The sequence below is a fragment of the Nocardia sp. NPDC060255 genome, from assembly GCF_042727395.1.
Taxonomy (GTDB): domain Bacteria; phylum Actinomycetota; class Actinomycetes; order Mycobacteriales; family Mycobacteriaceae; genus Nocardia.
The window spans coordinates 1-57671 of the sequence record NZ_JBHXAU010000040.1 but is presented as its reverse complement, the minus strand read 5'-3'; the positions used below and the strand labels follow the sequence as shown (position 1 = coordinate 57671).

The window sequence follows — 57671 nt, the reverse complement described above, 5'->3', positions numbered from 1 at the left end:
CCGCGGCCCGATGCGGGCGCCGAAGCCGATGATCGAGCGTTCGACGGTGGCACCGGCCTCGATGATGGCGCCGTCGAAGATGACCGCGCCGTCGAGGCGGGCGCCCGCGCCGACCTCGGCCCCGCGGCCGACCACCGTGCCGCCGATGAGCAGCGCGCCGGGCGCGACACCGGCGCCGGGATGGACGAGCGATTCGCCGCGCTGACCCGGCAGGGCGGGCGAGGGCGCGATGCCGCGGACCAGGTCGGCGGAGCCGCGGACGAAGTCCTCGGGGGTGCCCATATCCCGCCAGTACGACGAGTCGACGTGCCCCTGCACGCGCGCGCCCTCGGCCAGCAGCGTCGGGAACACCTCGCGTTCCACCGAGACCGGACGGCCCGACGGGATCTTCTCGATGTACTCGCGGCGGAAGACGTAGCAGCCCGCGTTGATCTGATCGGTCGGCGGATCCTGCGTCTTCTCCAGGAACGCGGTGACCCGGCCGTTCTCGTCGGTCGGCACGCAGCCGAAGGCCCGCGGGTCGCTCACCCGGACCAGGTGCAGCGTGACATCGGCGTTCGTCGACTCGTGCGTATCCAGCACCGCGCCGAGATCGGTACCGCCGAGCACGTCACCGTTGAACACCATCACGGTGTCGGCGCGCAGCTTGGGCAGCACGTTGCGGATGCCGCCGCCGGTGCCGAGCGGCTCGGTCTCGGTGACGTACTCGAGGTCGAGGCCGAGCTCGGCACCGTCACCGAAGTGCTCCTCGAACACCTCCGCCTTGAACGAGGTGCCGAGCACGACGTGCGTGATCCCGGCGTCGGCGATGCGGGCGAGCAGATGCGTGAGGAACGGTAACCCGGCCGTCGGCAGCATCGGCTTGGGTGCCGAAAGGGTGAGCGGGCGCAGTCGTGTGCCCTGCCCACCCACCAGGATCACGGCGTCGGTGCCTGCATTTCCTGCCATTCAAGGTCCCCTGTTCACAGTGGATCGATTGTTGCGCGCGCGCCGATCGGCCCGCGGCCTACGCCAGTTCACGCCGGGCCGCACCGAAGACGTGCGGGCCCGTCGCCCATTGTCGCTCAGCCGCGCGCTCAGTGACCCGCTTCTTGCGCCTGTTGACGCAGCGCAGATCGAACCGCAATCCGGGAGCGCACCGCAAGTCCGGCCCGCAACGCGAGCCGCAACGGCAGCTGCCACCAGTGCGGATGCCGGTCGGCCTGGAATCGGTACGCGCTCGCGTGGTGCGCGGGCAGCATCACCTCGGGGTGCCGTCCCGCGGCGTGCCCCTTGGCGTGGGTGACCTCGGCGGACGGCACGAACACGTTGTGCCAGCCCGCCTTGCCCATCCGGTCGCCGAAGTCGACGTCCTCCATGTACATGAAGTAGCGCGAGTCGAAACCGTCGATCGAGTCGAAGGCCGCGCGCCGCACCAGCAGGCAGGATCCGGACAGCCAGCCGACGACGCGCTCGGAGATCTGCTCGTTCTCCTGGCGGTAGCGGCGGGTCCACGGGTTCGTCTTCCACACCGTGCCGAGGATCGCGTGGCCCGCGCCGTCCAGCAGACCCGGCACCTGGCGGGCGGAGGGGTAGACGCTGCCGTCCGGTTCCAGCACCAGCGGGCCGAGCGCGCCCGCCCGCGGCCAGCGCTTCGCCGCCTCGAGCAGCTTGTCGATGGAGTCGGTGCCCCAGCGGATGTCCGGATTGGCGATCACCACGAACTCGATGTCCGGATCGATCTCGGCGACGGCCCGGTTGATCGCGCCGCCGTAGCCGATATTGCCGCCGGTGCGCAGCAGCCGCACGTGCGAATTGGCCTCGGCGATCAGCTCGGGCACGCCGTCGGTCGACCCGTTGTCGGCGAGAATCACCTGCGGTTTCTCCGAGGTGGCGTCAGCCAGCGTGGTGATGAAGTGCTCGAGGTGCTCGCCCGGTGAATAGGTCACCGTAACGACGGCCAGGCCCGCGGAAGCCGAATCGGAATCGCTCACGGCCGCACAGCCTAGTCGGACAACTTCGCCAGCGCGTCCCCTAGTGCCGCCTGCCACTGGCGCAGCGGAGTCAACCCCGCTTCATCCCAGGCACGGTGCGACAGCACCGAATATGCCGGGCGCCGTGCAGGTCTCGGAAAAGCGGACGAGTCACACGGCCGGACCCGCTCCGGATCGGCGCCCACCCCCTCGAATACCGCCCGCGCAAGATCGAACCAGGTGGCCTGCCCGGCATTGGTAGCGTGCAGCAGTCGTGGGGCGTCCGGCCGATCCGCGAGTTCCAGCAACGCGGCCGCGAGATCCGCCGCGTAGGTGGGTGCGCCGAGCTGATCATCGACCACGTTCACGGTGTCGCGTTCCCGTTCCAGCCGCAGCATGGTGGCGACGAAATCGCTTCCGCGCCCGGCATATACCCACGCGGTACGCACCACGTGGGACTGTGGGGCGAGCTGCAGCACAGCCTGCTCACCAGCGAGTTTGGACTCCCCGTAGACATTGACCGGCCCGGTCGGATCGGTGGTCTCGTACGGACGGTCGTGCACACCCGAGAACACATAGTCGGTGGACAGTTGAATAAGCCTGGCCTCGACCCGCGCACAAGCCGCGGCCAACACCGCAGGCCCGGTCTCGTTGCCTGCGAAAGCCGCCGCTACCTCGGACTCGGCCCGGTCGACCGCGGTGAAGGCGGCGCAATTGATCACCACATCACCCGGTTCGAGCACGGCGGCGACCGCGGCCGCGTCGGTGATATCGAGGTCGCGGCGTCCGAAGGCCCGGGCAGCGGGCGCGAGCCGGATCAGTTGCTGCCCGAGCTGTCCGCCCGCTCCCGTCACGACGAGGCGCGCGGGCCGGGCGGCGGACGATGTCGAAGCTGTCACGGGGTCGAGTCTGGCACGCCGCCACACCTGCGGATTGCGGGCGTCAGGGCCGCGATTCGTTAGCCTTCAGTCAGTTGCCCGCGGCGGGTGCCCACCGCGAACACGGGTTTGCCGTATGGGTGCCGGGGGATACAGAAAGGTGGGGTGGTCACTCAGACCGTGCTGTCGAAAGAGGCCCCGAGCTTGTCGAAAGGATGTCGAGTTGTCGAGAGGACACAAAGTAGCTGCGGCGCAGGAGGTCCCGGGTGACCCGGCCGCGCCGCGCTGAATCGTTCTTACCGGCGGGTGGCCCGCTGCGTGGCTTCGCCGCGGTGCTCGCCGTGCTGGTGCTCGTCATCACCGGCTTCGCCTGGCACAGCGTCGACAGCCTGATCTCCAATATCGAGCGGATCGGCAACCTCGGCCTCGGCGGCGGGCGCGACGGCGCCGTGGACATCCTGTTGGTCGGTGTCGACAGCCGCACCGACGCGCACGGCAACCCGCTGTCGGATCGGGAACGCGCGCTGCTGCACGCGGGCGACGAGGTCGGCACCAACACCGACACCATCGTGCTGATCCGGATACCGAACGACGGCCGGTCCGCGACCGCCATCTCCATCCCCCGCGACTCCTACGTGGACATTCCCGATCTCGGCAAGGGCAAGATCAACTCGGCGTACGGCGCGACCAAGGAAACCCAGCGACTGAAGCTGATGAACCAGGGCGTCTCGGAGGCCGACGCGGACAAACAGTCCACCCAGGCCGGCCGCCAGGCGCTGATCAAATCCGTCGGCAACCTCACCGGCATCAGCGTCGACCACTACGCCGAGGTGAGCCTGCTCGGCTTCGTGCTGCTCACCGACGCGGTCGGCGGGGTCGAGGTGTGCCTGAACAACCCGGTCGACGAATGGATGTCCGGCGCCGACTTCCCGGCGGGCCGCCAGCGGCTCGACGGCCCGTCGGCGCTGAGCTTCGTGCGGCAGCGGCACAATCTGCCGCGCGGTGACCTCGATCGCATCGTGCGTCAGCAGGTGTTCATGGCGCAGTTGGTCGGGCAGGTGCTCAACGCGAAGACGCTCGGCAATCCCGCAAAGATGAAGCAGCTCAGCGACGCGGTCGGGCGCACGGTGGTGCTCGACGACAACTGGGACGTGCTCGCGTTTCTGCAACAGCTGCAAGACCTTTCGGGCGGGCAGGTGAAATTCGAGACCATTCCGGTCACCGATCTGAACTACATGACCGATCGCGGCGAATCGGTGGTGCGGGTCGATCCCAAGGCGGTGAAGTCGTATGTCGGCTCGCTGGTCGACGGGAAGTCCGCCGAATCCGATGAGCCCGCAGTGGATCCGGGCAAGGTGACCGTCAGCGTGTACAACGCCAGCGGAATCGGCGGCCTGGCCGGTCAGGTAGCGCAGGCGTTGAGCGGTAAGGGTTTCCACGAGGGCTTGGTCGGCAACTACGCCGGCCCCAGCGTCACCGGCAGCCGGGTGCTCGCCGCGAACACCTCCGACGCCAAGGCCAAGGCGGTGGCCAAGGCGCTCGGCGGGCTGCCGGTGCTCGCGGATACGACGCTGTCGCCGGATTCGGTGAGCGTGGTGCTGGCGAGCGACTATTCTGGTCCGGGCTCGGCGGCCGGGGGGATGTTCGACTTCTCCGGAACGTCGAGCGCCACGGCGACGCCAGTCCCGCCCGCCCCACCGATCGACGCAGGCCAGAACGGACCGAAATGCGTGAACTAGACCATGCGTGAATTCGACCAGGCGCTCACCCTCACCGAGCAGGTGCTCGATCCGATTCTCGCGCGCGAACCAGCGAATCCGCGCGTCACCTACTACGACGACGCCACCGGCGCCCGGATCGAGCTGTCCGGGCTGACCCTGGCGAACTGGGCGGCCAAGACGGCCAACCTGATCCGCGACGAGTTCGGCCTCAGCCCCGGCGCCCGGATCGCGGTGCTGCTGCCCGCGCACTGGCAGACCGCCGCCGTGCTGCTCGGCTGCTGGTGGGCGGGCACCGAGGTGGTGCTGCGCCCCGACCAGGACGCCGAACTGGCCCTGGTCACCCCCGACCGGATCGACGACGCCGACGGCATCGCCGAGGTCGCCGCGCTGTCCCTGGACGCGATGGGCACACCGGTGCGTGACCTGCCGATCGGCGTCACCGACTTCGCCACCTCCGTGCGGGTGCACGGCGATCAATTCCTGCCCGGCGGTGCCGGCGCCGCACTGGATGGCATGCCGGTGGCGGAGGTGTTCGCCGAGGCGAAGAAATCGGCCATGCGCCAAGGGTTTTCCGAGGGCGACCGAGTCCTGTCGAGCACCCCGTGGGACACCCCCGCCGAACTGATCGACGGCTTCGTCGCCATACTCGCCGCAGGCGCCTCCCTGGTCCAGGTGGTCAACCCCGATCCGGCCCAGCGCGAGCGGCGCATCGAATCCGAGCGGGTCACCGCCCAGCGCACCTGATCTCTCCTACCACGGTATAGGCGGAAGTCCGACTGGAGGACGTTCCACATTCTGGCCGGGGTCCGTACGGTGGAGGTATCTCACAAACGACGGAGTTGGTGAATGATGAAGCCGCAGTATTGGTTCCGCTGGTTATCCGTCCAGGGTGCGCCCCGGCTCGTGCTGCGCCTGCAGGCCCGGCGTGGTGAGCCGTTCGCCGAACTGATGGGCGGGCCCACCGGGTTCGCCGATCCGTATCCCCTCATCGAGCGGCTGCGCGGCGAGGGCAGGCTGATCCGTACGCCCATCGCCTGGGCGAGCTTCGACCACGAGCTGTGCCGATCCATCCTGCGCGACAACCGATTCGGCGTGCGCAGCACCGAAAGTTTCAATACCCCTGCCCCGATCCAGAAGCTGGCCAAGTACTTCCCGCTGCCGCCGAACCCGGTGGAGCCGCCGTCGATGCTGGTGATCGACCCGCCGGAGCACACGAGGATGCGCAAGCCGGTCGCCTCCGCGTTCACCCCGCGCGCCATCGGCAGGCTGCGCGACCGCGTCGAGACGGTCACCGCGGAACTGCTCGACGCGCTGCCGTCCGGCGGATCCGCCGATCTGGTCACCGCGTTCGCCGCGCAGGTCCCGATCGCGATCATCTCGGAAATGCTCGGCTTCCCCGACTCGGACAAGGAGCGGTTCCTGCACTGGGGCGACCAGCTGACACCACTGCTCGACGTCGGCATCTCCTGGCGGGCGCACCGGCGCGCGCTGCGGGCCATGGAGGTGATGAACGAGTACTTCGACACGCACATCGCCCGGCTGCGCCGCACCCCGGGCGACGACATCCTCAGCACCCTGGTCAGCGCGGGCGAGCTGGACATGTTCGCGCTCAAGGCCTCCGCGAGCCTGCTGATGGGCGCGGGCTTCGAGACCACGGTCAACCTGATCGGCAACGGTGTGGTCCAGCTGCTCGAGCACCCGGAACAGCTGGCGCGGCTGCGCGCCGAACCCGAGCTGTGGCCCAATGCCATCGAAGAGGTGCTCCGCTTCGACTCGCCGGTCCAGACGACGGCGCGCACGGCGTTGTGCGACGTGGAAATCGACGGCATCCAGCTGCGCGCGGGCGATACCGTCGTGCTGTCGCTGGCCGGCGCGAACCGCGATCCCGCGGTGTTCGCCGAGCCGAACCGCTTCGACGTCGGCCGCGCCAATGCCAAGGAGCACTTGTCGTTCAGCACCGGCGTGCACGTCTGCCTCGGCGCCAGCCTGGCCAGGATGGAAGGCGTCTACGCGCTGCAGGCGCTGTTCGACCGATTCCCTGATTTGCAATTGGACGGGCCACCGCGGCGGCGGAAGTTGTTCACGCTGCACGGATATGAGCAGATGCCGGTCCGTCTCGGCCGCCGGGCGCGCACGCCCGAACCCACCGCCGTCTGACCGCACCGCAGCTCGCCCGCCGAACTCGTTGCGGGCCAAGGGAACCGATCAGCTGAAGCCGACCGCTTGCTCACCCCACGCGGTGTGCAGGTCCGCGTCCGGATCGTCGACCACGCGGTCGACGGTGTCGATCACCAGGGTGGTGCGGGTCGACGGGCGGTACGGCGGCCAGTGTTTCGAGCCGTCCAGCGCGGCGGGGACGCCGTGCGTGGCAAAGGCCAACCAGCGCCGCATCATTCGGCCGGACACCTCCATGGCCACCTTGCGCCCGCCGAGCCAGAACGTCGGATCATGGTTGAACGAGCCGAAATTGCCGAACACGTACGGCAATTCGGTGGCGTGGCCCGCGCCGACCCGAGCCGCCCGCAGCATCGGCGTCGCATGATCGAAGCGGTACATCCAGGTCGGTGAGTGCTGCGCGTGCGCGTCGGCCACCCAGTGCGCGGGCATCCGGAACGCGGCGTCGCCGGACATGGCCAGCGCGCCGCGCGTCTTGTCCAGATCCGGGTAGGCGGAGGTGATTTCGGCGATCCGCTCGTGCGACAGCTCCGGGTGGCTGGCCGCCACATCGCTGAGCATCGCGTTCACCGCGTCCGGGGTCACCGGCATGATCGGCGAGCGGAACACCCGGAACAGCGACGCCTCGTCCTTGTTGGTGCCGATCATCAACGGCACCCGGTGCGAGCGCCCGTGCTGGAATCGATCGATCGGATAGGTCGGCAGCAGATCGCCGTCCACCACCGGCGCCGCCGCCAACCGGCCCGGCTCCTTCAACGGGATCTCGTCCAGCAGGATGCCTGCGACCTCGACGATCTTCTCGATCGGCCAGTCGAGTAGCTCGATGGCCCGGTGCGCGGGCAGTTCCAGCAGTTCGAGGAAGCGCCGCGCCACCCCGGCCGCGCGCTCCTGACCGAAGACGGTGGTCGCGGGCGGGCTCTCCGCGATGGCCTTGTGGAACAGCCCGGACGCGCGCGGCGAGGTCAGCAGCGCGGTGACACAACCGGCGCCGGAGGATTCGCCGAACAAAGTGACATTGCCCGGGTCGCCGCCGAACGCGGCGATATTGTCGCGCACCCATTCCAGCGCGGCGATCTGGTCGTGCAGCCCCAGATTCGGGGTGAACGGACCCGGCAGCGAGGACAGATCGAGGAAACCCAGCGCGCCGAGCCGATAGTTCACGGTGACCACCACGACGTCGCCGGTCTCGGCCAGTTTGCGTCCGTCGTAGATGCCCTGCGCCGCGGTGCCGAGGCAGTAGGCGCCGCCGTGCAGCCAGACCAGCACCGGACGCGGTTCGCCCGTCTCGAAGGTGTGCACCAGGTCGCCGACGTCGCGCCGCGGCGACCAGACATTCAGCCAGAGGCAGTCTTCGCCCATCCGCAGGTCGGAGTCGACGGGAACCATGTTGCCCATGGTCTGCGGTGCGATATCACCGAAGGTGGCGCAATCCCTGGTCCCGTCCCATTCGGGTGCGGGCAGCGGCGGCATGAACCGATTGACCCCGCTCGCTGCCGCCGCATAAGGAATGCTGCGCCACACCGCCACCGGCCCGTCCCAGCGGCCGCGCACCTCGCCCGAGGTCGTGCTGGCGACAGGCTCGAAGCCGCTCACTTCCGTTTCGAACTGAGTGGTCATGCCTACACCTCCTGCCAGGGCCCCACCGGTGTGCTGCTGGTTTGCTCCAGCGGGCCCCGCACCTCGTGATCTCTTCTTCGAGAGTACGTCCATGCTGACGACCTGGGAACGCGACGCACCATTATGAGATCCCGGCGGTACGCTTGACCGATGCCGAGTTACAACTATCGGTGCCGCAGCTGCGGGGACACTTTCGAGATGAACCGCCCGATGGCGGAGTCGTCGGATCCGGCGTCCTGCCCGAGCGGCCATGCCGACACAGTCAAGCTGCTGACCACGTTTGCCACGGTCAGCCGGGGTAACGCGGCGCCTGCGCCGAGCCCGCCCGCGCGTCCCGCCGGTGGCGGCTGCTGTGGCGGAGGCTGCTGCAGCTGAGCCGGGCCGCGACGCGGCCGAATGCCACCGGGACCTGGTTCAGTCGCGGCGATCGGCGTGGCCGAGATCACGGTCCGGCGCGACCCGGTCCCGCACCCGTTGCTTCAACACCGTGATATCGGGAAAACCGCCGTCGGCCTTGCGTTCCCAGATCTGCTCGGCGTCGACGGTGATCCGGAAAACGCCGCCCGTCCCCGGAATCAGTGCCACCTCACCGAGTTCGGTGGCGAAGGTGGTCAACAGCTCCTGCGCCATCCAGCTCGCGCGCAGCAGCCAGCGGCACTGGGTGCAGTACTCGATCGCGACACGGGACATAGTGGGTCACGTTACTCAGGCTTCGATCTCACCGTCGAGGTAGACCCAGGCGCCCTCGGCGCGCCGGAACCTGCTGACCTCGTGCAGTGATCCGCGCGTGCCGTCCGCCCGGTAGTGCGCGACGAACTCGACCAACCCGGTCTCGTCGAACAGCCCGCCGTCGGCGGTGCGCAGGATTTCCAGGAACAACCACCGCTGGTCCGGATCGAGCGTCAACTCCGCAGGCCTGGTCCGCGGATGCCACGTTCGCCGTAGATAGTCGGTGTTCCCGACCGCGAAAGCCGTGTAGCGCGAACGCATCAACGCTTCGGCGGTCGCCGCCGCCCGCTTCCCGCTCAGCACCGGCCCGCAGCAGTCGTCGAAGGCCTCGCCCCGGCCACACGGACACATCCGCGTCCCACTCATGCCTCGATTGTTGCGCGCCGCCCGCAACAAAGATCAGGCCGGGGGGTCAGCGCGCCTCGACGGCGGCCAAGGCCTTGGCGATCGCGACGGTCTGTTCGCGCCAGCGGCGCAGATCGGTGACGCTCGGCGCGAGCTCGTAGTCGTGGTGGTGCGCGGCCCTGGACAACGCGGCCCATAACGCGGCGACCTGCGCCGCCACCTCGGGTCCGGCGAAGGTGCGCAGCGCGATCAGTTGCGCCCGCATCGGGCAGCGCATCAAGGCGGGCGCCAGCCGCGCCCACAGCTCATCCACGCACTGCTCCAACGCGATTCGCAGAATCCACGCGGTGGCGCGGGACCACAGCCCGCCCGCATCGGTCACCGATCCGGCCAGTAGCCGATCCACCGTATCGAGCCGCTCGGCCACCGACGGCCGCGGCCGCCGCGGGCCTTTCGCCGGTCTGCGCTGGTTACCGCGCCCGCCGTCCGGACCGCGGCGCGGCCCGCGCTGCGTCATCGCCATCGCGTCGTCATTTCCCGAGCCACGCGACGAATCGTTCGGTCTCGGTGATCAATTCGCGCATGCTGCGCCCGATCGGCACGTGCGCGCCCGCCGTCGCGTCGCGCAGCGCCTCGACCACCCATTTCCCTTCGCGCGCGACGAGATGCTTGTTGAGATCGTCGACCTTGCCGCCGACGCCCATCACCGCGAGCGCGACCTTGGCCCTGGTGGATTGCGCGGCATCGATGTGGCGCTCCACCTCCCGATGGTTCATGCCGTCGGCGAGCAGGGTGCGCCTGGCCCGGCCGAGGCTCGCGGCCTCCACCGCGGAACGGCAGCAGGTGGCGACGAGCTCGTCGGCGATGGCCTGCGGCAGCTGCGGGGTGCGCACCAGCGCGCGGGCGTCGTCGAGGTAGCGGCGGACCGGGTCGCTGGACACCCGCACCTCGACCACCGAGCGGTCGCGGCGCTGCACCTCTAAAACGGTGGCGTCCAACTGCATTCGGCGCACCGCCTCGGCGAGGCGCTCGTCGTGGGTGAACACGACCACCTGCCTGGTCCACGCGACCGCGGCCAGCACCCTGGCCAGCCCGTCCACCTTCGCCGGGTCCATCGCCTGCACCGGATCGTCGATCATGACGAAGCGGAACGGGCTCTCCTCGACCGTGGCCCGCGGCAGGAACAGCGACAGCCCGAGCGCGTGCAGCTCGCCCTGGCTCATCACGCCTAGCGCGGCGCCGTCCACATCGTCGACGGTGACGTCGAGCAGCACCCGGCGGGCCGTTCCGGCGTTGCCCTGCAAGGTGATCGAGCCGAGTTCCACGTTGCTCTGCTGGCGCAGCGTCTGCCAGACCCAGCGCGCCGTGGTCTCCAGCGGCGTCATCCGTTCGCCGCGCAGGCCCGCGGTGGCGGACTTGAGCCAGTCCTCGGCCTTCTTGACGGTGCGCAGTTCGGCCGCGTGCGCGGCGACCTCGCGCGCGCCTTCCAGCCAGCTCGCGATGCGCGGCACCAGCGGGGTCCACACCTCGTCGAGCCGGTCGAGTTCCTTGCGGGTGCCCTGCTGCACCAGATCCAGCTCGTCGACCAGTCGCGCGTGCGCGCCGCGCAGCCGGTCCGGCAGGTCGGTGCTGTAGTCGGCGGCGGTGAGCGCGGCCCAGTCGGCCCAGGCGCGGCGGACGGCGGAGGTGTCCACCGAGGGCGGGTTGCGCGGGTCGAAATCCAGTTCCGGCGGAATGAGATCCGGCAGCGACCGCGCCGCGCGCAGCGCAGCGCCGAGTTCGGTGCGTGCGGTGGTGAGCGCGTCGACCCTGGCGGCCAGGGTGGTGATCGAGGCGTCGGCCGCGCGGGCCCACGTGTCGTCCAGGTCGCCGCGACCGCACACGGGGCACGGGCAGGTACCGCTCGCCAGGTGGTGATCGCGAGCCCGGCGCAGCAACTCCAGCACGCGCAGGTCGGCCTCGGCGTCGGCGGTGGTGCCGCGGGTCAGCGCCGTACCGCAGTCCGCGAGCCTGGTGGCCACCTGGGCCACCTCCGCGGCAGTCGGCAGGGTGAGCCGCACGATCGCGCGCAGACCCGCCGGGCCGTCCGGATCGTCGAAGGTGCCGGTCACCTCACGCCCGACCGCGGCCAGGTCGGGCTGGGCGGGGCGGAGCAGGCCGTTCACCCGCACGGCACGATCGTCGGCCACCGTCTCCAGCGCCTCCAGCAGCTCGAGCCGTTCCTGCCGTGAATCCCGCACGGCGCGTTCCAGTTCCAGGCGGCGCATCCGAATTCGCTCCTGCGCCAAGGTCAGTTCGTCGAGGCCGAGCAGCTGGTGCAGCGCGTCGAACAGGTCGCTCGGTTTGCCGTCGACCAGCGCGCCGAGCTCGCTGTAGGACAGGAACGGGCGGTAGAGCTCGAGCCGGCCCGCCCAGCGATCCATGTCGAATTCGGTTGGCGCGGTGGGCGGGTGCTGTTCGGTCCAGATCGCGTCGGGCAGGTCCGCGTCGGCGGCCCATTCCTTGGCGATGGTCAGCTGCGGCTTGTTGCCGGTGGTGAGCAGCTCCACCTCGATGCGGGCGGTGCCGCCGTCGTGCAGGTTGCGCCAGCCCTCCCGCCAGGCCGCGGATCGACCGTCCCAGCGGCGATTTCCGCCGGTGAACACCAGCTCGGCGGCCTCGGCGAAACTGGATTTGCCGCTGCCGTTACGCCCGACGACCAGGGTGAGGCCGGGGCCGGGCGGCAGTTGCAGCTCGGCCTGCGGACCGATGCCGCGGAAGCCGCGGACCCGGATGGCGCGCAGGAAGATCCCGCCGTCGTCGAATTCGGTTGCCCGATCATCGTTCTCGGTGCCGCCGAGGGCGCGCAGGACGGTGCGTGCGACCGACGGTGTCACCGCGGGATCCGCAGCGAGCCTGCGGGTTACCACCTCGGTCAACCGCGGCACCGGATCGGCGTCGGGACGCAATTTGGTTGGACCCCCTCCACCACCGAGCCGCTACACGTCCTCCGACCCGGTGCGCGGCGCCACTGTCGAAGCTGTGCGAAACGCTACCCGATCGCGTCGAATTCGCCCACCGGAGGAAATCCTCCGGCCCCGATGCGAATCTGCCCGCGCGGGGATGGATATGGCCATCGAAACGGCTGGGGCCGCGCCTCGATGTCCACCCCTCGCCAGCCCCGGCGGGCAGCTCGTCGGTGTATCACCCGATATGGATGGTTCGGTCGAGCCGAACAGGACAGAATGCCAGAGAATACCCATGTACGCAAGAGGTTTTCGGCATCGAAACCCGGGACGCCACAGCAATTTCCGTGCCGGACACCCCGGCCGGGTCCGCACTTGTCGGTGGCCCGGTGTAGAAATCCGGTCAACCGACGAACGGGGGAAGACATGACGCGCTGGAGCGAGGACCAGGTCACGGCGCTCGCGCCGGACGCGAGCTCGCTGTCGGCCGCGCGGAAACTCGCGAGCCGCTGGCGCGGTACCGGGCAGCACGACACCGCGCTGTGGGGACTGTGTCAGGGCAGCGGCGCCAAGCCGTATCAGACGATCGTCGACCTGTCCGGGCCCGCGTACAAGTGCTCCTGTCCGAGCCGCAAGTTCCCGTGCAAGCACGCGCTGTCGCTGTTGCTGGAGTGGGCGGCGGGCCGGGTCGAGGCGGCGCCCGGGATCGCCGACTTCGCGGGGAGCTGGATCGACGGCCGGATCGCCAAGGCCGCCAAGCCCACGGCGGAGGCCGCCACCCGCACCGCGAATCCGGCGACCGCGGAGCAGCGGCGGGTGCGGGTCACCGCGGGATTGGCCGAACTCGATGTCTGGCTCGGCGATCAGGTGCGCACGGGTCTCGCGCAGACCGACCGATCGTTCCGGGCGTTCGAGACGATCGCCGCACGGATGGTCGACGCGCAGGCCCCCGGCGTCGCCTCGACCCTGCGCCAGCTGCCGACCGCCGTGGTGACCAGGGCCGACTGGCCGGAGGTCGTGCTGCGCGAATACGCACGGCTGCACCTGCTCATCACCGCGCACCGCAGGCTGGACCAGCTGACGCCCGAGCTGCGCGCCAGCATCCGAAGCCATGTCGGTTATCCGAATCCCGCCGAGGCGGTGCGCACCGAGCCCGCGGTGCGGGATCGGTGGATGGTCCTCGGTGTGCGGATCACCGAGGACGAGCGCCTCTACACCCGGCGAACGTGGTTGTACGGGCGCGAGTCTCGGCGCTGGGCGCTGGTGGTCGACCACTCGTTCGGGACGCCGGGCTTCCCCGCCGACGTGCCGACGCTCGGCCTGCTGGCCGACGCGGACCTGCACTACTACCCCGGCGCCGCGCCGCTGCGTGCGCTGTGGGGTGAACGGCACGGTGCCGCAGAACCTTTCACGACGCTGCCGGCCGATCCGGACCGGCCGGGCACGGTGGCCGCCGCGCTCGCCGACCATGCCGCGGCGCTCGGCGACGATCCGTGGCTGCGCGGGTGGCCGGTGCTGCTCGTCGACGTGGTGCCGGTGCACACCGAAAGCGGTTGGTACATCGCCGAATCCGACGGCACCGCGCTGCCGGTGGCGCCCACCGAACAGCCGTGGCGGCTACTCGGCGTGTCCGGCGGTCATCCGGTGACGATCACCGCCGACTGGACCATCGAGGGCTTGGTGCCGGTCTCGGTGTTCACCGCCGGTGAGGTGATCGATCTGGCCCGACTCGATCCGGTCGGCCGCAGCGCGCCGAATACCCTTACGACGCCGACCTCGAACGCGGCCGACCTGACCTCCGTCGCGCTGCTCGGCACCGCGCGCCGGGCCCCCGACCTCACCCGGCTCGCCGCGCCGGTGGCCGACGCCGCCGGCCGACTACCCGCCGACCCGGCGCTGCGCCTGCTCGAATCCGCCGCGCTCCAAGACGTTTTCGCGCGCGGCGGGGTGCGCGCGGCCACCGCGAAGCTGCCCGAACCCGCCGAGGACGACACTCGACGACTGCTGCCGCACAGCGCGGCCGGTCGCCTCGCGCGGATGCTGCAGGAGCGGTCCCCGTTTCTGCCCGAATGGTTCACCGCGGCAACGCCATACGACTATCGCGCGCCCGACGCGCTGTGCGGGCAGCTGCTCGACCAGGCGAAGAGCAACGCCGAGCTGCGCGAGCCGCTGCTGAGCCTGGCAGGCACCCGAGGGCGCTGGCTGGCGAGCCGGCATCCGGAATGGCGAAACCTGGTGCGCCGGCAGCCCGCAACGGCACCCACCGAGGAGGTGTGGCAGTTCGGGCAGCCGCCCGAGCGCCGGGGTTGGCTGGCCGAACTGCGCCGCCGGGATGCCGACGCGGCCCGGGAAACGCTCGCCACGGCTTGGCCTAAGGAATCCGGTCCGTTGAAGGCCGAGCTGCTCGCCCTACTCGCCGACGGGATTTCGCGGGCCGACGAGCCGCTGCTGGAAGCCGGGCTGGACGATCGGCGCTCCGATGTCCGGCGGACCGCCGCCGGTCTGCTGACACTGCTGCCCGATTCGGCGTTCGCGCACCGCATGACGCGGCGAGCCAGCGAGTGGGTCCGCATCGAGCATCGGCTGCGGCACACCGAACTCGTTGTCGCCCTGCCCGATACGCTGGATCCGCCCGCGCATCGCGACGGCATCACCGATCGCAGCGTCGAATTCACCTATCGATGGGGCGGCGCACCCGACGTCACCGCTGGCAGGCTGCGCCAGCTGGTCGCGGCGACACCGCTCGGTCACTGGGCGAGCGTGCTCGGCGCGCCGGACAAGGCGGTCAAGGCGGGCATCGACGATCGCTTCCGGCAGCCGATCTTCGACGGCTGGGTGGATGCCGCACTGGCGCAGCAGGATTCGACGTGGGCGCGGGCACTGTTCGACGCCGGCGTGCCGACCGACGTCGCCATGCTGCGCAGGCGCGAGCTGTTCGCGCTGCTGCCGATGGCCGACCGCACCCGCCACCTGCTCGACCTGGACGGCTCCTGGCTCTCCGAGATCGAGGCGCTGCTGCCCGCGATGGGACATCCGTGGCCGGAACCGCTGGCGCAGCACCTGATCCTGCTGCTGTTCGAGCGGGCCCGGGCGGCGGCCCGCCGCCCGGAAGCGCACGGCAATACCCCCAACGCGCACCGGTCGCTGCTGTCCGCGGCGTCGGTACACCTACCCGTGACCGCCGCGAGCGCCGCCGCCGTGGTGGCTCGCCGCTGCGGCGATCCCACCTGGGAGCGAGCCTTCGATCAGCTCGCACACGACCTCAACCACCGCTCGATGATGCTCGAGGAGTTGCAGTGACCACTACCGACGTGACGCCCGACCTGCTGCGTCCGCACGCCGAACAGGCCTACGCCGACGAACTGCGCGCCTTGGTGGCCGCCGACGAACGCCCGCGCCCGCCGTCTTGGCGGCTGTCCCCGTGGGCGGTGGTCACCTACCTGCTCGGCGGCACGCTCGACGACGGCACCGTGATCAGCCCGAAGTACGTCGGTCCGCGCAGGCTGATGGAGGTGGCCGTCGCGACGCTCGCCACCGACCGGGCGCTGCTGCTGCTCGGCGTGCCGGGCACCGCCAAAACCTGGGTGTCGGAACATCTTTCGGCCGCCATCTGCGGGGAATCGACGCTGCTGGTGCAGGGCACGTCGGGGACGGCGGAGGAGGCGATCCGGTACGGCTGGAACTACGCGCGGCTGCTCGCCGAGGGCCCGAGCGAGGGCGCGCTGGTGCCGTCGCCGGTGATGACCGCGATGCGCGCCGGGTCGATCGCCAGGATCGAGGAACTCACCCGCATCCCGTCCGATGTGCAGGACGCGCTGATCACCGTGCTGTCCGAGAAGACGCTGCCGGTGCCCGAACTCGGCACCGAGGTGCAGGCGGCCAAGGGCTTCAACGTCATCGCCACCGCCAACGACCGCGACCGCGGCGTGAACGAGCTGTCCTCCGCGCTGCGCCGCCGCTTCAACACCGTGGTGCTGCCGCTGCCTGCCAGCGAGGACGAGGAGGTCGCCATCGTCAGCCGCCGCGTCGAACAGCTCGGCGCCTCGCTGGAACTGCCGAAGGTGCCCGCCGCGGCCGAGGAGGTGCGCCGGGTGGTGCGCGTCTTCCGCGAATTGCGTTCCGGCATCACCGCCGACGGCCGCACCAAGCTCAAATCGCCCTCCGGCACCCTGTCCACCGCCGAGGCCATCTCGGTGATCACCAACGGGATCGCCCTGTCCGTCCACTTCGGCGACGGCGTGCTGCGGGCCGCCGATATCGCGGGCGCCGTGCTCGGTTCGGTGATCAAGGACCCGGTCGCCGATGCCGTCGTGTGGACCGAGTACCTGGAAGCCGTTGTGCGCGAACGCCCGGAGTGGTCGGACTTCTACCGGGCGTGCCGCGAGGTCTCCGGGTGAACGGCGGAGTCGGCAGGCAGACGAGCAGGGGGTGACACCATGACGCAGGCGCAGCACGGCGCGGCCGACCGCGACTCGGAGCCTGGCGGCCCGCAGACCCGCGTGTTCGGCATCCGCCATCACGGTCCGGGGTCGGCGCGGTCACTTCGGTTGGCACTGGAGGCCTTTCGGCCCGACACCATCCTGATCGAGGGACCCGCGGACGCCGATCCGCTGGTCGGGTATGTCGCGGCCGAGGGCATGAGGCCGCCGGTCGCGCTGCTGGCCTATGTGCCCGACGCGCCGGCGAAGGCCGCGTTCTGGCCGTACGCGGTGTTCTCGCCGGAGTGGCAGGCGCTGCGGTACGCCGCCGAATACGGTGTGCCCGTTCGGTTCTGCGACCTGCCCGCCACCATGGTGCTCGCCGCCGAGGAGGAGCCCGGCGATCGGTTCGACCCGTTGACCGAGCTCGCCGCCGCGGGCGGGTACGACGATGCCGAGCGGTGGTGGGATGCGGTCGTCGAATCCGCCCCCGACGCAACAGCTTTCGATGCGATCACCGAGGCGATGGGTGCGCTGCGCGAATCCGCCGAGCAGGAGGCGATCGAGCTCGAGCCGATCGACGCCATGCTGGACGACCAGGGCGCGGTGGTCGAATACGAGGCCGGCGAAGATGATTCGCCCGATCGGGAGGCGACGATCGACCTGCGGCCGGACGACGACGCGCGGGTAGCAGGCACCAATTCGGTCGCCGAGGCAACCTCCGACGTCCTCCCGCTGGAACCGATCCGGCTCGAGCCCGTCCGCATCGACGCGCACACGCTGCGGCGCGAGGCGTACATGCGGCAGACCATGCGCAAGGCGCTGAAGGATGGGGCGGTCCGCCTGGCGGTGGTGTGCGGGGCCTGGCACGCGCCCGCGCTCGCGGGCAAGCTCGGGCCCGCCGCCGCGGATACCCGGCTGCTGAAAGGACTTCCGAAGACGAAGGCCACGCTGACCTGGGTGCCGTGGACGCACTCGCGGCTGTCCACCATCTCCGGATACGGCGCGGGGATCACCTCCCCCGGCTGGTACCACCACCTGTTCACCGAGACCGAGCGGCCGATCGTGCGCTGGCTCACCAAGGTGGCCGGGGTGCTGCGCGCGCACGATCTGCCGGTGTCGAGCGCGCACATCATCGAGGCCGTCCGCCTCGCCGATGCTCTCGCGGCCATGCGCGATCGCCCGCTGGCCGGGTTGTCCGAGGTCACCGAGGCCACTCGCGCGGTGATGTGCGCGGGTGACGAGACCATGCTGCGGCTGGTCGTCAACGAACTCGTCGTCGGCGAGGCGCTGGGCACCGTGCCCGAGGGCACGCCGACCGTCCCGCTCGATGCCGACCTGCGCGCCCGGATCCGCACGCTGCGGATGAAACAGGAGCCGCTGTCCCGGGTCCTCGACCTCGACCTGCGCAAGGAACGTGAGGTCGAGCGCTCCCGCCTGCTGCACCGGCTGCGCGTGCTCGACATTCCCTGGGGCACGCTCACCACCAGCGAGGTGCGCAGCACGGGCACCTTCCGGGAGACCTGGACGCTGGAATGGCGACCGGAGTACGCCATCTCGATCATCGAGGCCTCCCGCTGGGGCACCACCATCGGCACCGCCGCCGAGGCGAAGATCCTGGACACGGCGAGCCGCGAGGACAGCACCGTCGGCGATCTCGCCGCCGCACTGGAGGTCGCGCTGCTCGCCGATCTCGGCGGCGCCACCGACGGGTTGATCGCCCGGCTGGAATCGGCCGCCGCGCTGGACCACGACATCACCCACCTGCTCGCCGCGCTGCCCGGCCTGATCAGGACGCTGCGCTACGGCGACGTCCGCGGCACCGACACCAAGGCGCTCGCACACGTCGCCGACGGCCTGCTGGTGCGCGTGTGCGCGGGCCTGCCCGGCGCCGTCACCGGCCTGGACACCGGCGCGGCCACCGAGTTGCGCGGCATGCTCGACGCGGCGCACACCGCCATCCACACCCGCGACGACGGCTGGGCCACCGGCGAATGGCTCGGTGCGCTCGGCAAGCTCGCCGATCGCGACGACGTGCACGGCGCGCTCGTCGGCCGCGCCGTCCGGCTGCTCTGCGACGCGGGGATCATCGACGAGACCGATTCCGCCCGTCGGCTTTCCGCCGCGCTGTCGGTCGGCAATACCGCCGCCGCGAAGGCCGCCTGGGTCGACGGTTTCCTCGGCGGCCGCGGGCTGCTGCTGGTGCACGACCGAGAGTTGTTGCGCCTCATCGACGATTGGCTGCGCGCACTGCGCGAAGACCAGTTCGTCGAGACACTCCCCCTGCTGCGCCGAACATTCGGCGCCTTCGAGTCGGGCGAGCGCCGCGCCATCGGCCGGGCGGTGCGTGACGGCGGCGCCTCCGCCCTCCGAACCAGCGCGGACGACGGAGGTTTCGACGTCGCGCGCGGCACCATCGCCCTGCGCGCCGCCGCGGAAATCTTGGGGGTGTCGGTATGACGATGCCGCGACCCACAGTTCGACCGACACTCAGGGGATGCGATGAACGCTGTCGATGAAACACAGGCGCGGCGTTGGCGTTTGGTGCTCGGCTCCGCCGCCGAGGAGGGGCTCGGCGGACTCGGCGAGGCCGACGACGTCGCGATGGACCGGGCGCTCTCGGCGTTGTACAACGACGACGAGAAGACCTCCGGCAAGCGTGCGGGCGGGCTGCAAGGATCCGCGCCTCGGGTGGCGCGCTGGCTCGGCGACATCCGCAATTACTTTCCCTCGACCGTCGTCGAAGTGATGCAGCGCGACGCGGTGCAGCGGCTGAACCTCACTCAACTGCTGCTGGAGCCGGAACTGCTCGAGGCGGTCGAGCCCGACGTGCACCTGGTCGGCACCCTGCTGAGCCTGAATCGGGTGATGCCCGAAACCACCAAGGCCACCGCGCGGATGGTGGTGCAGAAGGTGGTGCGCGAGATCGAACAGCGCATCGCCGCGCACACCGTGGCCGCCGTCTCCGGCGCGTTGAACCGGGCCGCGCGCGTCTCCCGCCCGCGGCTGCGCGACATCGACTGGGACCGCACCATCCGCAAGAATCTGGCCAACTACCTGCCCGAGCATCGCACCGTGGTGCCCGAGCGGCTGGTCGGCTACGGCCGCAAAGCCCAAGCGGTGCAGCGCGACGTCGTGCTCGCCATCGATCAATCCGGCTCGATGGCCGCCAGCGTGGTCTACGCCTCTGTCTTCGGCGCCGTCCTCGCCTCCATGCGCTCGCTGAAGACCTCGCTCGTCGTCTTCGACACCGAAATCGTCGATCTCACCGACAAACTCGACGACCCCGTCGACGTCCTGTTCGGCACCCAGCTCGGCGGCGGCACCGACATCAACCGGGCCATCGCCTACTCGCAGACCCTGATCACCCGCCCCACCGACTCCCTGTTCGTGCTCATCTCCGACCTCTACGAGGGTGGCGTCCGCGACGAGATGCTGCGCCGGGTCAACGCCATGAAGGAATCCGGCGTCCAGGTGGTCGTCCTGCTCGCCCTCTCCGACGAGGGCGCACCTGCCTTCGACCACGACAACGCCGCCGCCCTGGCCGCCCTCGGCGTCCCGGCCTTCGCCTGCACTCCCGACAAGTTCCCCGCCCTGCTCGCCGTAGCCTTGGACCGTGGCGACCTGCAAACCTGGGCCAACGCCAACACGAGCCATAGCTGAGGTGTGCCGCGCCGGCGCAACGATCAGCCGGACAGGCTGGAGATGGCGGAGACCAGGTTGATCAACTGCAGAGCGATACCGAGCAAGGTGGAGAGCGTGGTGAGGAATTCCATCGGGCTCCTATCTGAACGGGCTAACCGGACAGCTCAGGAGATCGTACGACAGAGGTCACGGGTGTGAGCCGGGTTCGATGGTCGGCCGAGCGACAAGTTTTCAGCTGGTCACAAGCGGTTTTGCCGTGACGGGCCCCATGATGCCCCACGCGGTCGCCGAGGTCGGGACGAGCTTCGGGTGGAGCAACGCCGCCACGGCCAGCAACCCGATCGCAACGATGATGTCGAGCCAGTAGTGGTTGCCGGTGCCGACGACCACCAGGGTGGTCAGCACCGGATGGGCCAGAGCCAGCCAGCGCCACGGTGTCCGGGTCGCCGCGACGACCGCGAAGGCGAGCAGCAGCGCCCAGCCGACGTGCAGCGAAGGCATGGCGGCGAATTGATTGGACAGCCCGCCGGATTCGGCCGAGCCGTAGACGGATTGGCCGTGCACGGCCGCCAGATCGACGAAGCCGTACTCCGGCAGCATGCGCGGCGGCGCGAGCGGCATCAGCACGTGCACGAGGAGCGCGGCGGCGGTCAACGCCACCATCAGGTTCCGCGTCCATCGATAGTGCTCGGGCCGAAACACCCACAGCCACAGCAGGACCGCCACCGCGACGGTGAAATGCGCGGTGGCGTAATAGAAATTGGCGGGCAGCGCGAAGGAGTTGTGCTGCACGAAGACCGACTGCAACGTCGTCTCCTCGGGTAACCAGAGCCGATCCTCCAGGCCGAGCATGCGACGGGCGTTGCCGAACGCGCGCACCGTGTCGTCGGCGGTGACCATCCGGCCGACGCGATACCCGAGATAGAGCACGGTGATCAGCACCAACTGCCCAGCCGCCTCGCCGCCGCGGCCGTGCACCGCCGCCCGCATCCGCTCGACGATCCCACCCGGCGCGAGCTCGAGCCCGGCACCCGGCCCGCCAAGACCAACAGCCACCATTGCCCGCGGCCTCCTTCTCCGTTGCACCAGGCCGATCCCGGCAATTAAGTGGAGCTATATCCTCCGTTTAACTTAACACCACCTGCCGGACAACTTCACCAGGGGTGACCAGACAGACCCCACGACCGCGGTCGGGCTCCGGACCTGGTGCGGGCCAGTCGATTACACCGATGCCACGAAAACACCAACGGCGGGCCCCGACGAATCGGGGCCCGCCGGACAGCGGTTGACTACAGGTCGGCGATCGCCGCCAAGGGTGGCGTTCGGGCCGCGCGGACCGCGGGCCAGAGCGCGGCCAGCACACCGACCACGGCAGAGCTCACCAAGACCAGCACCAGCTGCGACCAGGGGATGGCGATCTGATCGAGGCCGAGATCACGCAGTGTTCGCAGGAACCCGACGCCGAGCCCCAGCCCGAGCAGCATGCCGATAATCGCGCCGAAGACGGCGATGAGCATGGACTCCAGATAGATGGTTCGGCGCACCTGGGAGCGTTGCATCCCGACCGCGCGCAACATGCCGATCTCGCGCCGCCGCTCCACCACCGACAGCGCCAAGGTGTTGACGATGCCGAGAATGGCGATCACCACCGCCAACGCGAGCAGACCGTAGAGGATGGCCAGCAGGGTGTTGATCTGCTTACCTTGCGCGCCTTTGAATTCCTCCCGGTCCTCCACCTGGACCACCGGGAACGGCTCGACCGCTTTCTCCAGATCGCTGCGCATCTCGGTCAGATTCGCACCGGGCTTGGCGGTGACCAGCACGACGACGTTGCTCTGGAAGTTGACCGGCACCACCTCCTTGTACACAACCGGCGACACCACCAGCGCGCCGAGCAGCGGCGTCTTGCGGTAGATGCCGGTGACGGTGAGCGGCACCTTCTTGCCGTCGAAGCTGGTCGGCGAGACCTCCTGGCCGACCCGCCAGCCGCGCTTGTCCGCCTCGTCCTCGGACACCAAGATGTCCCGATCGCCGAGAGTCGCACTGCCGCGCAATATTTCGTAATTCAGGGCCTGATCGAGCCGCCCGTCCGGCGAGGTACCACCGATCTGGTCGTCGCCCAGTTTGAAGCCGACGCCGCGGATCCCGACCACGTCGGCCACGCCGGGCACCGACTTGCGAACCGCATCGGCGGCACCGAACGGCACCCCGACGAATTGCTGTCCGGCCAGCACATATTCGGACTTCACGCCCTTGTCGACCAGGACCCCGACACTCGCCTTCGCCGAAGCGCCGAGCATGCCGATCGCGGTCACCAGCATCAGCCCGAGGGTGAGCGCGAAAGCCGTTGCGGCGGTACGACGCGGGTTTCGGGCGGCATTGTTGCGGGCCATCCGCCCGATCGGGCCGAACGGGCGGATCAGGACGCCGAGTCCACCGACCACCGGCCGCGAAAGTGCGGGCGCGGCAAGCAGTACCGCGAGAATCAGCGCGAGCGCACCGATGCCGACGGTCAAAGCCGCGTTACCGCCGGTGGATTGGGCACCGACGTAGACGAGCACCACACCGGCCACCGCGAGCACCACACCGACCAGCGTCCGGACTCGCAAAGAGTCACCGGCCGAGGCGAATTCCTCGCGCATCGCCTCGACGGGTGGAATCTTGGCCGCCCGCCGGGCGGGTGCGTAGGCACTGAGTACCGTGACGGCCAGGCCGACCAGCAATCCGACCACGATGGTGCGCGGCAGCACCGCCAACGTCCCGGTGGGCAGCCCGAGATCGAACGCGTTGAGCACCGCGGACAACCCGAAGGCCAAACCGACGCCTGCGGCCAATCCCAGTGCGCTGCCGACCAATCCGATGACGAACGCCTCCGCGACCACGGACCGCCCGACCTGCTGTCTGCTCGCCCCGACCGCGCGGAGCAAGGCCAGTTCACGTAGTCGCTGCGCGACGATCATCGAGAAGGTGTTGTAGATGATGAACGTGCCGACGATCAGCGCGATCGCGCCGAACGCGAGCAGGAAGTAGTTGATGAAGTTGAGCGCGTTGGAGACTTCCTTCTTCAGGTCCGCGCGCACCTGATCGCCGTTCTGCACCTTGTAGTTCGGCAGGTCCTTGATGAGGTTGTCGCGCAGTTGATCACCGGGTATGCCGGTGGCCGCGATATCGACATATGCCACGTGCAATCCGTCGGTGAACAGCTTGCGGGCCTGCGCGTCGTCGAACAGCACGCCGATGAATCCGCCGGTGTCAGAAGGCACCTGGTAGATGCCGGTCAGTGTCACGTCGATGGGATTGCCCTGCGACGGGATCATCACCTTGGTGTGATCGCCGATCTTCAACCCGGCGCGGTCGGCGCCGCCGATATTCAGCGCGATCTCACCGGCTTTCGCGGGCGGCACGCCCTGGACGAACTTGTTCGGCTCGGCGACCGCCTGATCCGGCGGCAGATACGACTGGCCGAAGGTGGGCGCACCACCGGTCTGGATCGCCTTCTTCCCATCCGGCGTCAGTAACACCAAGGTGCCGTTCACGCTCGGCGCGATCGCCCGCACCCCGGGATACTTCTGCAGTTCGTCGACGATGTTGTTCGGAACCCCTTGCGCCTGGCGCTCTTTGGGACTCACGCGCACGTCGACCCCCTTCGCCTGGCCGGCGAAGATGCCGTCGAAGGTGCGCTGCAGCGTGTCGGTGAACACGAACGAGCCAGCGATGAACGCGGTACCGAGCACCACCGATAGCAAGGTGAGTGCAAGCCGAACCTTATGTGCGGCTAGGTTGCGTAGCGCAACCTTCCGCATCGGAGAACCGCTCATCAGGCTTGCTCCAGCGCCTTCATCCGGTCGAGCACGGTATCCGAAGTCGGATCACGCATTTCGTTGACGATCCGGCCGTCGGCCAGGAACACCACCCGGTCGGCGAACCCGGCGGCATGCGGCTCGTGTGTGACGATCACCACGGTCTGCCCGAACTCGTCCACCGCGGCGCGCAGGATCGACAGCACCTCCTCGGAGGCCTTCGAGTCCAGGTTGCCGGTCGGCTCGTCGCCGAAGATGATCTCCGGCTTGCCCGCCAGCGCCCGCGCGCAGGCCACCCGCTGCTGCTGCCCGCCGGACAACTCGCTGGGCCGATGGGTGAGCCGATCGTTGAGGCCGAGCCGCTTCAGCACGGTATCCAGCCACTCCTGGTCCGGTTTGCGGCCGGCGATGTCCAGCGGCAAGGTGATGTTCTCCAGCGCCGTCAGCGTCGGCACCAGGTTGAACGCCTGGAAGACGAAGCCGATCCGGTCCCGCCGCAGCCGCGTCATCTGCTTGTCCGAGAGCCCGGCCAGGTCGGTGTCGCCGATCCGGACGGTGCCGGTGCTCGCGCTGTCCAGTCCGGCCAGGCAGTGCATCAGCGTCGACTTGCCGGAGCCGGAGGGCCCCATGATCGCCGTGAATTCCCCCTTCGCGAACTCGGCCGACACCCCGTCCAACGCCCGGACCTGCGTATCTCCCGACCCGTAGACCTTCGTCAGGTCGATAGCGCGGGCCGCGACATCGGCCGGAACCGCCACATCGGCGGTGTCGGCACCCAAAGCTTGCGAAGTCATGCACACCAGTCTTACCGCGTTCTGGCCAGCGCGCCATCAGGGAATTCCCCGACTCGCCAGGTATCGATGCGCGGCGGCGGGTTCCGTGGTAACGACCGCGGCGAGTTACGTGGTAGCGGGCTCGGTGTGCAGTTGATCGACCATGGTGGCCAGCGACTTGGCCAATCGCGTGCTGCCCAGGGCGAGCGCGTCGAGACCGCTCGCGCCGACGGCCCGGTTCATCGCCTGGTAGGCCTGCAACCCGCGGCGGGTCGGGAACACCAGCACCCGGCGCCGATCGGTGTCGTCGACTTTGCGGTGCACCAGGTTGTCGGCGATCATCCCGTCGATCAATCGGGTCAGGTTGGCCCCGGTGAGCAGCGTCGCCTCGGCGAGGCGCGACATCGGGTGGCCGACACCGTCCACCACCGCGGCCAGGGCGTGCCAGCGCACGACGGAATTCTCGCCGAGGCTGGTCGCGATCGCCCGGTCGAGTTCCTGCGACGCCCTGCGCACAAGCCTGGCCAACTCCTCCAGGGCGACGGTGCTATGGTCCACGGCAGTACTATATCCAACCCCGTCCGGTTAATATTCAAACGGAAATATCCGGTGGTGATTCCGTTGTCGTGCTACGGCTTTCGTCGCTCTACGGTCGACATCGCACTAGTGGTGCCGCGCAGCGGGTCCGCTGGCATGTTCGGCCCCTCCTGTGAGGCCTGCGCCGCGCTGGCGGTCGCGGATATCAACGCCGCGGGCGGAATTCTCGATCGGCCGGTCCGGCTACACCCGGTGGACGCGGGCGCGCCGCTACCCGCCCTCGCCGCGACGATCGACCGGATGGTCAGCACGGGCGTGGTCGACGGCGTCGTTGGCTGGCATCTGTCCAACGCGCGCAAGGTGATCACGCCGCATACGGCGGGCCGGGTGCCCTACGTGTACACCACGTTCTACGAGGGCGGCGAGGACTCCGACGGCGTCTACATGGTCGGCGAGACGCCCGAGCAACAGCTGTTCCCCGCGCTGCGCTGGCTGCGCGCCGAGCACGGCATCCGCCGCTGGTGCGTGGTCGGCAACGACTACGTGTGGCCGCGGGAAACCGCCAGGGCCACTATGGAATTCACGGCGACCACGGATATCGAGATCGTCGGGCAGACCTACGTTCCGCTGGGCGGTCGCGACTTCCGGCGTGCACTCGAGCTGATCCACCGCTCACCAGCGCAGGGCGTGCTGCTGTTCATGGTCGGCGCGGACTGCGCGGCATTCAACCTGGCCTTCGCCGAGAGCGGCCTCGACGGCGAGCGGCTGCGGCTGAGCATGATGATCGGCGAGGACGTGCTGTACGCGGGCGGCGCCGACAGCACGCGCGGATTGTTCACCGCCAGTGGCTATTTCGAGAGCGTCGTCTCGCCGGCCGGGATGGATTTCGGCGCCCGCTATCTGCGCGAGTTCGGCCCGGCCGCGCCCGCGCTCAACAACATCGGCGAATCCTGTTACGAGGGACTGCTGTTGTTCGCCTCGCTCGCCGAGTCCGCCCGCAGCCTCGACCTGCGCGCCATCGAACGCATCGCGCCACGGGTCAGCTACGGCGGCCCGCGCGGCGAGGTGCGGGTGCGTGGCGCGCACACCACCCAGCCGGTCTATCTGGCCGATGCCGACGCGCTCGAATTCAGCGTGCTCGCCGAACTCGACTCCTGAATCCGTAACACGAACTTCACCTTGCGGTTTCGCTGCGGCGACCTGCCGGGCTTTGTATCGTCGTCATACGAAACATATTCATATGAAAATAATGAGGTCACCGTGCCCCTCTACTGGTTCCACTGCCGCGCCTGCGGCGGCTTCGATCTCAGCTTCGCGATGGCCGACGTGCCCGCCGTCGCGCCGTGCCCGGACTGCGCGTCGAGCAGCAAGCGACAGTTCGGCGTCGCCGCGCTGATCCGGCCGGGATCGGCCGCCACCCGGCTCATCGACGCGACCGAACGTACGGCGAGCGAGCCGTCGGTGGTGGCGGCGCCGCCGCGCAGATCCGTGCCGGTGACCCGAAATCCGTTGCACCGCAAGCTTCCACGCCCCTGAGACCGAAGGACATACGATGCCCGAGTTACTGTTCCCCCTCGATTCCGGCAAGCGGTTCACCGAGCAGCAGCTGGTCGGCCACAATCGCTGGCATCCCGACATTCCCGCCGCGGTGACCGTCAAGCCGGGCGACGAGTTCCGGGTGCACGTGCGCGAGTGGTTCGACGGCGCCATCCACAATGACGACTCCGCCGAGGACGTGCTGAACGCCCCGCTCAGCACCGTGCACTGCCTGTCCGGCCCGTTCGCGATCGAGGGCGCGCAACCCGGCGACCTGCTCATTGTCGACATTCTGGACATCGGCCCCATCCCGCAGGAGGATTCGGGCCCACTGGCCGGCCAGGGCTGGGGCTACACCGGCATCTTCGCCACCGACAACGGCGGCGGCTTCCTCACCGAACACTTCCCCGACGCCTACAAGGCGATCTGGGACTTCAGCGGGCAGACCACCACCTCGCGCCACATTCCCGGGGTGCAGTTCACCGGGATGACCCACCCCGGCCTGATGGGGACCGCACCATCGGCCGCGCTGCTGTCGAAGTGGAACGCCCGCGAGCAGGCGCTGATCGCGACCGACCCGCACCGGGTGCCGCCGCTCGCGCTGCCGCCCGAACCGCGCGACGCCGTGCTCGGCACGCTGTCCGGGGCCGAGTTCGACCGGGTCGCCGCCGATGCCGCGCGCACCGCGCCGCCGCGGGAGAACGGCGGCAATCAGGACATCAAGAACTTCACCCGCGGTAGCCGGGTGTTCTATCCGGTGTTCGTCGACGGCGCGCACCTGTCGGTCGGGGACCTGCATTTCTCCCAGGGCGACGGCGAGATCACCTTCTGCGGCGCGATCGAGATGGGCGGATTCATCGACCTGCGGGTCGATCTCATCAAGAACGGCATGGAGCTCTACGGCGTCAGCGAGAACGCCATCTTCGTGCCCGGCAACTCCGGCCCCAATTACTCCGAATACCTGGCCTTTTCGGGTACGTCGGTCACGCTCGACGGCGAACAGCGCTACCTCGACTCGCAGCTGTCCTTCGAACGCGCCTGCCTGCACGCCATCGACTACCTCACCAAGTTCGGCTACACACCCGAGCAGGCTTACCTCCTACTCGGTGCGGCCCCCATCGAAGGCCGCTTCTCCGGCGTAGTCGACATCCCCAATTCCTGTGCCACCGTCTACATTCCGACCGCCATCTTCGACTTCCCCATCACCCCGACAGCAACGGGACCGACCAGGATCGACCCAGGCCCGGGCGCACCCCGCGCCACCCGCTGACCCGGCTTCGCGGACGCACCGCTCTCGGATTGCTGAAACATTGCGCATGACGCGCGATGCGACTCAGCAATCCGAGCAACGGAGATATCTGACCTGGCAATTAGTGGTCAACCGTCAAGTTATTCAATATGCCCCAGGCCCGATCCTGCGGTGGTTCAATCGACACGCGTGTGCTCTGAAGTAGCTGTTGCTAGCGAAAGGAGTGTCATGGGCCCGACTGTTGCCGAACGGATCCGCCTGCGGGTCGATAGATTTCATTCGGAAAGGGTCGCCGGGCAATGGGGTGGGCGGCACATTCTGCACGGCCGCGCCCCCGGATACGGCGACATCGTGCTCAGTAGCAATGACTACTTGGCGCTGGCCGCCGATCCGCGGATCACCCATGCGATCAGGACGGCGCTGCGGGCGGCTTATTCTCCTCGATTCGCCTCCGGTGCGTACCTGCCCGGCAATCATCCGCAGGTAGCGCTGGAACGCGCCTTCGCCGATCATCTACGCGCGCCCGCCGGGATTCTCTGTCAATCCGGGTGGGACGCGAAGGTCGGGTTGATGCAATCGATCGCCGACCCCGCGACACCGGTCTACATCGATCAATTCGCGCACATGTCGTTCTGGCATGGCGCGAAAGTGGCAGGGGCGCCGATACATTCGTTCCGGCACAACTTTCCCGGTCATCTCCGCGAGCAGATTCGAGCGCACGGGCCGGGGATCATCGCGGTGGACGCGATCTACGGCACCAATGGCAGCCGCTGTCCGCTGACCCAGATCTGCGATGCCGCCGACGAAACCGACAGCGTGCTCGTGGTCGACGAATCACACGCGCTCGGCACCGACGGACCGGCCGGGGCCGGCATGGTGGCGGCGCTCGGGCTCACCGAACGGGTGCCGTACCGAATTGCCAGTCTGGCCAAGGCCTTCGGCGGCCGGGCCGGATTCGTCGGTGCGAACAGCATCGATTTCGTCGACTACTTCAAGCTGGAATCCCACCCCGCGGTCTTCTCCGCGACGCTGCTGCCGTACGAAATCGCCGGTCTCGCCGCGACACTCGACGTGATCCGGCTCGACAACGGGCGGCGGCAGCGACTACGCGAGCTGTCGACCATGGTGCGCCGGGCGCTCACCACGCTCGAATTCGATCTGGAGGGTTCGGCGAGTCACATCGTCGCGCTGCAGGGCGGACCCGACGCGCGCGCGATGGCCATGCGGGACTTCCTGGAAGCGCGCGGCGTCTTCGGCGCCCTGCTGTGTTCACCCACGACCGCCCGCAACCACAGCCTCGTCCGCTTCGGCCTGCACGCCGGGCTCACCGACCAGCAGGTCGAGCGAATCATCGGCGCGTGCACCGAGATCCGCACCCACTTCGGCGCGACACCGCCCATCGAGCCCCAGCCCAGAACCGCCAAACACGCTCAACCGACCCATGCCACGTTGTCGAGTGGCACCTGAGGCGGCCGTCTCCGCCATGCGACTGAGCGCGGAGACCGATGGCGGTCCCCGCGCCCACATCGCTAGTCGGTGGTCAGGACGGTGCCCGCGCCGACGGTGCGACCGCCCTCGCGGATGGCGAAGCCGAGACCCGGCTCCACCGGAGTCGGGCGGCCCAGCTCGACGGTCAAGTCGACCGTGTCGCCGGGCATCGCCAGCCGCGTGTCACCGGGCAGCGTCACATCGCCGACCACATCGCCGGTGCGGATGTAGAACTGCGGGCGGTAGCCGCTGCTGATCGGCGTGCGGCGGCCGCCCTCCGCGGTGCCGAGCAGGTAGACGCGGGCGGTGAACCCGCTGTGCACGGCGACGCTGCCCGGCTCGGCGACGACCTGACCGCGGCGCACCTGACCGCGCTGGATGCCGCGCAGCAGCAGGGCGACGTTGTCCCCCGCCTCCGCGAAATCCATGGTGCGGCCGAAGGTTTCGACTCCGGTGACGACCGAGGACAGCTCGTCGTCGAGACCGAGCAGCGCCACCCGATCGCCCAGCCGGACCCGGCCGCGCTCCACCGCGCCGGTGACAACGGTGCCTCGACCGGTGATGGTGAGGACGTTCTCCACCGGCAGCAGGAACGGCGCGTCGGTGTAGCGGACGGGAATCGGCACGTGGGTGTCGATGGCGTCCAACAGCTCGACCAGCGCGGCGGTCCACCGCTCGTCGCCTTCCAGCGCCCGCAGGCCCGACACCCGGACGACCGGGACGTCGGTGCCCGGATAGCCCTGGGCGGTGAGCAGTTCGCGCACCTCCAACTCGATCAGGTCGAGCAGTTCCGGGTCACCCGCGTCGGCCTTGTTGAGGGCGACGACGATGTGCTCGACGCCGACCTGACGGGCCAGCAGCACATGCTCGGCGGTCTGCGGCATGACGCCGTCCTGCGCGGAGACCACCAGGATCGCGCCGTCCAGCTGGGACGCGCCGGTGATCATGTTCTTCACGAAGTCGGCGTGGCCAGGCATGTCGACGTGCGCGTAATGCCTTGTCGCCGTCTCGTATTCGACATGCGCGATATTGATGGTGATGCCGCGCTGCGCCTCTTCCGGGGCACGGTCGATGCGGTCGAACGGCACGAAGTCACCGCCGCCACGCTCGGCGAGCACCTTGGTGATCGCCGCGGTGAGGGTGGTCTTGCCGTGGTCGACGTGGCCCATGGTGCCGATGTTGAGGTGCGGCTTGGTGCGGACATAGGTCTTCTTGGACATGGTTCTTCCTGGCTGTCGGGCACGTGATGCGTCCGACGATGTCGAAGCGGGACCTCAGCGACGGGGCGACCTTCCCCGTCCGAGGTCCCGGGACATCCCGGGGAAGGTCAGCTTCGGGCTCCGTCGAGCTGCGCGGCGACTGCTGCCGATGCGGCCAGGACAGCGGCCATCGCGCCCGCGACTGCGGACGATGCGGCGATGGCGTAGCTGAACATGTCAGAAATAGTAAGAACCGAGGCTTGCTGTGCGCGACCGATTTTCCGGCTCGAACGAGCGGGAGGCGGCTGCGGCGCCAGTTGGAGTGGGGGCTCGGTGCTGTCCCACTCAGGTGTTCAAAGGGTGGTGCTCTGCCCCGCCGAGGCGAGGCAGAGCTCCGGTCGTGAAATTAGGCGGGCACGCCCGGGCAGCCCTTGACCGGGCTGGCGCACATCGCGCTGCTGCCCGAGCTGAGGATCTTGGCCAGGCCTGCGGTCAACGCGGCCGAGCCGGTCAGCGGGGCATCGGCGATCTGGGTCTCGGCGACGACCTGGGTGTCGACAACCTCGGCCGACGCGAGGCCGGAGCCACCGAGGACGATGGCGGTCGCGCCGACGAGCAGGACACCGAACGTACGGAACTTCTTCAAAGACTTTCCCTTCAGAGAACAGCGGTTGGCACTCCCTCGGTGCCGACCCCGATAGAGATATCACGGGGCTGGAGCATCACCGAGCAATTCCTGGACATGCGTCCACCAGTTGGGTAACTGAGGATTCACGCTGCGCCTGGGCGTCACGCTGCGGAAAGCTCGCCAGTCCTTGTCGCACAACCGGTTCAACCCCGGTCTGTTCAGCGGCTGTTTGACACCAAGTCATCCCATGTCAGGTCAGAGCGAATTTTTGGCTACTTTGAGATTTAGCTCACAGACGGCATAATTGGGACACACCCCAGCCTGGTCAGCGACACTTGCCACAACTGGGCCGCGGAAGTCCGAGCACTGAGAACTCGTTCCCGCAACCTTCGAGATGGAAGCTTCGCCACGCAAGTTACACTGCGTGGTTCGCCGACCGGAGGCTCACGTCGGATGGTTCTCTGAATGTTCACCAGCAGACCGATGGCTAACCCATTCGAAAGCATCGGCTTTCGAACGCGCACCCTCGGCGGTGCGGGAACGATTCGGCTCGCCGAGTTCGGCGAGTAGTTCCTCGGATTCCTCGACCAACGCCGCGAGGGTGGCCGGGGTGAACCAGTCGGGACGTGTCGCGAACAGAATGTCTTCGGTCGAGGTGTTACCGCTGGCGCCGGGCGCGAAGGGGCAACCGCCGAGACCACCGAGCGAACCGTCGACCATCGTGGCGCCTGCCTGAATGGCGGCCAGGGTGTTGGCGACACCCATCCCCCAGGTGTCGTGACCGTGGAAGACGATGCGGCGCTGCGGTGTTCGAGTACGGACGGCGGTGATCAGCTCGGCGACCTGGGTGGGGTGGGCTTGGCCTAGGGTGTCGGCGATGACGATGTCGCCGGCGCCCGCAGTGCGCGGGTCGTTGGCGATGGCGATGACCCGTTCCGGATCGACCGGCCCGTCGAACGGGCAGGTGAAGCTGGTGGCCAGGCACAACTGGATCGAGCCGCCCACCGCCTCGGCCAGGCGGACCGCGTCGGGCATGGCGGCGACGCTGTCCTCGGTGGTGCGGCCGATATTGGCCTTGTTGTGAGCGTCGGAGACCGAGAAGCAGTACTGGAAGTTGCGCACTCCCGCCGCGGCCGCCCTCTCGACGTGCCGCGGCGTGGCCACCCACACCCAGCAGCGTTGCAGCTCTTCGGGATTCAGCGCGGCGATGAGCTCCATGGTGTTCGCCATCGGCGGCACCAGATCGGGTCGCGCCATCGAGCCGATCTCCAGTTCGGGCACGCCGAGCCCGAGCAACCTGCGAACAATGGCCACCTTCCGCTCGACCGGCAGCGCTTTTCCGGTGAGCTGCAAGCCATCTCGCAGGGTGACGTCGCGCAGGACCGCCGCGGTCACCGCTCGTCTCGCTCCTGTCGCGGCGCGCACATCACGCCGCCCCACGGCTTTTCGTGCACACCGGCCGGGTTCGGATGCACCGTCGGCCGGGTGAACCCCGGCGACCGGATATCGCGCGGGCCGCGCCCTGGCGGGCGCCTGCGGTCTAATTTCATTTCGCCTCCAAGGCGTCGATCTCGCTGTCGCTCATGCCGAGTAGCCCGGACAACACTTCGTGCGTGTGCTCACCTAGGTCGGGGCCGATAGTGCGGATGGGCAGGGACTGCTCGCCGATCACCGGGACGATGCCGGGAAAGCCGACGGTCTTCGGTTCCGCCGCACCGACATCCACCGAGAACGGCTGAATCATATTGCGCGCCTTGTACTGTTCGTCGTCGACGATGTCAGCCGCAGTGTAGATGGGGCCGCACGGAATACCTGCGGCTTCGAGGATCTTCAGTGCTTCGGCGCGGGTGTGCCGGCTGGTCCATTCGGTGATCGCCGCGTCGAGGCGGTCGTGCTGGCGCCAGCGGCCCGCGTTGTCGTGCAGTTCCGGGTCGGCGGCGAGGTCGGGGCGGCCGATCACCTGCATGTAGCGCTGGAAGATGGCGTCGCCATTACCGCCGATGATGATGCTGACGCCGTCGCTGCACGGGTAGGCATTGCTCGGGGCGATGCCCTCGACCAGCCCGCCGACGCGGCCGCGGTTGATGCCGTAGGCGAGGTAGTCGGGGACGAGCGATTCCATCACCGACAGGATCGTCTCGTTCAGGGCGACGTCGATGATGCGCTCGCGCAACGGAATCGGCGTCTCGTCCGGTTTGCGTTCACGCTGGAACAACGCCATCACGGTGCCGAAGGCGGCGTAGACGCCTGCGATCGAGTCACCGATGGATACGCCGGTGCGCACCGGCGGGCGGTCCGGTTCACCCATCAGTTCGCGCAGGCCACCCACTGCCTCGGCCACGGCGGCGAAGCCGGGCCGCGCGGCGTGCGGGCCGGTCTGCCCGTAGCCGGAGATCCTGGTGATCACCAGATCGGGGTTCGCCGCGTTCAACACCTCCGGGCCGAGCCCCCACTTCTCCAGCATGCCGGGGCGGAAATTCTCCAGCAGCACATCGCACTGGCGGACCAGGTCGAGCACGATCGCCCGGCCCGCTTCGCTGCGCAGATCCAGCGTGATCGACTTCTTGTTCCGGTTGACGGTGCGATACAGCATCGAGGTGTCGCCGCCGTAGAGCCGCCAGTTGCGCAACTCGTCCCCGGCCTTCGGCCGCTCCACCTTGATGACCTCGGCGCCGAAGTCGCCGAGAATGCGCCCGGCGGTCGGCGCGGCAATGTAATTGCCCAGCTCCAGGACGCGAACACCGTCCAACGGCCGAATACTCATCGCACTAGTGTCTCAGGGGCCGCAGCGGCGGCGCACGACGACACCTCGCTCCGGCCGAACAAGATCGTGCGCCACGGTAGTAGGGCACGATCGATGACCGTGGATTCGGTGGGCCGGTGCGCCGCGACGTCCCGCAACAGGCAACCGCTCACCACTCCAACTCGGCGGCGCTCAGCTCCGTCGTACGCGAAGCACACCGTGCCCTCGGTCCGCTCGGCGACACTCACTCCACCCCGTCGGCGCTCCGCTCCCTCGTACGCGAAGCACACCGCGCCCTCGGCCCGCTCGGCGACACTCACTCCACCCCGTCGGCGCCCAGCTCCCTCGTACGCGAAGCACACCGTGCCCTCGGCCCGCTCGGCGACACTCACTCCACCGCGTCGGCGCTCCGCTCCCTCGTACGCGAAGCACACCGCGCCCTCGGCCCGCTCGGCGACACTCACTCCACCCCGTCGGCGCTCCGCTCCGTCGTACGCGAAGCACACCGCGTCCTCGGCCCGCTCGGCGACGCTCACTCAGGACGCAAGCAACTGCGTATCTTCGACGATCGAGTAGTGCTCGGCATTGCCCGTGATGCTGGTGCTCGCAGTGCCGTCGATGCCGACCGGGATATCGCCGGCCAGGGTGATCCGGGTCAGCTTGCGTGGCTGGTCGTCGTAGTCGTCGATAGCGTAGTGCTGGGTCGCACGGTTGTCCCAGATCGCGACGTCACCGGGCGCCCAGTTCCAGCGCGCGGTGTTCTCCAGCCGGGTCACCCGATCCTGGAACAGGCGGTACAGGGTCTGCGATTCGGTGCTGGAGAGGCCGACGAAATGCTTGACGAAGTGGCCGAGCAGCAGCGCCCGCTCACCGGTCTCCGGGTGCACCCGCACCACCGGATGCTCGGTCTCGAAGTAGCTCGACTCGAACTCGGCGCGGTAAGCCTGCGTGTTCGGTCGCAGCGGCTCCACATTGCGGGCCGCGTAGTCGTACACGTTGGTGTGCACCGCCCGCAGGTTCTCCGCAAGCAGCTTCAGCGACGCGGGCAGCGACTCGTAAGCGGCAACGGTCGAGGCCCAGGTGGTCGAGCCACCGTAGGCCGGCAGGTGCACCGCACGCAGGATCGACGCCTTCGGAATCCGGTCCACGAACGTGACATCGGTGTGCCAGCTGTTCGCCCGACCATGCTCGGAATCGATCGCCAAGCTCTTGACCCCATGCGAGGTAACCGTCGGATGCGGCGTAGTCGGACTACCCAGCAACCGCGCGAACTCGTACTGCCCATCCTCGTCCAAATGGTCCTGCCCACGAAAGAAGATCACCTTGTGCTCCAACAGCGCACGCCGCACCGCATCGACACTCCCCGCATCCAGATCACCACCGAGCCGAACATTGTCGACCTGAGCCCCGATCCGAGCGCCGAGCTTGGTCACCGAAACAGTGCTGGATGCGTGCGCGATCGTCATGAGATCACCTTCGCTGTAGAACCGACGAATACACCCCGAGCACACCACCCAAACCCCCACCCCAACCAGGTTTTCCGTCGCCCTGATCCCAACCACCCCTCACCCCCAGCCCCGCACCCCCACTCGGGATCCGCACCGACCCTAGGCCCCTATTCCAAGTGCAGATCCCGAGAGCCAGTGCAGATCCCGGCCGATCCGGCCCGACCCCCGCCACAGCTGGCGCTCATCGAGGCCGCTCCCGCCCCACGCACCGAACCCACAAAGCGTGCATACCCTGCACAGGGTATCTAGCCGTTGTGAAGGGCATGCATCCTCTGTGAACCCCTTCCCCACCAACGGGTTTCAGCCCACCGGAGCTCTTGGGTTGCAGCCCCGCCCCGCCCACGCCGACGGCGCATACCTTTCACAGAGTGTCGAGCCTTTGCGAAAGGCAAGCACGCCCTGCGCCCCCTTCCCCGCCAACAGGTTTCACCACGACGGAGCCTTCAGGTGGCAACCCTGGCCCGATCGAACGCGAGAATCTATCCGTGCCCCCACTGTGTCAGCCCCACACCGCCGTACCGGATGTGCAGCTGACACAACGGGGCACGGCTTTGTAGCTTCACCACCTCGGGAGCTGAGATTCGCGGCATATCGAACGCACAGGCCACAACCACAGCCCGGTCATCACACCAGGCCACCGCGAACGCCCCGGAGTAGCCAACCCCAGGGCCAACCACGAACCGCGCGCCAAATCTGCACCCTCACTCGGGATCGGCACCGACTCTAGGGCCCTATTCCGAGTGCAGATCCCAAGAGCCAGTGCAGATCCCGAGCAATTCAATCCGAACCGGCCATGGCGGCGCTGATCGACGCCTCTCCGGCCCGTAGACACCGAACCCACAGAGCGTGCCTACCCTTCACAGCGTGTAGAGCCCTTGTGAAGAGTAGGCACGCTCTGTGAAACCCACTCCACACCAACGGGTTCACCACACGGGAGCTCCCGGGCCGCAACTACGGCCAGATCACCACGGGAGAACCCATCCGTACACCCTCACCGTCAGCCCGCACCGCTGTACCGGATGTGCAGCTGACACAACGGGGCACGGCTTGTAGCTCCACCACCTCGGGAGCTGAGATTCGCTGCATATCAAACGCACAGGCCACAACCACAGCCCGGTCATCACACCAGGCCACCGCGAACGCCCCGGAGTACCCAACCCCAGCGCTAACCACGACCCGCGCGCCAAATCTGCACCCTCACTCGGGATCCGCACCGACTCTAGAGCCCTATTCCGAGTGCAGATCCCAAGAGCCAGTGCAGATCCCGAGCAATCCGGTATGAACCCCGCCACAGCTGGCGCTGATCGACGCCACTCCAGTCACATGTGCCGAACCCACAGAGCGTGCATACCCTGCACAACAGTTAGACACCCTGTGAGGGGTATGCACGCTCTGTGCACCCCTTCCCCGCCACCGGGTTTCATCGCATCGAGGCCAGTAGGGGCGCAGCTACGCCCCGATCGAGACGCGAAAATCCATGCGTACACCCGCTGTGTCAGCCCGACACCGCCTGTACTGGGGGTGGGGCTGACACAGTGGGGGCGCGGCAGTGGTTTCACCACCTCGGGAGCCGAGATTTGCTGGGTATCAAGCTCTCTCAACGGAACCACAGCCAGATGACCACCTCGGGAACGCGACATCGCGCGCCTGACCGATAACTAAAGCCGGGTACCCCACCTGACGTGCTCAGCATTACTCGGTCATTTCCCTTGGATGGGTATACCTATCCGGGCAAGTGCACCTAAGGACTTCCCAAGGTGACCTGTTCATGAAAGCTGAAGACCTACCCAGGTTTTCCCTGAAGTAGTGTGGGCGCGTCGTGTGCCGTACCCGACTTTAGGGGCGTGTCGGGTGCGCGATGTCGCGTTGCTGAGGTGGTCATCTGGCTGTGGTGGCGTTGAGAGAGTTTTCACGATCGGACAGAGTCGAATGGTTGTTGGTGAAGATCGTTGAGCGACCATATGACTCGACTCGATGCTCACCCTGGCGGTGGGGGTGTTCCTCGCACACATGGTTGGTCCATCGCATATCTGTTGAACGCCTGGGTGGGGTTGTGGCGGATGGAAGTGGTGTGCGAACTATCAAGCCGCCGTATACAACTCCCCGGAAATGGATGCACAGCAGTTGCCACTGCATCAACTCACTGCAGGTGGGTGCGCAGCACCCGCCCGCTCTACCCAAACGGTGTGGCAGGAGAGGGTCCTGTGCGAACCTTCAAGCCCCATACCTAACTCATTTGGCGGTGGGTGCGCAGCACCCACCGCCGCAACAACTCACCACAGGTGGGTGCGCAGCACCCGCCCGCTCGATCCAAAGGGTGCGCAGCACCCGCCCCACCTCACAACCGCAACCCACCACCACAACACAACCTTCCCCCGGACCCAACCCTCCCCCCGGACCCCTCCCCCGGAAACCCACCGACCAACTCAGCCGACGTGCTCCCGGAGATACGCCAGATCATCAGCGACACCCTCGGCAGGCGTTTCCAAGATGACCGGTGCCCCTGCGGTTTTGCAGACCTCGGCAAGCAGCTCCGGATCAATGGTGCCGTCGGAGAAGTTGGCGTGACGATCAGCCCCAGAATTGAACTCATCCCGCGAGGAGTTCAAGTGCACCAAATCGATTCGGCCGGTGATCGCTTTGATGCGGTCGACGACACCGATCAGTTCCTCGCCGCCGGCCCAGGCGTGGCAGGTGTCCAGGCAGAAGCCTGCGCCGAAATCGCCGATGGCGTCCCACAATCGGGAGATGGAGTCGAAATGGCGGGCCATCGCGTGATTGCCGCCCGCGGTGTTCTCGATCAGGATCGGTACGGCGAAGCCGCCCTTGTCTTGCTGGCGTTCGAACAGCTTGCGCCAGTTGTCGATTCCGGTTTCCAGTTCGGCGTCGGAGCGGACGTGTCCGCCGTGTACGACCAAGCCGAACGCGCCGAGGTCGGCGGCGGCCTTGGCCTGCTGGGCGACCGCGTTGCGGGAGGGCATCCGTAGCCGATTGTTCAGGCTGGCCACATTGATCTGATAGGACGAGTGCACCACCACGTCGATCGGGCTTGCCACGATCTCCTCGGTCCGCGGGTGCGGGGTCGGCTTGTCCCAGCTCTGCGGATCGACGACGAACATCTGGATGACGTCGGCACCGAGTTTTTCACCGAAGCCGATCGGGTCGCCGTCGAGCCGGACGTGTGCTCCAATGCGCATAGGGGCCAGCTTAACGACCACCACCGACAGCAATCCAAGGATGCCGAACGGGGGTTGTTGCATCGTGTGGGCCCTGCGAGATACATCGGTAGTATCCGCGCGCTCGACCCGACAACGGGGGTGAACACCGTGTTGCAGACCGGCCAGGTCTTCGCTGGCTATGTCATCAAACGTGTCCTGGGCTACGGCGGCATGGGTACCGTTTACCTGGCCAAACATCCACGACTGCCGCGGCTGACCGCGCTCAAACTGCTCAAACGCGAGCTGTACAGCGAGGTCGAGATCCGGCGCCGCTTCGAGCGGGAAGCCGACCTGGTCGCCCAACTCGACCATCCCAATATCGTCACGGTGTACGACCGCGGCACCGAGGACCAGCAGCTGTGGATCTCCATGCAGTACGTGCCCGGCGCGGACGCCTCCTGCGCGGACGTGAACGTGCTCGAGCCCGGACGGGCCGTGCAGATCATCAGCGATACCGCGATCGCCCTCGACTTCGCGCACGCCAACGAGGTGCTGCATCGTGACGTGAAACCGGCCAACATCCTGCTGGCCAAGGCGCCGATCGGACAGCCGGAGCGGGTGCTGCTCACCGACTTCGGTATCGCGGGCGTGCGCGGCAGCGACAGCACGCTCAGCTCGAAGGGCTCGATCACCGCGACGCTGGCTTTCGGCGCGCCGGAACAGTTGATGGGGCAGCCGCTGGACGACCGAGCCGATCAATACTCGCTCGCGTGCACGTTGTTCTGGTTGCTGACCGGCGCTGCGCCCTTCCCCGGCGTGAATCCGGCCGCCGTCGTCAACAGCCATCTGTTCGCGCCGGTGCCGATGCTCAGCCGTCAGCGCCCCGGCCTGCCGCCCACGCTGGACTGCGTGCTTGCCCGCGCGATGGCCAAGTCCCCCGCCGACCGGTTCGCCGACTGCGCGGAGTTCGCCGCCGCGGCCCGCCACGCGCTCGCCGTCGGCAGACCGCGATATCAAGCCGGGGCCCCGCACGGGTTCCCGCACAACGCACGGCCCACGCCGGTTCCTCCCACTCGCACGTTCCCACCGGACCGTCCGCCCCACTCGACGACGCCACCTGAGCGACCGCCTCACTCAACATTCCCACCAGACCATCCGCACCGCTCAACGCCGCCAGCGGACCAGCCGCCCTACTCGGCGGGGTCATCGGACCATCCACACATCCCGACCCTGCCGCCAGCCCGTCCGCCCTATTCGACGGTGCCGCCGGGCCATTCGCCCCTCTCGACTCCGCCACCAGACCGCCCGCCGCACTCGACATTCCCACCAGACCATCCGCACCGCTCAACGCCGCCAGCGGACCAGCCGCCTCACTCGACGAGGTCATCGGACCATCCGCACGCCCCGACCGTGCCGCCAGACCATCCGTCCCAGCCGACCGTGCCGCCAGGCCACTCGCCCCGCTCAACGCCGCCGCCAGATCGCCCGCCGCACTCGACGCCGCCACCAGACCAGACCGCGGCGCCCGGCAGCCGAGTACCCGCCGCCGCGCAGAACGGACCGGACTCGCGCGAAACAACACCGCCCTCAACAACATCCGCATCGCCGCCGTCGGGGTCGGTGCCGCAGCCGAGATCGGTTCCGCCACCGACCTTTCTGCCGCCGCGCCGGACGGTTCGGCGCGGCACCATCGAGCTGCCGGACCTGCCCATGCGGCCCGGCTCGGCAGCTCGACGGCAGCAGCCGCCGCCGGACGCGCGGCCTCCGCCGATAGCTGTTCGCTATCGAATGTCGCTGGTATTACCCCGCTTTCGCTGGGCAGCCTTCGGTTCAGTGACTACTGCTATGGTTTCGATGTTTTCCGTGGTCCGGCCCGTGCCTGATCGCGTGTTCTTATGCTGTGCGCCTGTTCGTCGGTGGGTCCCGACGGGCGGCGGGAAGTGGAGCAGACATGCTGGCCAGCGGTGACGTTTTCGCCGGTTATGTCATCGAGCGGCAACTGGGTCGCGGTGGCATGGGTTCGGTCTACCTGGCGAAACATCCTCGGCTGCCGCGGATGACCGCGTTGAAGCTGCTGAACCGGGAGATGTTCTTCGACAAGGAGGTGCGGGCGCGGTTCGAACGGGAGGCGGATCTGGTCGCCCAGCTCGATCACCCGAACATCGTCACGGTCTACGACCGTGGGCTCGACGACGAACAGCTGTGGATCTCCATGCAGTTCATCGACGGTATCGACGCCGCGTCGGTGCAACCGCAGGCGCTGCCACCCGAGCGCGCCGTACAGATCGTCAAGGAAACCGCGGACGCCCTCGACTACGCGCACGGCATCGGCGTGCTGCATCGCGATGTGAAGCCCGCGAATATCCTGCTCGCCCGCTCCGGCAGCGGCCGCGGCGAGCGCGTGTACCTCACCGACTTCGGCATCGCCCGCTTCCGGGACGACACCGGTCATCTCACTCAGACCGGAACCTTCACCGCCACACTGGCTTACGCGTCGCCCGAACAGCTCACCGGCTCGCCGCTGGATCACCGGTCGGATCAGTATTCTCTGGCGTGCTCGCTGTTCTGGTTGTTCACCGGGACCGGCCCGTTCTCCGCGACCAACCCCGCGGCGGTGATCCAAGGCCACCTGCAGGGTGCGCCGCCCGCACTGAGCAGTCACCGCCAGGGCCTGCCGTACGCGCTGGACAGCGTGCTGGCCAAAGCAATGGCGAAACGACCGGACGACAGGTACCCCAGCTGCGCCGACTTCGCCGCGGCCGCCCGGCATGCGCTCACCAATCCCAGCGCGCCGTCGATGCCGGTGATCGGCGGCCCGCGGCCGTTCACCCCGCCGCCGGCTCCGGTGAGCGGACCGCGCCCGACCACCGGACCCCGGCCGACCGCCGGACCGTCCACCCCGACCTCCGGCGCCCCCTACCAGGGGTCGTACGGCCAGGGCCGGCCGCAGAGCGGGCCGAATTACCTTGCGGGACAGTCTTTCCCGACGCCACCACCGGCCACACTGGTAGCCCAGCAGCACGGGGCCGGGCAGGCGGCACAGCCGACCAGCCCGTACACGGGGCCGCAATCCGGATACAGCTCCGGGCCGCAGTCCGGCTACAACTACACCCCGCCGCCAGCCATGTCCCCGGTCAGTGTCGGCGGACGACCCCCGAAGAAGTCCCACGTCGGCCTCATCATCGGCATCTGCCTTGCCGCCGTGGTGCTCATCCTCGTGACGCTCGCCATCATCGGCGCGGTCAGCGATTCGAGCTCGAGCTCGTCCTCGAACACCACGACCACCACCTCGGCCGGGACCAAGCCCGGCACCGCGGTGCCCGCGACCGCGGACTCGATCAGTACCGAATTCCCACGCATGGTGCCCGCGACCAAGACCGAGCAGGTCGGCTACAACGGCGCCAAATGCTGGAATACCGACACGAGCTACACGCCGCCACCGAGCGATGGCGACCCGCAGTTCGGCGCCTGGGCCTGGCAGTGGCGGTGCTACGGCGGCGGTGACAACTCGGATCCGCTCTACCGCATCTATGTCTACAAGTCCGCCGCCGACGCGCAGTCGGTGCTGAAGACGCTGCCGTCCAACAGCAAGTCGATGGACTCGAACGGCGGAAAGTCCTACACCAACTACAAATTCGATGCCAGCGGGCCGAAGATCGTCACCGCCTTCACCGGCGATCCGAACCGCGCCCAGTACCTGATGTTCACCGACGGCTCCGGCTCCATCGACCAGACCCTGCGCTGGTGGCGCTCGGCCCCGCTGAACTGACCACGCTGCGTACCGGGCCCACCCGTCGCCCGACCACCACCCCTGATCGGATCGCTCCGCGATGCTAGAAGTATTCGCCGGGTACACCATCGAACGCCTGCTAGGTCGCGGCGGCATGGGATCGGTGTACCTGGCGCGACATCCACGCCTGCCCCGGTTGACGGCGCTGAAGCTGTTGAACCCGGAAGTGTTCCACGACAAGGAGATCCGTACCCGCTTCGAGCGGGAGGCCGACCTGGTCGCCCGGCTGGACCACCCGAACATCGTGACGGTGTTCGATCGCGGCGTCGAGGACGAGCGACTGTGGATCTCGATGCAGTACATCGACGGCACCGATGCCGCCGCCGTGGACGCTTGGTCGCTGCCGCCGCAGCGGGCGGTGCAGATTATCGGCGAGACGGCAAAGGCACTCGACTTCGCGCACAGCCGAGGCGTCCTGCATCGAGATGTGAAGCCCGCCAACATCTTGCTCGAAGGCACCGGAGGTGCCGGTGAGCGCGTGTTCCTCACTGACTTCGGCATCGCCCGATTCCGCGATGAAACCGGAAGGCTCACCCAGACCGGAACGTTCACCGCGACACTGGCGTACGCGTCTCCGGAGCAGCTGTCGGGTGCGCTGCTCGATCATCGCGCTCCGATCAATACTCGTTGGCCTGCACGCTGTTTCGGCTGCTGACCGGGACGGTGCCATTCGAGGCGACCAACCCGGTCGCGGTGATCCAAGGACACCTGCAGGTCCCGCCGCCGCCGGTCAGCCGGTTGCGGCCCGGCCTGCCGGTGGCGCTGGACGCGGTGCTGGCCAAGGCGCTGGCGAAGCGAGCCGACGAACGATTCGACTCGTGTGCCGAATTCGCCGGTGCCGCATGGCATGCGCTCACCGCGCCGCAGCAGTTCGCGCCCTTCCCGACGGCGGACCAACCGTCCACGGTGCCGCGTCAGCCGCCAACGGTGGCGCAGCAGTACGGGCAGCGCACCGAAAACCCCACTCCCGAGGTATCTCTCGCTGACGTCCGCGGGCCGAGCCGAGGCTCGCGGCCCAACGTCATGGTCGGCGGTTTGATCGGCGTGTTGCTGGTGCTCGGACTCATCGCCTCGATCATCGTATTTTCGCGCAGCGGAACAGGTTCCGCCGGACCGGCCACCACTGTTACGGCCCCGACCAGCACGGCAGCGACCACATCGCGCATCAGCAGCACACCGAGCACCAAGCCGTCGACCTCGCCGCGACCGACACCCGACCGAACTCAGGTGAGCGCGAACGCCGCGGCACTGAGCAACGAGTTCTCCGCCATGCTGCCGGAAGCCACTCCCCGGCAGACGGTTCAGGCCGGAACGGGCTATAACAAGGCGGGTTGCTTCGCCTACACCCCTGGTTCGGCGGCCGCGACCAACGAGGACGATCCCGCGCTCGGCGACTGGCTGGTGCTGTGGCGTTGCTTCGGCGGCCAGGACAACAAGGCCGCCTTCTCGTTCTATCTCTACAACTCTCCCGCCGACGCCCGATCCGCGCTCGACGGCCTCCCCGCCAGCGACCGGAGCACCGCAGACAACCACGGGCACGTCTACACCAACTACACCCTGCACGACAGCCAGGAGCGCCGCCCACGCATGGTCACGGAGTTCACCGCCGACCCGCAGCGCGCCAGCATGCTCATGTACAGCGCGGGCTTCATCGCCACCCAGTCCGAGCTCATGACCTGGTGGATCGCCGCCCCATTGAACTGAGTTGTCGCGGGCGGCGGAACACGAAGTCGGCTAACTGAATTCGTGGTGCACGAATTCGTGCGTCGGATGGAAGCCGATGGCCTGGTAGATCTTGCCCGCGGTGCGGTTGGCCGTGTCGGCGAAGAGGCAGACGTCCAAGCTCTCGGCACGCAGCACCTGCGCGATGTGGGCGGTGACGGCGCTGGCGTAGCCGTGGCCGCGCTGTTGGGGCGGGGTGTAGACGAGTCCGATGCGGGACCAGCCTTGTACCGGGGTCTGGTGGGCGGCAAAACTTACCGGTCGTCCGTCGCGCTCCCAGAACCAGAACATGCCTGCGGCGACCCGTTTGCCGATGGCCGCCTTGTCGAGTGCGACCGCGGGGATCCCGGCATCGTCGTGCATGGCCGCAGCCCATTCGAGGCACAGCGGCAGCTCGGATTCGGTTGCCCGGCGCGGTGTTCCGGGGACATCGGGGATGCGCAGTGCACCGAGGCGGTACAGCCGACTGCTGAAGGACGGCCGGAAGCTGACGCCGAATCGGTCGCTCCAGCGTTGCGCGAAAGCCGTCGCGTCGGCGACGACTCCTTCGACGCCGGTGCTTTCCGGAACTACCTCCGCCAGCGCGTCGGCCACCGCGCCCGCGCTGCCCTCGGGCAGCTCACCGAGATACACGTCCCAGCGTTGCGCTCGCATGGCGACGCCGATCACGGTGGCATCGTCGGCATAGACCGATAGGTACTGCGCGGCTCGGTCGGGGGTCTGGATGCCCGCGACCTGGTTCGCGATGCTCGTGGTGATCACGGTGTGCCGCAGCGGATCACGGAGCAGGAACGACTCGGTGCGCGAGCGGAACTCGGCCGCATCCGTGGTGATCTCGATCCTCATGATCTTCACGGTAGGCGGCGAACTCGTTGCGCGCCCGAATTTTTCGGTGACCAGCCACGATCACTCGGCGACCGACCGACCAGTTGCGGCCCGGTCGCGGTGTCAGTTGGGTTCGGCGTCAATCCGTTTCGTTGCCGCCGCTGCCACCTGTGCGGAGTTTGAGCAGGATCAACCCTGCGGTGCACGCGAGAATCAGTCCGGCGACGGTGATTTCGACGTGTAAGCCGGCGATGCCGAGGACAGCCCCGACGATGCCACCGACGAAGAAAAGCCAGGCGAATATCCGCGAAATGATCGTGGACAGCGAGCGCGCTGACTTGTTCGACACGAGATGCTGCGTGGTAGTCGACACCGCATCCTTGGCGGCTGCGGACGACTCCCGCTGCGACGCTGTCGAGTAAGCTCCCATCATCTACTCCTCGATGACGCCGATCAGAGAACCAATGCCGCGTTCATCACACAACGCTTCTCTCATCTGGGTACAGGCGTCTCACGCGTAACTTTGCTCACACGCTACGACCATGGCCCGCCGTATGACAGCGACACGTGCCCACGACACGCCGAAGAGATCAATTCGATATCTGAATTAAGAGTGTTTAAAACGATACACTTCGACGCACCGTTGGCGACCGTTTCGTCTGGCCGCGTGGACCGCGCTCGAGTAAGGTGATGCCGACTCGAACCGCAGCAGGAGTGATCACCGATGGAGAGCACCAGGACCAAGATCGCAGGTCCGGCGATCGCCGCAGGGGCGATCTCCGTCGGGCTCGTCCTCATCGGCGCCTGCGGAATCGGCAAGCAGGACACCTACGTCGCGCCCCCGCCGTTGCAGTCGGACCCGAACGTCGCGCCCGTCGCGCACGAGGGACCCAGCGGGACGATGCCGAAGGTGGCGATTCCGCCGTCGCCGACCTGGCAGATCGCGCCCTACCAGGCACCGCACGCGACGCCGTTCACCGGCTTCAGCACCACGACACCGGGCGAAACGCCGCCACCGGAAGAGGCACCGGGCGCGTTGCCGAACGGACACCCGCCGCACGAGCGTCCCTCCGAGGACGCCCGGCCCACGACCGAGTCGCCGACCACCACCGAAGCTCCCACGACGCGGCCGACCACCACCCGGCCGACAACGCGGCCGCGACCGACCACAACGACTCCGGACGAGCCGACAACGCATCCGTACGGCGGCCAGTCGACCAACGACGAGTGACCCACGGTGGTGCGCGGATCGCGCACCACCGCAAGGGTTTACAGCTCGGGCAGCCCGTACTCGCCGACCTTCGCGCTGAGCACCCGCAGGTGGTCGAGCCCGCCGCCGAACGTGCGCTCGATCGCGGTGAGCCTGGCCACGTAGTGGCTGACCGGGTACTCCGCGGTGACGCCGATGCCGCCGTGCATCTGGATGGCTTCCTGGCCGATGTGCCGCGCCGAGCGGCCGACCTGGAGCCGCGCCCGCGACGCGACCTGGGGATCGATCGCGTCGTCGGCGACCGCAGCGGTGGCGTACAGGCTCATGCTGCGCGCCAGTTCCAGCGAGACGTACATGTCGGCGGCCCGGTGCGTGAGCGCCTGGAACTTCGACAGCGTGACCCCGAACTGCTTGCGCTGCTTCAGGTAATCGGTGGTCAACCGCAGCGCCTCCTCCATCGCACCGACGGATTCCGCGCACAGGCTCGCCTGCGCCTGCACCAGCGCGGTCTGAATCGCTTCGGCCGCATCGACGCCGCCGCTGAGCAATTCTGCGGTGGCCTGCTCGAATTCGAGCTGCGCGCCGCGCTGTCCGTCCACCGTGCGGTAGGACTTCCGGGTCACCCCGGCGGCGTCGGCCGCGACCAGGAACAGCCCGGTGCCGCCGCCGGGCAGCTGCGCGCTGACCACCAGTTCGTCGGCGCAGTCGCCGTGCACGACCGGGTTCTTGATGCCGGTCAGCGCGTACGAATCACCCTGCGGCACAGCCGTAGTGGCGAGTTCGGTGGACGGCCAGCGCACACCGGGCTCACCGTGCGCGAAGGCGAGCAGCTTGCTGCCCGCCGCCACCTCGGGCAGTACCCGCTGCCGCTGTTCGGCGCTGCCCGCGAGGGCGATCAGCGCGCCCGGCAGCAGCACCGCGTCCAGGATCGGCTCCGGCGCCAGCCTGCGCCCGACCTCCCGCAGCACGACCATCGTCTCCACCGGTCCGGCGCCGACGCCGCCGTCCTCCTCGGTGAAAGTCAGTCCGAGCACACCGAGTTCGGCGAGCTGTTGCCACACCTCGCGACTCCAGCCGAGTTCGGTGTCGGTGACCTTCAGCCTGGTCTCGGGGTCGTAGTTGCGCGCGAGCAGGTCACGTACCGTGTCCCGCAGCATTTCCTGTTCATCGGTGAGATCGAAATCCATGGCGGCGCCTCACAATCCGAGGATCGTGGAGGCGATGATGGTGCGCTGCACCTCGCTGGAGCCTCCGTAGATGGTTGTCTTGCGGTAGTTCAGGTAGCTGGGGCCGCTGCGCTGCGCCCAACCGGGCGAGGCGATCTCGCCGGCACCGACCGGCAGCATGTCCGGGCCCGCGATGTCGACCAGCAGCTCGGTGGCGGCCTGCTGCAGCTCCGAGCCGCGCAGCTTCAGCACCGAGGACGCCGGATTCGGCTTGCCGTCCGAGGAATTCGAGACCACGCGCAGCTGGGTGAGTTCCAGCGCGAGCAGCTCATTCTCCAGTTCGGCGACCCGCGCCGCGAACAGCGGATCGGACAGCAGCGTGCCGTCGCCCGACTTCGTCTGCGCCGCATACTCTTTCGCGATGCCGAGCTTCACCTTGGTGCGGCCGACGCCGGTGATGCCGGTGCGCTCGTTGCCGAGCAGGAACTTGGCGTAGGTCCAGCCCATGTTCTCCTCGCCGACCAGCTGATCGGCCGGGACGCGGACGTTCTCGAAGAACACCTCGTTCACCTCGTAGCCGCCGTCGATCAGCTTGATCGGGCGGATGGTGACGCCGGGCGATTTCACGTCGAACAGCAGGAACGAGATGCCCGCCTGCTTCTTCGCCGCGCTCGGGTCGGTGCGCACCAGGCAGAAGATCCAGTCCGCGTACTGGGCCAGCGTGGTCCAGATCTTCTGGCCGTTGACGATGTAGGAGTCGCCGTCGCGCACCGCGGTGGTGCGCAGCGAGGCCAGGTCCGAGCCCGCGTCGGGCTCGGAAAAGCCTTGGCACCACCAGATGTCGAGCGCGGCGGTGGGCGGCAGGAAGCGCTGCTTGAGCTCCTGCGAGCCGAAGTGCGCGATCACCGGGCCGACCATCTGCGCGTTGAACGTCAGCGGATCGGGCACCGAGGCGAGCTGCATCTCGTCCTGCCAGATGTGGCGCTGCATCGGGGTCCAGTCCTTGCCACCCCACTCGACCGGCCAGTTCGGCACCGCGAGTCCGTTGTCGTTCAGCGCCTTGTGCGAGCGGACGATGTCGTCGCGGGACAGCTCCTGGCCGTACTTGAAGCGCTCACGGATCTCGGCGGGGATCTCGGTCCGGTAGATGTTTCGCAGTTCGTCGCGGAACGCGACTTCGTCTGGGGACAGGCTTATTTTCATACGCAGCTCCGTCTGTGTCTCGTAACGTCCGAGTCCAACCTACCCTCGAGTAATCCTCCACTGTCGAGTGGATCACACCGGAAGGACACGCTCGCGGGCGTCAACACTGGGTGAACAGCGGCGCTACCCGGGCGGTATTCCGGGCGAACTGGTACGTTGCTGCACGTGGGTTGGGGACCCCGAGACTTTGCGTATCGAGGAGTTCGAGTGAACGGCAGGACCATCGCACGCGCCGCATCGGCCGTGACAGCTCTCGGCATCGGCGCGGCGCTGACCATCGGTGGTACGGCTACCGCCGATCCGGAACCGTCGCCGCTGGACACCGGGCTGGCCCACCTCACCGAGACCGCAGGTCCCGACCCGACCGTGCAGGCGGGTGTCGGCGCGCTGACCGAGTACACCAAGCTCGCCGATGTGGCCGGACTGCGCCACGTCACCAGCGCCTTCACCCCGTTCGCCTACGCCGCACCCACTTTCGGCTGCGGCAGCATCGGACCGGTCACCACCATCATCGCCGCCGCGACCACCGACGGGGTCGGCCCCAGCCAGGACCTCAATGTCGCGCCGGGCACCCTGCGATTCAGCGCGACGCCCGGGCACCCCGGCACGCCGCTGGCCTCGGGCCTCGTGGTGGCCTGGGTGAACATCAACAACGGCGCCAGCGGGATCGACCCGCTCGACGACCTCACCGAATACGGCCTGCCGTCGCTGTCCAAGACGGTGAACAGCGGGCCCGGCACGGTGATCGCCTCGATGTGGGGCATCATCGACTACCCGTTCGCGCACTGCTTGATGACGCCGACCGTCGGCACCTTCATGGTGCCGGATCAGCCGGTGATCCAGCCGAAGCCGTCGAACACCAACGCCCCGGGACTGATCACACCGGGCCCCAACGGGACCGAGACCGGCCCGGCGGCCGCGCCGCCCGCCGAGCAGAAGCCCGCGCCGGCGCCCGCCGCGCCGGCACCCGCTCCCGCGCCTGCTCCCCCGGCACCCGAGGCTGCTCCGGCGCCCGCCCCAGCACCGCCCGCGGCGCCGACGCCGACCGCCCCCAGCGCGCCTGCCGGTGCGGCGGTGCACGGCGAGTTCAGTAAGCCCGCCAACTGATACGACGGCACCGCCACGGATGGCGGTGCCGCACAGTCCGATTCAGCTGACCTTCGCGAAGAAGGCGCGGATATCGGCGACGTGCATTCGTGGCAGTTCCATCGGGACGAAGTGATTGCCGGTGTTGCCCTCCGGCCAGTGCGCGATGTCGTTGTCGCGCTGGGCAAGTCGCAGCATCAGCGCCGAACCGCCGCCGTAAACGCCCGTCGGCACCAGCTTTTGACCCTTTGGCCAGGCAAAACCGTTGTCGCCGAGACCGTTGTACATCGGCCAGGATGAGCTGGCTGCCGTATTGGTGAACCAGTACAGGCTGATGTTCGTCAGCAGGTGGTCGCGGTCGATGACGTCCTCGGCCTGGTCTGCGAGTGGCGCGAATTCGTTGAACTTGTGCATCAGCCAACCGAGCAGCCCGACCGGTGAGTCGGTCCAGGCGTGCGCGAAGGTCTGCGGCGCGGCGTGCAACAGGACGTGGTGGTTCAGGCCGGTCATCCACTTCTGCATCAGCTCCCATTCGGCGCGCTCGTCCGTGGTCATGGTCGGCACGTCGGCCGCGGTCGGCATGCCGATGCCGCCGTCGAGGTGCACGCCGATCACCCGATCCGGCGCCGCGATCGCCAGCTCGGGCGCGACGTACGCGCCGAGATCGCCGCCCTGGGCACCGAATCGCTGATAACCGAGCCGAGTCATCAGCTCGAGCCACATCGCGGCCACCCGGCCCGGCGTCATCCCCACTTCGTGCGGTCCCTCCGAAAACGCGAAGCCGGGCACCGACGGCACCACGACGTGGAAGGCCTGCGCAGGATCGAAACCGTGCTTGCGCGGATTGCTCAGCAGGTCAATGGTTTTGCTGAATTCGACGAAGGTGTTCGGCCAGCCGTGGGTCAGGATCAGCGGCACCGCGTCCGGCTCAGGTGAGCGCACATGCACGAAATGCACGTCGAGGCCGTCGATTTCGGTGCTGAACTGCGGAAACTCGTTCAGCGCCGCTTCCTGTGCGCGCCAGTCGAATTCGGTCCGCCAGTAATCGGCGAGCTCCCGCAGGTAGGCGACCGGTACGCCGCGGTCCCGACCCGAACCGGGCAGCTGCGCCGACCAGCGGGTGCGGCGCAACCGGTCGTTCAGGTCGTCCAGGTCGGCCTGCGCGATGTCGATGCGGAACGGGCGAATTGCGGTGCGGTTGTCGGCCATTGTTGCTGCTCCTCGGGTCGGTCTGGCGATCTGGGCACCACATTAAGAGTGATCTAGGACTATCAATGTCCTAGTTTTCTGAGATCCTCGACTTCATGAACGACACACCCGCCCGGCTGCTGCGCCTGCTGTCACTGCTGCAGATCCCGCGCGAATGGCCGGGCAGCGAACTGGCCGAACGGCTCGGCGTCACCGACCGCACGGTGCGCCGCGATATCGACAGGCTGCGCGAGCTCGGCTATCCGGTGGACGCGACGATGGGCGCGGCGGGCGGCTATCGGCTGGTGGCGGGGTCCGCGCTGCCGCCGCTGCTGGTCGAGGACGACGAGGCGGTCGCCATCGCGGTGGGTCTGCGGGCCGCGGCGGGTTATGCGGTCGCGGGCATCGAGGAGGCGTCGGTGCGCGCGCTCACCAAGCTGGAGCAGGTGCTGCCGGCGAAGCTGCGCCGCCGGGTGCGCGTGCTCGGCACCGCGCTGGCGCTGCCCGCCGACACCGGTCCGCTGGTGGACCCCGAGGTGCTTACGGCGCTGGCCGCTGCCGTAACCAACAGGGAGCGTGTGCGTTTCACGTATCGCGACGGTGGTGACACGGAATCGCGGCGGCATGCCGAGCCGGTCGGACTCGTTCCGTCCCGACATCGCTGGTACCTCGTCGGCTTCGACGTCGATCGAAACGACTGGCGCATCTACCGGGTCGATCGCGTCGAGCGACCGCAGGCGACCGCCGCCCGGTTCACCGCGCACGAACTACCGGCCGCCGATCCCGCCGCCTATGTGGCCGGACACCGAACCAACTGGGGCACGCCGACTTTCCGTCTCTCGGTCACCCTTCATGCACCCGCCAGACGGATCACCGGTCGACTGGGCGATGCACCCGGCGACGTCATCACGATCGATGAAAACACCTGTCGCCTGGACACCCTCCGCGACGACTCCCCGGAATGGTTGGCGCACCGATTGATTGCCCTCGGCGTCGATTTCGAGGTGCACGAGCCGCCGGAGCTGATCCGGCAGCTGCGCACGGTGTGCACGCGCATCGACCGCGCTGTCGGCGGCCCGCTTCGAGCTGACGCTCAGCGCGGCAACTGAATTCGCAGGACCGCACCGCTCTCGGTACCCGCGATCAGTTGATCGGGCTGCCCCGGCGTGGCGACGACCGAGGTCAACGGCTCACCGCTCAGCACCGCACAGGCAGCGCCGGTGACCGGATCGACGCGGACGAGCTGGCCGAAAATTGTGGTCACATAAAGGATTCCGGACGAGTCGACGAGGAGATCATCGGTGAAGTCCGGAATACCGGGCACCGGCGAAGCGATGTCCGCGACAACGGAGGTGGCGCCGGGAGCATCGATCGGGACGCGCAGAACCCGGCCGAGCGGGCCGCCATTGGACGTCACATAGAGCACACGGTCGCGCACGACGACACCGTTCGCACTTCCCTTGGGGGCCTGGTCGGTCCACGCGGTGTCGACGGTGCCGTCCGGGCGCACCCGGATCACGCCGGACAACGACGCACCGAGGTAGAGGTAACCGTCCGCGTCGAACGCGGCGCCGTTGGGCATGGTTCGCACGCCGGAGACGAAGACCTCGGGCTTCGGGTCGGCCGCCGTCGGGTCGAAACGGACCACGCCGCCGGGACTGACCAGGCTGGTCGGCGTGTCCCCGTAGACGACATAGAGCAAGCCATCCGGACCACTGCGCACGGCACCGGGGAAGTCGACCGGAACGGTCGCGGTCAGCGCGCCGGAACGGTCATAGCGCTGCACCACATTGCGGTACACCCGCGAGACCCACAGGTTGCCCGCGACGTCGTAGCCGACGTTCTCCGACCAGTCGAGCATCGGCACTCCGGCGGGTACCGCGGTCGCGGCGAGCGCGGGTGCGCACGCGACGACCGGCTGCGCGGCGATCGGGTCCGCGGCGGCGACCGGCGCGGTGCACGCCAAGGCGATCAGGGCGGCGGGCCACAGCAAGGAGCCTGGGCGACGGAGTCTTCTCAACGGGCACCTCGGTCTCTGCAAGCAGGTAGGGCAATCGGCTGGGAGTCTAGCCACCTGAACAGAAGGAGTGCGTTCTCACACCGGGCCTGGCCGGGGCGAAGACGCGCGGCGGCCGACTGGACGCATCGTGAAGTCCCATGAGCGACAAAATCTTTGGCAAGATCAGGGGATGCCATTTTTCGACGGCGAGCGCGGCCGGATGCATTATCGGCGGTGGCCGATCGAAAACAGCGTTGCGACAGTGCTGCTGCTGCCCGGAATAGGTCAGCACAGCGGCCACTACCACCGGTTCGCCAGGACGCTGAAGACCGCAGGCATCGAAACGTGGGCGCTCGACACCTCGGGGCAGGGACTCAGCGAGGGCGATCACGGCAATCCCGGCACGCTGATGGAGTTGGTGGCGGACGCGGTGCGGCTGTTCGACCTCGTGCGCGCCACGGTGCCGGCATCGCCGTTGGTCCTGATGGGTCATTCGCTGGGCGCGGTCACCGTGCTCGCCCTGTTCGGCGCCGCGGCACCGGAAGCGGGCGCGGATACCACCGCGGTGGAGCGCGCCTACCCGCTGCGGCCCGCTATTCCGGCCGACGCGGTGACCGGCCTGGTGCTGTCCGGCGTCTCGAAGCGGGCGCTTGGTGGGGGCACGCCCGGCGCGCTGGGAACACCACTGCCGCGCAACCTTCCGATCCTCGCGGTGCACGGCGTCGAGGATCGGCGAGCGCCGATTGATGCGGTCAGGGTATGGACTCAGCGCCACGAATCGGTAGATTTACGCGAGTACGCCGATGCCGGGCATGATCTGCTGCACGAGCCGGTGCACGCGCGGGTCGCTGCCGACATCGCGGACTGGATGCAGGGTGTCGTCGTGGGGTTGGCACGGCGCCCGTGAGCTGAGCCTCGCTCAGAGATGAGGAAGGGGGACGTCAGGTGCCATCTAACGAGAACGCCAATGGGGTCGGAAGCCCGGATCTGTCGGAATTCACGGCGCCCGGTGTCAGTGCCGCGGGGCTACACACCGCGGTCAACGACGGCGAGCTGTGGATCGACCGCGTGCTCGTCGCGAGCGGGGTGCACGAACGATGCGCGCGCCGCTACGAGCAACTGGCCAATCAGATCGAGGATCAGATCCGGTCGCTCAACGCCGCGGCCGCGCTGCCCGGGTTCGGCGGGTTCGCCTCCGGCGACGCGTTGCGCGCCGGCTTCGAGACGAAGGCGCACGGCGCGCTCACCCGACTGTGGGAATACGCCGAAGCCGCCAGGGAACTCGCGCTCACCTTCCGGGCCGCCGGCGCGGCCTACCATCGCGCCGACCACGTGCTCGCCTCGGCGGTCGGCCGGATCGACGCGGACGGAGCAGCCCATGCGTAAGCTGCCGCACACGCCCGAGCGGACGCTCAACAGGCGCAACGACCCGCCGTACGCGCCGACCGTCGAGGTCTTCGACAACCTGACCCATCAGGAGATCCACGAGAAGGTGCAGCTGATGAAGCCCGCCGTGCTCACCGGCGGGCAGCAGGCCTGGGGTACCGCGGCGGCCGGGCTGGCCGACGCGGTCGCGCAGGCGCACATCGAGATTCGCGCGGCCATCGCCGACGGCTGGCGCGGCAGCGCGGCCCAATGCGCCGCCGAGGCCGTGCGGGGCTTCGAGCAGACCGGGCAGGACCTCGCCGACGTGCTGGCCGTCGTCTCGCAGCGGCTCGGTCAGGCGGGCGATGCGGCCGAGGCCCTGCGGGCCGCGGTGTCCGCGCCGTCCGGGAAGACGCCCGATCTGGGTGCCGCGCTGCTGGATCCGACGCAGGCCACCAGCAACGTCGCCGATCAGAAGACGACCGAGCACACGCGTCAGGACATCGTGCGCTCGATGAACGATATCTACACCGGCGTGTTCATCCCGACCGGCAATGACGTGCCCGCGTTCCTGGACGAGCAGTTCGGTGACGCGCCGACCGCGCCGAGCGGTGCGCCGGTCAGCAAGGCGACCGGGTCTGGTGTCGACGCGGGAACCCCTGTCGCGCAACAGGTTCCGCTGAACACCTCGTCCATCGCGACACAGCCCGCCGAGGTACCGGCTGCGGACGCACCGGTCGAGCAGCAGGTCGCGGCCGAGCAGCAGCAAGACGAAACCACACCCGCGACGACGGTCGCCGCCGCCGGCGCAGCCACCGACGCGGGCGCGGGTAGTCCGGCCGCACCTGCCACACCCCGGGTCACGGCGGCCGCAACGGATACGCCACTGTCCTTGGCACCGGCCGCGACCAGGCTGCACACCGTGCCCGCTGCCACTGCGGCCGCGACACCGAGCACCACCGCCGCGTCAGCTCATCCGATCGTTGTTCCGACCACACCGGGCACCGCGAGCGCGACCGCCGACGAGCAGCGCAAGCGCGACGATCGACGCAGTGGCAGCAGCAACAGCGGCAGCAGTGACGCGGTCAGCGGCCTCGGCGCGGGTGCGATGGGCGGCCTGATGGGTGGGGCGATGGTCGCGGGCGACGCACCGCGCCAAGGATCCAGCGTCGCCGCGAACGCCGCCAACGCCGGTGCCCGCGCCGCGCGCTTCGACGAGGAGGACGAGGACGACTTCCACTTCGACGACCTCCCGACCTACCTCGAACCGTCCGACGACAACGGCGAGCTGATCGGCGCCATCGATCCGACCACGCCGCCGGTGCTCGGCGAGTGGACCGAGCTGGAGTGAATTGGACGCTGACGCCGGACCAGTTCGCGCTGGCCTGGGCGCGCACCGACGGCGACCGGATTCCGTATCCGCTGGCCGTCCGATTGTCCGCGCGCGACACCACAGAGCGGGACACCCAACTACCGGCCTTGCAGAGTTGGTGCGATCGGGTGCTCGATGCCGACCTCGAAGCGGCGCTGCGCGTGCTCGGCGCGCCAGAACTGCGGATCGAGGTGTTCGGCGAGCGCGATGGTGCGCCGGGCGCGGACGCGGTCCGGCCGGTGCGGGTGCTCGGCGCCGCGGCGGGCAATGTCGCGGTGGTGGCCGCGCAGCGACCCGGCGCGACCGCGGACCGTGGCGGTGACATCCGGCTGTTCGTCGGCAGTGTGAAAAGCCTGACCGCCCGGGTTGTTTCGATGCTGCCGGAGCGGACGCCGGGCACCACGCCGCGATTGACCGCGCCGCTGGCCCGGGTCGGCGAGGACAGCCGCGACCTGGTCACCGTGCCGGTCGCGGGGCCGACCGTGCCCAGCCGCATCCGCCGAATGCTGCGGCAGCCGCGCGACGGCATCGGTCAGATCGTGGTGTCCGCCCGGCGCGGCGCGGGTGAACTGCGTCCGTTCGGGGTGCTCTGCTGGATCGATGTGGTCGACGACGGCCGCTACTCGGTGCGCACCGGCACCGACGTCGACATCGTTCCGGTGACCGCGCACGGGTTCATCGCACAGCTGCGCCCGATGGTCACCGCGGCGGAGCGGGCCAGCGCCTACGCCGACCGCTGGTGACCGCATCGGCGTTACGGTGTCCGAATGCCCCTCTACGAATTCGAAGGCAAACGGCCGCAGGTCGATCCGACCGCGTTCATCGCTCCGACCGCCACCCTGATCGGTGACGTGCGGGTCGAGGCGGGCGCCTCGATCTGGTACGGCGCGGTGCTGCGTGCGGACCTGGCGCCGATCATCATTCGTGAACGCGCCAACATTCAGGACAACGCCGTGCTGCACGTGCCGCCGGACGTGCCGATGGAGATCGGCCCCGGCGCGACGATCGCACACAGCGTGGTGTTCCACGGCGCGTCCGTTGGTGCGGAAGCCATTGTGGGCAACGGAACTACCGTGCTCGATATGGCGAAAATCGGTGCGGGCACAATGATTGCCGCACACTCGCTGGTCCAGCCGGGCACCGAAATCCCTGATGGTGTGCTCGCCGCGGGCTCCCCCGCCGTGGTGAAGCGTCCCATCGAAGGCACCCCCGCCGAGTCGTGGATCAAGCTCAACCCCGGCTTCTACGCCGAACTCGCGCAACGCCACCGCACGGGGATCACCGAGGTCTAGACGCACGCTTTCCGATTTGGTGCACCTGGAATCGCATGCGATTTCCGGTCTCAACTGACAGCACATCCCTGACACTCCAGTGACAGGACATCCCGGACACTGACCGGTCGGTCGATGAGTGTTCATCGATGGGCCAGAAGGTAGTCACGATGGAGCAGAGGCTTGCTGCTGTGTTCGCCGATGTTGCTGCTGGTCGGGCGACGGTGGTTCAGGTGTGTGCGGAGTTGGGGATCAGCCGCGACAGGTTTTATGTATATCGGCGCCGGTTCGCGCAGGAGGGTTTGACTGGTCTGATGCCGCGTTCGCGGGCACCCAAGACCAGCCCGACCCGCACCGATGAGTTGATGAGTGGGTTGATCGTGGCGGCCCGTAAAGAACTCGAACGTGAGGGATGGGACAACGGAGCCCT

At 68.4% G+C, this 57671-nt stretch carries 51 protein-coding genes (1 of these 51 running past the window's edge); 25 read left to right on the top strand and 26 right to left on the bottom strand.

Translation table 11 applies throughout. The features are described from left to right. The 3 genes from ACFWF1_RS41735 to rfbD all read right to left on the bottom strand — a co-directional run. A protein-coding gene (locus tag ACFWF1_RS41735; RefSeq protein WP_379285648.1) for a sugar phosphate nucleotidyltransferase crosses the window boundary here: on the bottom strand, positions 1-948 show its 5' portion. It extends 132 nt beyond the left edge of the window; 948 of the gene's 1080 nt are visible here — the first part of the coding sequence; it begins with the start codon at positions 946-948; its stop codon lies beyond the left edge, outside the window. A 128-nt stretch (positions 949-1076) separates the two neighbouring features. Next, positions 1077-1973, bottom strand: a complete 897-nt coding sequence (locus ACFWF1_RS41730; protein WP_379285650.1) for a glycosyltransferase family 2 protein — start codon at positions 1971-1973, stop codon at positions 1077-1079. A gap of 11 nt (positions 1974-1984) precedes the next feature. Further along, positions 1985-2851 (bottom strand): dTDP-4-dehydrorhamnose reductase, encoded by an 867-nt coding sequence (gene rfbD / locus ACFWF1_RS41725; protein WP_379285651.1) that lies wholly within the window; start codon positions 2849-2851, stop codon positions 1985-1987. A 293-nt stretch (positions 2852-3144) separates the two neighbouring features. On the opposite strand from rfbD, the gene ACFWF1_RS41720 reads away from it, so the two are divergent. The 3 genes from ACFWF1_RS41720 to ACFWF1_RS41710 all read left to right on the top strand — a co-directional run bounded on the left by ACFWF1_RS41720 (position 3145) and on the right by ACFWF1_RS41710 (position 6708). Next, positions 3145-4569, top strand: coding sequence for an LCP family protein (locus ACFWF1_RS41720; RefSeq protein ID WP_379285757.1), 1425 nt, complete (start codon positions 3145-3147; stop codon positions 4567-4569). Positions 4570-4572: 3 nt separating this feature from the next. After that, positions 4573-5295 carry a TIGR03089 family protein gene (locus ACFWF1_RS41715; protein WP_379285653.1) on the top strand — a complete coding sequence of 241 codons (723 nt, stop codon included), beginning with the start codon at positions 4573-4575 and terminating at the stop codon, positions 5293-5295. A gap of 105 nt (positions 5296-5400) precedes the next feature. After that, entirely contained in the window at positions 5401-6708 is a 1308-nt protein-coding gene (locus ACFWF1_RS41710) for a cytochrome P450 (RefSeq protein ID WP_379285759.1), read from the top strand. A 48-nt stretch (positions 6709-6756) separates the two neighbouring features. Here ACFWF1_RS41710 and ACFWF1_RS41705 read toward each other — a convergent pair whose 3' ends face one another. Beyond that, positions 6757-8343 (bottom strand): carboxylesterase/lipase family protein, encoded by a 1587-nt coding sequence (locus ACFWF1_RS41705; protein ID WP_379285654.1) that lies wholly within the window; start codon positions 8341-8343, stop codon positions 6757-6759. A gap of 150 nt (positions 8344-8493) precedes the next feature. Between ACFWF1_RS41705 and ACFWF1_RS41700 the strand changes: the two genes are divergently transcribed. Continuing rightward, on the top strand, positions 8494-8718 hold the full coding sequence (locus ACFWF1_RS41700) for a zinc ribbon domain-containing protein (protein WP_379285656.1): 225 nt from the start codon (positions 8494-8496) through the stop codon (positions 8716-8718). 39 nt (positions 8719-8757) lie between these two features. On the opposite strand, the gene ACFWF1_RS41695 is transcribed toward ACFWF1_RS41700, so the two are convergent. The 4 genes from ACFWF1_RS41695 to ACFWF1_RS41680 are packed head-to-tail and all read right to left on the bottom strand — an operon-like array spanning position 8758 to position 12326. Next, on the bottom strand, positions 8758-9033 hold the full coding sequence (locus tag ACFWF1_RS41695; protein ID WP_357380867.1) for a SelT/SelW/SelH family protein: 276 nt from the start codon (positions 9031-9033) through the stop codon (positions 8758-8760). 15 nt (positions 9034-9048) lie between these two features. Continuing rightward, positions 9049-9438: a YchJ family protein gene (locus ACFWF1_RS41690; protein ID WP_379285657.1), complete on the bottom strand. Its 390-nt coding sequence runs from the start codon at positions 9436-9438 to the stop codon at positions 9049-9051. A gap of 46 nt (positions 9439-9484) precedes the next feature. Further along, entirely contained in the window at positions 9485-9940 is a 456-nt protein-coding gene (locus tag ACFWF1_RS41685) for a hypothetical protein (protein WP_379285659.1), read from the bottom strand. A 7-nt stretch (positions 9941-9947) separates the two neighbouring features. After that, positions 9948-12326: an AAA family ATPase gene (locus ACFWF1_RS41680; RefSeq protein ID WP_379322278.1), complete on the bottom strand. Its 2379-nt coding sequence runs from the start codon at positions 12324-12326 to the stop codon at positions 9948-9950. Positions 12327-12788: 462 nt separating this feature from the next. Here ACFWF1_RS41680 and ACFWF1_RS41675 point away from each other — a divergent pair, with 462 nt between their 5' ends. The 4 genes from ACFWF1_RS41675 to ACFWF1_RS41660 are packed head-to-tail and all read left to right on the top strand — an operon-like array spanning position 12789 to position 20443. Continuing rightward, positions 12789-15662 carry an SWIM zinc finger family protein gene (locus ACFWF1_RS41675; RefSeq protein WP_379285660.1) on the top strand — a complete coding sequence of 958 codons (2874 nt, stop codon included), beginning with the start codon at positions 12789-12791 and terminating at the stop codon, positions 15660-15662. After that, complete coding sequence (locus tag ACFWF1_RS41670; protein WP_379285662.1) at positions 15659-16759, top strand: AAA family ATPase; 1101 nt, start codon at positions 15659-15661, stop codon at positions 16757-16759. Before ACFWF1_RS41675 ends, ACFWF1_RS41670 begins: the two co-directional genes overlap by 4 nt. Before the next feature lie 39 nt (positions 16760-16798). After that, entirely contained in the window at positions 16799-19240 is a 2442-nt protein-coding gene (locus ACFWF1_RS41665; protein WP_379285663.1) for a DUF5682 family protein, read from the top strand. Between the two features lie 42 nt (positions 19241-19282). Further along, complete coding sequence (locus tag ACFWF1_RS41660) at positions 19283-20443, top strand: VWA domain-containing protein (RefSeq protein ID WP_379285664.1); 1161 nt, start codon at positions 19283-19285, stop codon at positions 20441-20443. 213 nt (positions 20444-20656) lie between these two features. Here ACFWF1_RS41660 and ACFWF1_RS41655 read toward each other — a convergent pair whose 3' ends face one another. The 4 genes from ACFWF1_RS41655 to ACFWF1_RS41640 form a co-directional block, all read right to left on the bottom strand. Next, complete coding sequence (locus tag ACFWF1_RS41655) at positions 20657-21484, bottom strand: phosphatase PAP2 family protein (RefSeq protein ID WP_379285665.1); 828 nt, start codon at positions 21482-21484, stop codon at positions 20657-20659. Between the two features lie 230 nt (positions 21485-21714). Continuing rightward, positions 21715-24243 carry an ABC transporter permease gene (locus tag ACFWF1_RS41650; RefSeq protein WP_379285667.1) on the bottom strand — a complete coding sequence of 843 codons (2529 nt, stop codon included), beginning with the start codon at positions 24241-24243 and terminating at the stop codon, positions 21715-21717. Further along, a complete protein-coding gene (locus ACFWF1_RS41645; protein WP_379285669.1) occupies positions 24243-25019 on the bottom strand; it encodes an ABC transporter ATP-binding protein in 777 nt (258 codons plus the stop codon). The genes ACFWF1_RS41650 and ACFWF1_RS41645 overlap by 1 nt, the downstream gene beginning before the upstream one ends. A 105-nt stretch (positions 25020-25124) precedes the next feature. Next, positions 25125-25556, bottom strand: a complete 432-nt coding sequence (locus ACFWF1_RS41640; protein ID WP_379285670.1) for a MarR family winged helix-turn-helix transcriptional regulator — start codon at positions 25554-25556, stop codon at positions 25125-25127. Between the two features lie 51 nt (positions 25557-25607). On the opposite strand from ACFWF1_RS41640, the gene ACFWF1_RS41635 reads away from it, so the two are divergent. From ACFWF1_RS41635 to cqsA, 4 genes are all read left to right on the top strand, one after another. Then, positions 25608-26693, top strand: coding sequence for a substrate-binding domain-containing protein (locus tag ACFWF1_RS41635; RefSeq protein ID WP_379285672.1), 1086 nt, complete (start codon positions 25608-25610; stop codon positions 26691-26693). Between the two features lie 102 nt (positions 26694-26795). Further along, a complete protein-coding gene (locus ACFWF1_RS41630) occupies positions 26796-27071 on the top strand; it encodes an FmdB family zinc ribbon protein (protein ID WP_379285674.1) in 276 nt (91 codons plus the stop codon). Positions 27072-27087: 16 nt separating this feature from the next. Further along, entirely contained in the window at positions 27088-28341 is a 1254-nt protein-coding gene (gene fmdA, locus ACFWF1_RS41625; protein WP_379285676.1) for a formamidase, read from the top strand. 207 nt (positions 28342-28548) lie between these two features. Then, complete coding sequence (gene cqsA, locus ACFWF1_RS41620; protein WP_379285677.1) at positions 28549-29787, top strand: alpha-hydroxyketone-type quorum-sensing autoinducer synthase; 1239 nt, start codon at positions 28549-28551, stop codon at positions 29785-29787. Positions 29788-29849: 62 nt separating this feature from the next. On the opposite strand, the gene tuf is transcribed toward cqsA, so the two are convergent. The 8 genes from tuf to ACFWF1_RS41580 form a co-directional block, all read right to left on the bottom strand. After that, positions 29850-31028 (bottom strand): elongation factor Tu, encoded by a 1179-nt coding sequence (tuf, locus tag ACFWF1_RS41615; RefSeq protein WP_379285679.1) that lies wholly within the window; start codon positions 31026-31028, stop codon positions 29850-29852. Between the two features lie 385 nt (positions 31029-31413). Next, on the bottom strand, positions 31414-31653 hold the full coding sequence (locus ACFWF1_RS41610) for a hypothetical protein (protein WP_379285681.1): 240 nt from the start codon (positions 31651-31653) through the stop codon (positions 31414-31416). A 426-nt stretch (positions 31654-32079) separates the two neighbouring features. Next, positions 32080-33030, bottom strand: a complete 951-nt coding sequence (locus ACFWF1_RS41605; protein ID WP_379285682.1) for a hydroxymethylglutaryl-CoA lyase — start codon at positions 33028-33030, stop codon at positions 32080-32082. Beyond that, positions 33027-33185 carry a hypothetical protein gene (locus ACFWF1_RS41600; protein WP_357380906.1) on the bottom strand — a complete coding sequence of 53 codons (159 nt, stop codon included), beginning with the start codon at positions 33183-33185 and terminating at the stop codon, positions 33027-33029. The genes ACFWF1_RS41605 and ACFWF1_RS41600 overlap by 4 nt, the downstream gene beginning before the upstream one ends. After that, entirely contained in the window at positions 33182-34399 is a 1218-nt protein-coding gene (locus tag ACFWF1_RS41595; RefSeq protein WP_379285684.1) for a CaiB/BaiF CoA transferase family protein, read from the bottom strand. Before ACFWF1_RS41595 ends, ACFWF1_RS41600 begins: the two co-directional genes overlap by 4 nt. Then, positions 34396-34914, bottom strand: a complete 519-nt coding sequence (locus ACFWF1_RS41590) for a hypothetical protein (RefSeq protein WP_379322277.1) — start codon at positions 34912-34914, stop codon at positions 34396-34398. The genes ACFWF1_RS41595 and ACFWF1_RS41590 overlap by 4 nt, the downstream gene beginning before the upstream one ends. Further along, positions 34915-35844: a TauD/TfdA dioxygenase family protein gene (locus ACFWF1_RS41585; RefSeq protein ID WP_379285686.1), complete on the bottom strand. Its 930-nt coding sequence runs from the start codon at positions 35842-35844 to the stop codon at positions 34915-34917. A gap of 2468 nt (positions 35845-38312) precedes the next feature. Further along, positions 38313-39083 (bottom strand): deoxyribonuclease IV, encoded by a 771-nt coding sequence (locus ACFWF1_RS41580; RefSeq protein ID WP_379285688.1) that lies wholly within the window; start codon positions 39081-39083, stop codon positions 38313-38315. Between the two features lie 129 nt (positions 39084-39212). Here ACFWF1_RS41580 and ACFWF1_RS41575 point away from each other — a divergent pair, with 129 nt between their 5' ends. From ACFWF1_RS41575 to ACFWF1_RS41560, 4 genes are all read left to right on the top strand, one after another. Continuing rightward, positions 39213-41012 (top strand): protein kinase, encoded by a 1800-nt coding sequence (locus tag ACFWF1_RS41575; RefSeq protein WP_379285689.1) that lies wholly within the window; start codon positions 39213-39215, stop codon positions 41010-41012. Continuing rightward, complete coding sequence (locus ACFWF1_RS41570; protein WP_379285691.1) at positions 40996-42813, top strand: protein kinase; 1818 nt, start codon at positions 40996-40998, stop codon at positions 42811-42813. The genes ACFWF1_RS41575 and ACFWF1_RS41570 overlap by 17 nt, the downstream gene beginning before the upstream one ends. Before the next feature lie 61 nt (positions 42814-42874). Continuing rightward, entirely contained in the window at positions 42875-43489 is a 615-nt protein-coding gene (locus tag ACFWF1_RS41565; protein WP_379285692.1) for a serine/threonine-protein kinase, read from the top strand. Continuing rightward, positions 43462-44538, top strand: a complete 1077-nt coding sequence (locus ACFWF1_RS41560) for a hypothetical protein (RefSeq protein ID WP_379285693.1) — start codon at positions 43462-43464, stop codon at positions 44536-44538. Before ACFWF1_RS41565 ends, ACFWF1_RS41560 begins: the two co-directional genes overlap by 28 nt. A gap of 30 nt (positions 44539-44568) precedes the next feature. On the opposite strand, the gene ACFWF1_RS41555 is transcribed toward ACFWF1_RS41560, so the two are convergent. Both ACFWF1_RS41555 and ACFWF1_RS41550 read right to left on the bottom strand, forming a co-directional pair. Then, positions 44569-45402 (bottom strand): GNAT family N-acetyltransferase, encoded by an 834-nt coding sequence (locus ACFWF1_RS41555; protein ID WP_379285695.1) that lies wholly within the window; start codon positions 45400-45402, stop codon positions 44569-44571. Positions 45403-45520: 118 nt separating this feature from the next. Beyond that, positions 45521-45811 carry a hypothetical protein gene (locus ACFWF1_RS41550; protein WP_379285696.1) on the bottom strand — a complete coding sequence of 97 codons (291 nt, stop codon included), beginning with the start codon at positions 45809-45811 and terminating at the stop codon, positions 45521-45523. Positions 45812-46105: 294 nt separating this feature from the next. Here ACFWF1_RS41550 and ACFWF1_RS41545 point away from each other — a divergent pair, with 294 nt between their 5' ends. Next, on the top strand, positions 46106-46612 hold the full coding sequence (locus ACFWF1_RS41545) for a hypothetical protein (protein WP_379285698.1): 507 nt from the start codon (positions 46106-46108) through the stop codon (positions 46610-46612). A gap of 38 nt (positions 46613-46650) precedes the next feature. Here ACFWF1_RS41545 and ACFWF1_RS41540 read toward each other — a convergent pair whose 3' ends face one another. Together ACFWF1_RS41540 and ACFWF1_RS41535 are read right to left on the bottom strand one after the other, a co-directional pair. Continuing rightward, positions 46651-47778: an acyl-CoA dehydrogenase family protein gene (locus tag ACFWF1_RS41540; protein WP_379285699.1), complete on the bottom strand. Its 1128-nt coding sequence runs from the start codon at positions 47776-47778 to the stop codon at positions 46651-46653. Between the two features lie 9 nt (positions 47779-47787). After that, positions 47788-48960, bottom strand: a complete 1173-nt coding sequence (locus tag ACFWF1_RS41535) for an acyl-CoA dehydrogenase family protein (RefSeq protein WP_379285701.1) — start codon at positions 48958-48960, stop codon at positions 47788-47790. 207 nt (positions 48961-49167) lie between these two features. Here ACFWF1_RS41535 and ACFWF1_RS41530 point away from each other — a divergent pair, with 207 nt between their 5' ends. After that, positions 49168-50067, top strand: coding sequence for a hypothetical protein (locus ACFWF1_RS41530; protein WP_379285702.1), 900 nt, complete (start codon positions 49168-49170; stop codon positions 50065-50067). Between the two features lie 42 nt (positions 50068-50109). Here the strand turns inward: ACFWF1_RS41530 and ACFWF1_RS41525 are convergent, their stop codons facing one another. Then, positions 50110-51255, bottom strand: coding sequence for an epoxide hydrolase family protein (locus ACFWF1_RS41525; RefSeq protein ID WP_379285704.1), 1146 nt, complete (start codon positions 51253-51255; stop codon positions 50110-50112). A 95-nt stretch (positions 51256-51350) separates the two neighbouring features. On the opposite strand from ACFWF1_RS41525, the gene ACFWF1_RS41520 reads away from it, so the two are divergent. After that, positions 51351-52343 carry a helix-turn-helix transcriptional regulator gene (locus ACFWF1_RS41520; protein WP_379285706.1) on the top strand — a complete coding sequence of 331 codons (993 nt, stop codon included), beginning with the start codon at positions 51351-51353 and terminating at the stop codon, positions 52341-52343. On the opposite strand, the gene ACFWF1_RS41515 is transcribed toward ACFWF1_RS41520, so the two are convergent. Beyond that, positions 52328-53254 carry an SMP-30/gluconolactonase/LRE family protein gene (locus ACFWF1_RS41515; RefSeq protein WP_379285708.1) on the bottom strand — a complete coding sequence of 309 codons (927 nt, stop codon included), beginning with the start codon at positions 53252-53254 and terminating at the stop codon, positions 52328-52330. The two genes, ACFWF1_RS41520 and ACFWF1_RS41515, sit on opposite strands and share 16 nt — an antisense overlap. Before the next feature lie 169 nt (positions 53255-53423). On the opposite strand from ACFWF1_RS41515, the gene ACFWF1_RS41510 reads away from it, so the two are divergent. The 6 genes from ACFWF1_RS41510 to ACFWF1_RS41485 all read left to right on the top strand — a co-directional run. Continuing rightward, entirely contained in the window at positions 53424-54140 is a 717-nt protein-coding gene (locus ACFWF1_RS41510; RefSeq protein WP_379285709.1) for an alpha/beta hydrolase, read from the top strand. 38 nt (positions 54141-54178) lie between these two features. Beyond that, on the top strand, positions 54179-54619 hold the full coding sequence (locus tag ACFWF1_RS41505) for a hypothetical protein (RefSeq protein WP_379285711.1): 441 nt from the start codon (positions 54179-54181) through the stop codon (positions 54617-54619). Then, the gene (locus ACFWF1_RS41500) at positions 54612-55949 is read left to right on the top strand and encodes a WXG100 family type VII secretion target (RefSeq protein ID WP_379285713.1); all 1338 of its coding nucleotides are present in this window, start codon (positions 54612-54614) and stop codon (positions 55947-55949) included. Before ACFWF1_RS41505 ends, ACFWF1_RS41500 begins: the two co-directional genes overlap by 8 nt. After that, entirely contained in the window at positions 55946-56713 is a 768-nt protein-coding gene (locus ACFWF1_RS41495) for an ESX secretion-associated protein EspG (RefSeq protein ID WP_379285714.1), read from the top strand. The genes ACFWF1_RS41500 and ACFWF1_RS41495 overlap by 4 nt, the downstream gene beginning before the upstream one ends. Before the next feature lie 24 nt (positions 56714-56737). Further along, on the top strand, positions 56738-57262 hold the full coding sequence (locus ACFWF1_RS41490) for a gamma carbonic anhydrase family protein (protein WP_379285715.1): 525 nt from the start codon (positions 56738-56740) through the stop codon (positions 57260-57262). 128 nt (positions 57263-57390) lie between these two features. Further along, positions 57391-57671, top strand: a 281-nt coding sequence (locus ACFWF1_RS41485; protein ID WP_379322276.1) for a helix-turn-helix domain-containing protein, incomplete at its 3' end; no start/stop codon positions are given.

What these genes read in the sequence shown, in the direction of transcription:
- ACFWF1_RS41715 (WP_379285653.1), top strand. Translation starts at nt 4,573, where the DNA reads ATGCGTGAATTCGACCAGGCGCTCACCCTCACCGAGCAGGTGCTCGAT.
- ACFWF1_RS41710 (WP_379285759.1), top strand. Translation starts at nt 5,401, where the DNA reads ATGAAGCCGCAGTATTGGTTCCGCTGGTTATCCGTCCAGGGTGCGCCC.
- ACFWF1_RS41705 (WP_379285654.1), bottom strand. Translation starts at nt 8,343, where the DNA reads ATGACCACTCAGTTCGAAACGGAAGTGAGCGGCTTCGAGCCTGTCGCC.
- ACFWF1_RS41700 (WP_379285656.1), top strand. Translation starts at nt 8,494, where the DNA reads ATGCCGAGTTACAACTATCGGTGCCGCAGCTGCGGGGACACTTTCGAG.
- ACFWF1_RS41695 (WP_357380867.1), bottom strand. Translation starts at nt 9,033, where the DNA reads ATGTCCCGTGTCGCGATCGAGTACTGCACCCAGTGCCGCTGGCTGCTG.
- ACFWF1_RS41690 (WP_379285657.1), bottom strand. Translation starts at nt 9,438, where the DNA reads ATGAGTGGGACGCGGATGTGTCCGTGTGGCCGGGGCGAGGCCTTCGAC.
- ACFWF1_RS41685 (WP_379285659.1), bottom strand. Translation starts at nt 9,940, where the DNA reads ATGGCGATGACGCAGCGCGGGCCGCGCCGCGGTCCGGACGGCGGGCGC.
- ACFWF1_RS41675 (WP_379285660.1), top strand. Translation starts at nt 12,789, where the DNA reads ATGACGCGCTGGAGCGAGGACCAGGTCACGGCGCTCGCGCCGGACGCG.
- ACFWF1_RS41665 (WP_379285663.1), top strand. Translation starts at nt 16,799, where the DNA reads ATGACGCAGGCGCAGCACGGCGCGGCCGACCGCGACTCGGAGCCTGGC.
- ACFWF1_RS41660 (WP_379285664.1), top strand. Translation starts at nt 19,283, where the DNA reads ATGAACGCTGTCGATGAAACACAGGCGCGGCGTTGGCGTTTGGTGCTC.
- ACFWF1_RS41655 (WP_379285665.1), bottom strand. Translation starts at nt 21,484, where the DNA reads ATGGTGGCTGTTGGTCTTGGCGGGCCGGGTGCCGGGCTCGAGCTCGCG.
- ACFWF1_RS41650 (WP_379285667.1), bottom strand. Translation starts at nt 24,243, where the DNA reads ATGAGCGGTTCTCCGATGCGGAAGGTTGCGCTACGCAACCTAGCCGCA.
- ACFWF1_RS41645 (WP_379285669.1), bottom strand. Translation starts at nt 25,019, where the DNA reads ATGACTTCGCAAGCTTTGGGTGCCGACACCGCCGATGTGGCGGTTCCG.
- fmdA (WP_379285676.1), top strand. Translation starts at nt 27,088, where the DNA reads ATGCCCGAGTTACTGTTCCCCCTCGATTCCGGCAAGCGGTTCACCGAG.
- cqsA (WP_379285677.1), top strand. Translation starts at nt 28,549, where the DNA reads ATGGGCCCGACTGTTGCCGAACGGATCCGCCTGCGGGTCGATAGATTT.
- tuf (WP_379285679.1), bottom strand. Translation starts at nt 31,028, where the DNA reads ATGTCCAAGAAGACCTATGTCCGCACCAAGCCGCACCTCAACATCGGC.
- ACFWF1_RS41600 (WP_357380906.1), bottom strand. Translation starts at nt 33,185, where the DNA reads ATGAAATTAGACCGCAGGCGCCCGCCAGGGCGCGGCCCGCGCGATATC.
- ACFWF1_RS41595 (WP_379285684.1), bottom strand. Translation starts at nt 34,399, where the DNA reads ATGAGTATTCGGCCGTTGGACGGTGTTCGCGTCCTGGAGCTGGGCAAT.
- ACFWF1_RS41585 (WP_379285686.1), bottom strand. Translation starts at nt 35,844, where the DNA reads ATGACGATCGCGCACGCATCCAGCACTGTTTCGGTGACCAAGCTCGGC.
- ACFWF1_RS41580 (WP_379285688.1), bottom strand. Translation starts at nt 39,083, where the DNA reads ATGCGCATTGGAGCACACGTCCGGCTCGACGGCGACCCGATCGGCTTC.
- ACFWF1_RS41570 (WP_379285691.1), top strand. Translation starts at nt 40,996, where the DNA reads ATGCTGGCCAGCGGTGACGTTTTCGCCGGTTATGTCATCGAGCGGCAA.
- ACFWF1_RS41565 (WP_379285692.1), top strand. Translation starts at nt 42,875, where the DNA reads ATGCTAGAAGTATTCGCCGGGTACACCATCGAACGCCTGCTAGGTCGC.
- ACFWF1_RS41555 (WP_379285695.1), bottom strand. Translation starts at nt 45,402, where the DNA reads ATGAGGATCGAGATCACCACGGATGCGGCCGAGTTCCGCTCGCGCACC.
- ACFWF1_RS41550 (WP_379285696.1), bottom strand. Translation starts at nt 45,811, where the DNA reads ATGGGAGCTTACTCGACAGCGTCGCAGCGGGAGTCGTCCGCAGCCGCC.
- ACFWF1_RS41545 (WP_379285698.1), top strand. Translation starts at nt 46,106, where the DNA reads ATGGAGAGCACCAGGACCAAGATCGCAGGTCCGGCGATCGCCGCAGGG.
- ACFWF1_RS41540 (WP_379285699.1), bottom strand. Translation starts at nt 47,778, where the DNA reads ATGGATTTCGATCTCACCGATGAACAGGAAATGCTGCGGGACACGGTA.
- ACFWF1_RS41535 (WP_379285701.1), bottom strand. Translation starts at nt 48,960, where the DNA reads ATGAAAATAAGCCTGTCCCCAGACGAAGTCGCGTTCCGCGACGAACTG.
- ACFWF1_RS41525 (WP_379285704.1), bottom strand. Translation starts at nt 51,255, where the DNA reads ATGGCCGACAACCGCACCGCAATTCGCCCGTTCCGCATCGACATCGCG.
- ACFWF1_RS41520 (WP_379285706.1), top strand. Translation starts at nt 51,351, where the DNA reads ATGAACGACACACCCGCCCGGCTGCTGCGCCTGCTGTCACTGCTGCAG.
- ACFWF1_RS41510 (WP_379285709.1), top strand. Translation starts at nt 53,424, where the DNA reads ATGCCATTTTTCGACGGCGAGCGCGGCCGGATGCATTATCGGCGGTGG.
- ACFWF1_RS41500 (WP_379285713.1), top strand. Translation starts at nt 54,612, where the DNA reads ATGCGTAAGCTGCCGCACACGCCCGAGCGGACGCTCAACAGGCGCAAC.
- ACFWF1_RS41490 (WP_379285715.1), top strand. Translation starts at nt 56,738, where the DNA reads ATGCCCCTCTACGAATTCGAAGGCAAACGGCCGCAGGTCGATCCGACC.